The organism is Micromonospora sp. LOL_023 (genome assembly GCF_048060115.1).
GTDB lineage: Bacteria > Actinomycetota > Actinomycetes > Mycobacteriales > Micromonosporaceae > Micromonospora_E.
In genome coordinates, this window is the sequence record NZ_JBHMIM010000029.1 from 1 (window position 1) to 57671 (window position 57671).

General features: G+C 70.6%; 33 protein-coding genes and 3 pseudogenes (1 of these 36 running past the window's edge). 19 read left to right on the top strand and 17 right to left on the bottom strand.

The genetic code is table 11. The features are described 5' to 3' along the window. Positions 1–265 precede the first annotated feature (265 nt). Both ACFHVL_RS16940 and ACFHVL_RS16945 read right to left on the bottom strand, forming a co-directional pair. Positions 266–2302 (bottom strand): glycogen debranching N-terminal domain-containing protein, encoded by a 2037-nt coding sequence (locus tag ACFHVL_RS16940; RefSeq protein ID WP_416629019.1) that lies wholly within the window; start codon positions 2300–2302, stop codon positions 266–268. 20 nt (positions 2303–2322) lie between these two features. Then, complete coding sequence (locus ACFHVL_RS16945) at positions 2323–2748, bottom strand: SCP2 sterol-binding domain-containing protein (RefSeq protein WP_416628958.1); 426 nt, start codon at positions 2746–2748, stop codon at positions 2323–2325. A gap of 156 nt (positions 2749–2904) precedes the next feature. On the opposite strand from ACFHVL_RS16945, the gene ACFHVL_RS16950 reads away from it, so the two are divergent. Together ACFHVL_RS16950 and ACFHVL_RS16955 are read left to right on the top strand one after the other, a co-directional pair. Beyond that, a complete protein-coding gene (locus ACFHVL_RS16950; RefSeq protein ID WP_416628959.1) occupies positions 2905–3495 on the top strand; it encodes a TetR/AcrR family transcriptional regulator in 591 nt (196 codons plus the stop codon). Positions 3496–3615: 120 nt separating this feature from the next. After that, positions 3616–4455 (top strand): deiodinase-like protein, encoded by an 840-nt coding sequence (locus ACFHVL_RS16955; RefSeq protein ID WP_416628960.1) that lies wholly within the window; start codon positions 3616–3618, stop codon positions 4453–4455. 44 nt (positions 4456–4499) lie between these two features. Here the strand turns inward: ACFHVL_RS16955 and ACFHVL_RS16960 are convergent, their stop codons facing one another. Then, entirely contained in the window at positions 4500–5672 is a 1173-nt protein-coding gene (locus ACFHVL_RS16960; RefSeq protein WP_416628962.1) for a PucR family transcriptional regulator, read from the bottom strand. 206 nt (positions 5673–5878) lie between these two features. Here ACFHVL_RS16960 and ACFHVL_RS16965 point away from each other — a divergent pair, with 206 nt between their 5' ends. The 4 genes and pseudogenes from ACFHVL_RS16965 to ACFHVL_RS16980 form a co-directional block, all read left to right on the top strand. Further along, positions 5879–8143 (top strand): aminotransferase class III-fold pyridoxal phosphate-dependent enzyme, encoded by a 2265-nt coding sequence (locus ACFHVL_RS16965; RefSeq protein ID WP_416628963.1) that lies wholly within the window; start codon positions 5879–5881, stop codon positions 8141–8143. Positions 8144–8148: 5 nt separating this feature from the next. Further along, positions 8149–9738, top strand: a complete 1590-nt coding sequence (locus ACFHVL_RS16970) for a xylulokinase (RefSeq protein WP_416628964.1) — start codon at positions 8149–8151, stop codon at positions 9736–9738. Between the two features lie 56 nt (positions 9739–9794). Continuing rightward, the gene (locus tag ACFHVL_RS16975; protein WP_416628965.1) at positions 9795–11189 is read left to right on the top strand and encodes an NAD(P)/FAD-dependent oxidoreductase; all 1395 of its coding nucleotides are present in this window, start codon (positions 9795–9797) and stop codon (positions 11187–11189) included. Positions 11190–11279: 90 nt separating this feature from the next. Beyond that, positions 11280–11657, top strand: a pseudogene (locus ACFHVL_RS16980) (GNAT family N-acetyltransferase); the annotation flags it as partial. 3 nt (positions 11658–11660) lie between these two features. Here ACFHVL_RS16980 and ACFHVL_RS16985 read toward each other — a convergent pair. Next, positions 11661–13088, bottom strand: a complete 1428-nt coding sequence (locus ACFHVL_RS16985) for an MFS transporter (RefSeq protein ID WP_416628966.1) — start codon at positions 13086–13088, stop codon at positions 11661–11663. A 247-nt stretch (positions 13089–13335) separates the two neighbouring features. On the opposite strand from ACFHVL_RS16985, the gene ACFHVL_RS16990 reads away from it, so the two are divergent. The 6 genes and pseudogenes from ACFHVL_RS16990 (at position 13336) to ACFHVL_RS17015 (ending at position 22107) form a co-directional block, all read left to right on the top strand. Further along, positions 13336–14880 (top strand): pyridoxal phosphate-dependent decarboxylase family protein, encoded by a 1545-nt coding sequence (locus tag ACFHVL_RS16990; RefSeq protein ID WP_416628967.1) that lies wholly within the window; start codon positions 13336–13338, stop codon positions 14878–14880. Continuing rightward, positions 14867–16138 (top strand): annotated as a pseudogene (locus ACFHVL_RS16995) (lysine N(6)-hydroxylase/L-ornithine N(5)-oxygenase family protein); the annotation flags it as partial. The gene ACFHVL_RS16990 and the pseudogene ACFHVL_RS16995, both read left to right, overlap by 14 nt. Positions 16139–16269: 131 nt before the next feature. Continuing rightward, on the top strand, positions 16270–18621 hold the full coding sequence (locus tag ACFHVL_RS17000) for a GNAT family N-acetyltransferase (RefSeq protein ID WP_416628968.1): 2352 nt from the start codon (positions 16270–16272) through the stop codon (positions 18619–18621). Between the two features lie 56 nt (positions 18622–18677). Further along, positions 18678–20684 (top strand): annotated as a pseudogene (locus tag ACFHVL_RS17005) (penicillin acylase family protein); the annotation flags it as partial. A gap of 36 nt (positions 20685–20720) precedes the next feature. Beyond that, positions 20721–21314: a GNAT family N-acetyltransferase gene (locus ACFHVL_RS17010; RefSeq protein WP_416629021.1), complete on the top strand. Its 594-nt coding sequence runs from the start codon at positions 20721–20723 to the stop codon at positions 21312–21314. After that, complete coding sequence (locus ACFHVL_RS17015; RefSeq protein WP_416628970.1) at positions 21301–22107, top strand: FkbM family methyltransferase; 807 nt, start codon at positions 21301–21303, stop codon at positions 22105–22107. The genes ACFHVL_RS17010 and ACFHVL_RS17015 overlap by 14 nt, the downstream gene beginning before the upstream one ends. On the opposite strand, the gene ACFHVL_RS17020 is transcribed toward ACFHVL_RS17015, so the two are convergent. The 12 genes from ACFHVL_RS17020 to ACFHVL_RS17075 form a co-directional block, all read right to left on the bottom strand. Further along, positions 22074–22850, bottom strand: a complete 777-nt coding sequence (locus ACFHVL_RS17020) for a CDP-alcohol phosphatidyltransferase family protein (RefSeq protein ID WP_416628971.1) — start codon at positions 22848–22850, stop codon at positions 22074–22076. The two genes, ACFHVL_RS17015 and ACFHVL_RS17020, sit on opposite strands and share 34 nt — an antisense overlap. A gap of 217 nt (positions 22851–23067) precedes the next feature. Then, positions 23068–23571, bottom strand: a complete 504-nt coding sequence (locus ACFHVL_RS17025) for a hypothetical protein (protein WP_416628972.1) — start codon at positions 23569–23571, stop codon at positions 23068–23070. 111 nt (positions 23572–23682) lie between these two features. Continuing rightward, positions 23683–25683: a cytochrome c oxidase subunit I gene (ctaD, locus tag ACFHVL_RS17030; protein ID WP_416628973.1), complete on the bottom strand. Its 2001-nt coding sequence runs from the start codon at positions 25681–25683 to the stop codon at positions 23683–23685. A 106-nt stretch (positions 25684–25789) separates the two neighbouring features. Next, positions 25790–26635, bottom strand: coding sequence for an ABC transporter permease (locus ACFHVL_RS17035; protein WP_416628974.1), 846 nt, complete (start codon positions 26633–26635; stop codon positions 25790–25792). Further along, entirely contained in the window at positions 26632–27879 is a 1248-nt protein-coding gene (locus ACFHVL_RS17040) for an ABC transporter ATP-binding protein (protein ID WP_416628975.1), read from the bottom strand. Before ACFHVL_RS17040 ends, ACFHVL_RS17035 begins: the two co-directional genes overlap by 4 nt. A 14-nt stretch (positions 27880–27893) precedes the next feature. Continuing rightward, complete coding sequence (locus ACFHVL_RS17045) at positions 27894–28904, bottom strand: alpha/beta hydrolase family esterase (protein ID WP_416628976.1); 1011 nt, start codon at positions 28902–28904, stop codon at positions 27894–27896. A 16-nt stretch (positions 28905–28920) separates the two neighbouring features. Next, positions 28921–30735, bottom strand: a complete 1815-nt coding sequence (locus tag ACFHVL_RS17050; protein ID WP_416628977.1) for a hypothetical protein — start codon at positions 30733–30735, stop codon at positions 28921–28923. 48 nt (positions 30736–30783) lie between these two features. Then, the gene (locus tag ACFHVL_RS17055) at positions 30784–31746 is read right to left on the bottom strand and encodes a hypothetical protein (protein WP_416628979.1); all 963 of its coding nucleotides are present in this window, start codon (positions 31744–31746) and stop codon (positions 30784–30786) included. 28 nt (positions 31747–31774) lie between these two features. Further along, the gene (locus tag ACFHVL_RS17060) at positions 31775–32623 is read right to left on the bottom strand and encodes an alpha/beta fold hydrolase (protein ID WP_416629023.1); all 849 of its coding nucleotides are present in this window, start codon (positions 32621–32623) and stop codon (positions 31775–31777) included. A 2-nt stretch (positions 32624–32625) separates the two neighbouring features. After that, positions 32626–32952: an acyl carrier protein gene (locus ACFHVL_RS17065; protein ID WP_416628981.1), complete on the bottom strand. Its 327-nt coding sequence runs from the start codon at positions 32950–32952 to the stop codon at positions 32626–32628. 33 nt (positions 32953–32985) lie between these two features. Next, positions 32986–37746, bottom strand: a complete 4761-nt coding sequence (locus ACFHVL_RS17070) for a beta-ketoacyl synthase N-terminal-like domain-containing protein (protein WP_416628982.1) — start codon at positions 37744–37746, stop codon at positions 32986–32988. 5 nt (positions 37747–37751) lie between these two features. Then, on the bottom strand, positions 37752–44978 hold the full coding sequence (locus ACFHVL_RS17075; RefSeq protein ID WP_416628983.1) for an SDR family NAD(P)-dependent oxidoreductase: 7227 nt from the start codon (positions 44976–44978) through the stop codon (positions 37752–37754). Between the two features lie 345 nt (positions 44979–45323). Here ACFHVL_RS17075 and ACFHVL_RS17080 point away from each other — a divergent pair, with 345 nt between their 5' ends. The 7 genes from ACFHVL_RS17080 to ACFHVL_RS17110 all read left to right on the top strand — a co-directional run bounded on the left by ACFHVL_RS17080 (position 45324) and on the right by ACFHVL_RS17110 (position 55779). Continuing rightward, entirely contained in the window at positions 45324–46442 is a 1119-nt protein-coding gene (locus tag ACFHVL_RS17080) for a tetratricopeptide repeat protein (RefSeq protein WP_416628984.1), read from the top strand. 160 nt (positions 46443–46602) lie between these two features. Beyond that, positions 46603–49278: a fibronectin type III domain-containing protein gene (locus tag ACFHVL_RS17085; RefSeq protein WP_416629024.1), complete on the top strand. Its 2676-nt coding sequence runs from the start codon at positions 46603–46605 to the stop codon at positions 49276–49278. 44 nt (positions 49279–49322) lie between these two features. Then, a complete protein-coding gene (locus tag ACFHVL_RS17090; protein ID WP_416628985.1) occupies positions 49323–50318 on the top strand; it encodes an AAA family ATPase in 996 nt (331 codons plus the stop codon). Positions 50319–50331: 13 nt separating this feature from the next. Further along, complete coding sequence (locus tag ACFHVL_RS17095; RefSeq protein WP_416628986.1) at positions 50332–51519, top strand: DUF58 domain-containing protein; 1188 nt, start codon at positions 50332–50334, stop codon at positions 51517–51519. Beyond that, on the top strand, positions 51516–53759 hold the full coding sequence (locus ACFHVL_RS17100; protein WP_416628988.1) for a DUF3488 and transglutaminase-like domain-containing protein: 2244 nt from the start codon (positions 51516–51518) through the stop codon (positions 53757–53759). Before ACFHVL_RS17095 ends, ACFHVL_RS17100 begins: the two co-directional genes overlap by 4 nt. Positions 53760–53881: 122 nt before the next feature. Then, entirely contained in the window at positions 53882–54640 is a 759-nt protein-coding gene (locus tag ACFHVL_RS17105; protein WP_416628990.1) for a DUF3159 domain-containing protein, read from the top strand. 110 nt (positions 54641–54750) lie between these two features. Then, a complete protein-coding gene (locus ACFHVL_RS17110; protein WP_416628991.1) occupies positions 54751–55779 on the top strand; it encodes a hypothetical protein in 1029 nt (342 codons plus the stop codon). A gap of 234 nt (positions 55780–56013) precedes the next feature. Here the strand turns inward: ACFHVL_RS17110 and ACFHVL_RS17115 are convergent, their stop codons facing one another. Next, positions 56014–57671, bottom strand: the 3' portion of a protein-coding gene (locus ACFHVL_RS17115) for a glycoside hydrolase family 48 protein (RefSeq protein ID WP_416628993.1). The gene runs 1255 nt beyond the window's last position; 1658 of the gene's 2913 nt are visible here — the last part of the coding sequence; its start codon lies off the right edge, out of view — the gene reads right to left on this strand; it ends in the stop codon at positions 56014–56016.

Consider the following 57671-nt stretch of genomic DNA (forward strand, 5'->3'; position numbering starts at 1 on the left):
CCGCACCCGTCCTACGTCACCCTCCAATCAGGCCAGTTATACCGTAAACGCTCAGGCCACAAACGCCATCAGACGACTACGCAAAGCCCCTGCGTCCTTGGCGGTGAGGAACTGCACCGGCACCTCGGGCGCGTCGGCACGCAGGGCGCTGAACACCTTTCAGCCTCCGTAGCGAAGGGCCATCGTCATGGTCCGACCATCCGGCTACCGGCTGTGCCGGGACTTTCCGATGTCTGTGGATCAGCTGCGCGCCCCGGTTACAAGATCACCGCGCGACGGCCGCACTCGACGACGAGCGCGGCCGGCCGAAGGCATCGAGCGTGCCCCAGCGACCGGGGATGTCGAGCAGCTCGATCTGCCCGAGCCCGGGTGGGATGGCGGGATTCACCACCAGGCGGTCACCTCGCGGTTCCAGTCCCAGCAGGCTCCGCAGCAGCAACAGCGGCGCTCCGGCCGACCAGCCTTGCGGACTGTTGCCGGTCGGATACCAGACCGGATGCAGCGTCGAACTCCGGTCGTACCCGGCGAAGGCCTCGGGCAGCCGGCCCTGGAAGTACGACGCCGTGTCCAGGATGGCCTGCGCGATCTGTCCGGCCTCGGCGCGGAAGCCGTACCGGCGCATCCCGGCGGCAATGATCGAGTTGTCGTACGGCCAGACCGCGCCGACATGCACCCCGACCGGGTTGTACCGGGCCTCGCGGGTACCCAGGGTCCGGATGCCCCAGCCGGAGAACATTTCCTCGCCCATCAGCCGGTCCACCACCGCGCCGGCCCGGTCCACGTCGATGATCCCGCTCCACATCAGGTGTCCCTGGTTCGAGGCGAGCGCGTCGACCTGGCCGCCGTCCGCGTCGAGAGCCAGCGCGTAGTGCCCGCGCGCGGCGATCCAGAAGTCCCGGTTGAACCGCTCCCGCAACTGGTCGGCCTGCTGGTCCAGCAGTTGCGCGTACGCCGGGTCGTTCCAGAACTCGCGGGCGAGTCGAGCACCGCGTCGCCGCGCGTCGTAGGCGTACCCCTGCACCTCGCAGACGGCGACCGGGCCGCCCGGCAGCCGCCCGTCGGAGTAGCAGATGCCGACCCTGCTGTCCTTCCAGACCTGGTTGGCGGCTTCGAATCGGCTCGTCGGCGGCGGGTAGCGCAGATAACCGTCGCCGAGCAGGTCGGCGTACTGGTCGAGCCAGCCCAGGGCTGCGCGGGCCTCCTGTTCGAGTCGACGCACCATCGTGGCATCACCGGTCCATCGCTCGTATTCGTCGAGCAGGACGACGAACAGCGGGGTGGCATCGGCGGATCCGTAGTGCTGCGAGTGCGGGGTCTCCTCGAAGGCGGCTGTTTCGCCGTACCGGATCTGGTGCAGGATCTTGCCCGGCTGTTCGTCCCGATAGTCGTCGATCTTCGCCCCTTGCAGCAGGGCCAGCGCCTCCAGCGTGGTGGCGGCGAGTTCCGGCACGAACGGCAGCGTCTGCAGGGAGGTGACCAGCGCCTGGCGTCCGACCAGCGTCATGAACCAGGGCAATCCGGCGGACGGCATCTTGCGGCCCGTGGTGAGGTCCGGGTGGCGCAACGCCGCCAGATCGAGCATGCTGCGCCGGTACGTCTGCGCCAGCGGCGGGTGCTCGCAGTTGAGCGCCGGCAGTTCGGCAAGAAACTCGTTGAGATCCCGCTCGTTGCTCTGCTTCGCCGCGCGGATCTGATGACGGACCTCGCCACGCAGGTCGGTGCCGCTCGGCGTCTCGACCGCGGTCTCCACCCGTAGCTCGGTAGTCCACGAGCCGTGCGCCGGTATCCGGATCCGGTAGCAGAGTCCGTCGAGGTCGATCTCGGCCGGCTCGCTGGTCTTGACGGCGGTGCCGCGTCGGAACTGTTCGCGTTGGTAGAGCAGGAACAGGTAGTCGTTCCCGGTGCTCCTAGTCAGTTCTCCTCTCTTGATCAGGTCAGGTAGGCCCAGTTCGTAGATGTCGGCGAAGTCGCTCGCCGCGTCGATCCGGACAGTGACGTCGACCGGTTCGCCGCGATGGTTGAGCAGGGTGATCTGTTCGCCGATACTGAGACCGACGGTGCGGTGTCGGATGACCGTCATGGTCGAGCTGACGTAGTGCGTCGGCTGGCCGGGGACGAGAAAGTAACGGGTTTCGAAGTGGTGCAGGTCGTCTACGGACAGCGGACTGAGCCGTTGCCCGTCGATGGTGAGCACCCAGCGGGACAGGAACCGGGTGTCGAAGGAGAACAGGCCCACCAGGTCCGACGGGGAGGCGTCCATGTCGCCGGAACGGTCGCTGACGACGAAGCAGACTCCGTCCATCACGCTGATCCGTGGTGGTCTCACCGGCCGGCCCTCCCGACCGCGGCCTGCGCGGCGACACCCTGTTCGGTGACGGCACCGCCGGTGGCGGCCCGCTGCGGCCCGGTGTCTCCGCGTGGGCCGGGCAACAGCCGCTGGAACAGGACGAAGATTCGCAACTGGCCGCGGAACGACACCTCGTTGCGAAGCACGGCGGCGGCCGGATTCGCGCCGGCCACCAGATTGTCGAACGCCGCACCGTCGGCAGAGACGACGCACTCGGCGTCCCGTTCGTCATTGATTCGCGCTACCCGCAGCTGACTGTCGGCGAAACTGACGTACCAGTGGTCGACCCGGCGGCCGCGCCGCAGATCGAACCGGATCGTCCCGGTCAGGCCGACCGGTAACAGGTGGGTCCGCTGCTGCACGGTGCCGGAGAAGAAGTCGGCCGTGGGATCCACGCTCATCTGCCTCTTCCTCTGCCTAGCGCTCCGGGTGACTCGTCGACGGTGGCACCAGCCAGGGCGAGTCGGTATCGCCCGGAGATGACGAGCATCGGCAGTTGACCGTTCAGTCAAGTCTGGGCTAGATTCTTGACCGGACAGTCAAGCAGCGGAGGAAACATGGCATCGGACACCCGGGAGCGCCTCGTCACGGTGGCCCGTGACCTGGTCCACGGTTCGTCGTACGCCGCCGTCAGCATCGAGGACGTCTGCGGCAAGGCGGGAGTGCACCGGGGCAGTCTCTACCACTTCTTCCCGTCCAAGGAGGCGCTCGGGCTGGCCGTGCTGGACGCCAACTGGGTATTGATGGAGGCACTGCTGGCGGAGTCGTTCAATGACGACGTCGCTCCGCTGGGACGGATCGACCGGTTCGTGCACGCCTTCGGCGGACTGTTGGCGATGACCCGCGAGCGGATGGGCAGTACTCCCGGCTGCCCGTTGGGCAACCTCGCGGCAGAGCTGGCCGGGCAGGGTGAGTCCGGGCGACGGCTGACCGGCATCCTCGACGCCTGGGCCCGATACTTCACCGCCGCGATCGACGAGGCGAGGATTCAGGGCGAACTGCCCCCGGACGTGGTGCCCGCCAGCGCCGCTCTCCGCCTGCTCGCGTACCTGCAGGGGGTGGCTCTGCTGGCCAAGGCGTACGACCGGCCCGAACTCGTGGCCCAGATGCGGTCCGGGGTGCGGATGCTGCTTGCCACGCCCACCTGAGCCGCCCGAGCCGCACAGACAATCGACCGTACCCGGCGACCGCGCCGACGCCGGGCGAGACCGGCGCACCCAGCGACTTGACCAATCAGTCAACTATCATGGTCCAGGAGATGACCCCTCATGGCACCCGCCGACCCATCCCCCGCCGGTACCGCGCCCGGTAGCGGCGAGGCGTACCGCTTCGAGCGGTTCCGACTCCCGCTGCTCCTCGACGATCTGCGGTTCGGTCCCACCGCACCGGCACCCGGCGACCGGTTGCCAGAGTTCGACCTGGCGACTCTCGACGGCGGTCGGTTCGCCAGCCGGGCGCTCGGCGCCAGACCGGTCCTAATGATCTTCGGATCCCGCACCTGCCCGGTCACCGAGAGCGCCGGGCCGGCACTGCGGCGACTGCACGCGGAGTTCGGGGAGAACATCCGCTTCATTCTGGTTAACACCCGGGAGGCCCACCCCGGCAACCGCTACCCCCAGCCCTCGACGTTCGACGTGAAGTGGGCACACGCCGAGGAGTTGCGTCGACACCACGGGTTTCCGTTCGAGGTCGCGGTCGACGATATCGACGGCACCGTGCACCGGATACTCTCACCCAAGCCGAACTCGGCATACCTGATCGGGGCCGATTCTACGATCCGATACCGGGCGCACTGGGCCAACGACGAGAACGGACTGCGCGCGGCGCTGACCGCCGTCGCCGCCGGCGGACCACCACCGACGCCGTACAGCCACCGGATGGTCGGCCCACTGCTGCGTGCGGTCGGGCACCTGCCCGGCATCGTGCGCTTCGCCGGCGGCAACGTCGAACGGGAGGTCTGGTTCGCCGCGCCACCGCTGGCGGTCCTCGGCCGGCTGTCCCGATTGTTCGGCTCGCTGCAGCCGGACCGGCGCGGCCCCGCCGCCCTGCTGATGCTGGCCGGTGCCGCGCTGCTGACCGCGACCGTGGCGATCGCCCTGGCCGGCTGACCACCGACGGGTCGTGCGGACCCGCCTGAGCGTCGGCCACGCCATCAGGGACGGCTGCGGGCGGCGAGCACCAACAGCAGCTCGAACCGACGATCCGGGTCGGTCAACTCGTCGCCGAGCAGTTCCCGTAGCCGCTTCATCCGGTAGCTGACGGTCTGCGGATGCACGAACAGCTCAGCTGAGACCGCCGTCCGCGCCCCCCAGTGCCGCAGCCAGCTGTGCAGGGTCCGCAGCAGCTCCTCCCGGCCCGCGGGACGCAGCGACTCGAACGGTGCCAACCGTCGGACGGTCAACACTGCCAGCGCGTCCGGCTGCCCCTGCACCGCCAGCGCGGTCAGGTGGTCGTCGGCGAACCTGACGTCAGCCGTCGGCGGCGCGGCGGTCGCGGTGAGTTCGGCCAGCCGTACCGCCTGCGGCACCTGCGGCCAGGGCAACGCCGGCCCGACCGACGCGGCCCGACCGCCGAGCGTCGCGGCCAGGGCGGACCGGCTGGTGCGCGGCCCGGCGCGCAGCAACACGACGGCGTCGCGGCCCCGCTCGACCACCAGCCCGTCGGCGCCGAACCGGAACCGCACGTCGCGGGCGTGGCCGAGCGCGAGGACCACCGGTACGACGGTGTCCAGCTCGGGCCAGCCGACCCGGGTCGCGGCGAGCGCCACCACCTCGGCCGGGGCACCGCCGGCGAGCAGCAGATCGGCGAGCTGACGACGCAACCGGTCGCCGTCGCCGGACTGTTCGCGGACCTGCTGGGCGAAGCCGTCGGTGCTGGCCGCCGCCAGTTCGTCGACGTACCCGCTGACCGCGTCGGCGCAGTCGACCAGCGTCTCGACGTCCAGCGGCCGGAGTTCGGCGAGTACCTCGCCGAGGTGACGTAGCAGCAACCGGGACGCGATCCGCAGGGCGGCGAGCAACGCCTCAGGGCCGCGCTGCTCGCGGGCCTCGGCCGCGCCGAGCGCCACGAAGACCTCCCGCACCCGGGGCGGCAGCGCCGGGTGCGGCGTACCGACCAGGTCGAGGAAGTGGTGCAGCGCCACCTCGACCGCCGTCCACGCGTCGGACCGGAACTTCTGCTCGGCGACCCCGGCGAAGGCCGGGGTCGCCTCAGTGACCGCGGTGGCGACCGCCCGGATCACCGCAGGCAGCCGTGGCCGCATGGCGGGGGCCAGCTCGGCGGGCAGCCGCTGCCAGGGAGTCGAGGTGACCGCGCCGGCATGCACGCCATCATCCTGTCATCCGGTGATAACCCTTCCCACACTCAGCCGTCGTTGGGTCGCCGGGCGCGGCAGCGAACGAAGTACAGAGCTATCACCGGGTGACAAACACAGCGGGCTATCTCGCTGCCGGCGCGACGGTGCCCGACAGGTCGATCCGGGCAAGGATGGGACCAGGCCGACGGACCGGCCGCCAGCCGGAGGAGACCGAGATGCGACACCACACCTCCCGTCAGCACGTCGTGGACATGTGCCGCACGATGCTGGAGCGTGGGTATCTGAAGGCCACCGAGGGCAACGTTTCGGTCCGGGTGCCCGGGCACCGGCGCTACGCCGTCACCCCGAGCAACTACGACTACGACAAGATGCGGGTCGAGGACATCTGCCTGGTCGATTTCGACGGCGAGCACGTCCCGGACGGCACCGGCGGCGACCTCGCCCCGTCGATCGAGGCCGGCATGCACGCGAACATCTACCGGCAACGCCCGGACGTCAACGCGGTCGTGCACACCCACCAGCCGTACGCCTCGGCCCTGGCGTTCCTGCGCAAGCCGATCCCGGCGCTCACCGACGAACAGGTCCGCTTCCTGGGACGGGAGGTGGCGATCGTCGACTACGCGCCATCGGGCACCGGCTGGCTCGCCGGCAACGTGCAGAAGAAGGTGGCCAGCGGCGACAACGCGTTCATCATCGCCAACCACGGCGTCGTCGCGCTCGGCACGGACCCGGACCGCGCGGTGTTCAACATGGCGCTGCTGGAGAAGGTCTCCATCGCCTATCTGTTGGCGCTGACCAGCGAAACTGGCAGGGTCTACACGATCCCGACGGCGATCCGGGAGATCGCCTTCGGCAAGCTGCGCGCCGACGAGAAGCGGATCGCCGCGCAGCTCACCGACGCGGTGCCGCCGGTACGGGTGCCCGCGGACGAAGCGTTGCCCAGCGCCGACGCGGTGGCGGCCCAGATCGCCGCCGCCGGCCCGCCAGTGCCGGCGACGACGACCGCGCCGACCCCCGGCGGCGAATCCACCGAGCTCGGCTACGCGATCGCCGAGTACCTCGACGTCGACGACACTATGCGCCGGCTCAAGGCACTCGTCGCCCAGCCGCTGCGCGGGCTGCGCCACGACGCGATGCTCGACGTGCTCGGCTACTTCGACACGAAGTGTCAGGCCAGCAAGGAGATCACCGACCGGGCCCGGCGGCGGATCCCTGGCGGTGTGCAGCACAATCTGGCGTTCAACTATCCGTTCCCGCTCGCGATCGACTCCGCCGAGGGCGCGTACCTGACCGACCGGGACGGCAACACCTACATCGACTTCCTACAGGCCGGCGGGCCGACGATCCTGGGCAGCAACTACGGCCCGGTCAACGAACAGGTCGCCGCGGTGATCTCGAAGTCCGGTCCGGTGACCGGGCTGTTCCACGAGTACGAGCTGAAGCTCGCCGAGATCATCCACCGGTACATGCCGCACATCGAGATGTACCGTTCGCTCGGCTCGGGTACCGAGGCGGTGATGGCCGCGGTGCGCGGTGCCCGCGCCTTCACCGGCAAGACCATGGTGATCAAGGTGGGCGGTGCCTACCACGGCTGGTCCGACACGATGGTGTACGGGCTACGGGTGCCCGGCACCTACCGGATGAACGCCAAGGGCATCCCGTTCGGCGCGACCGCCAACACCCGCGAGGCGTTCCCACACGACCTGGGGCAACTGCGCCGCAAGCTGATCGAGAACCGGGTACGCGGCGGCACCGCGGCGGTGATCGTCGAACCACTCGGCCCCGAGTCCGGCACCCGCCCGGTGCCGCGCGACTTCAACGCCAAGGTCCGCACGTTGTGCGACGAGTTCGGCGCGCTGCTGGTCTTCGACGAGGTCGTGACCGGCTTCCGTACCGGACTCGGCGGTGCCGCCGGCTACTTCGGCGTCACCCCCGACCTGACCGTGTTCGGCAAGGCGGTCGCCGGCGGTTACCCGATGGCCGGCGGGGTCGGCGGCCGGGCCGACGTGATGGCCGTCTTCGGCTCCGGACTGGACGGCCGCAGCGGCGCGCACATCCAGGTCGGCGGCACCCTGTCGGCGAACCCGCTGTCCTGCGCGGCCGGCTACTTCGCCATCGCGGAGATGGCCCGGACCAACGCGCCGGTGATCGCCGGCCGGGCCGGCGACCGACTCACCCGGGGCCTGCAGCGGCTGATCGACCGGTACGGTCTGCCGTACGTGGCGTACAACCAGGGGTCGATCGTGCATCTGGAATGCAGTGGCGTCATGCTCCTGGACATGCGCAGCCCGATCAAGCTGCTCAAGGAGAACAAGGCCCGTAAACGGCTGATGGAGCAGATGGGGGCGGCGTACACGGCGCACGGTCTGATCACCCTGGCCGGCTCCCGGATGTACACGTCGCTGGCTGACACCGACGAGGTGATCGACCGCGCTCTGGAGCGCTTTGACCGGGTGTTCGCGCAGGTCGAAGGGGTCTGACCACAGTGCCGGCCATCCCACCGCAGGTCCTGGCGATCGACCTGGGCACCTCCGGGATGAAGGCCGCGCTGGTCGCCGCCGACGGCATGGTGACCGGGTGGGCCGAGCGGCCGGTGCCGCTGCGGGTGCTGCCCGGTGGCGGCGCCGAGCAGGACCCGGCGCGCTGGTGGGCGGCGCTGGCCGAGGTGGTCGCCGACCTCGGCCAAGCCCACCCGGCGCACCTGCGGGCGGTGACCACGGTCTGTTCGTCCGCCCAGGGCGAGGGGACGATCGCCGTCGACGCCGCTGGGGAGCCGTTGACCCCGTGCATCACCTGGCTGGACATGCGCGGCGCGGCGGGGCTGCGCCGACAGTTCGGCGGCTTCCCGGCGTACCAGGGATTGTCGGTCCGTCGGACGCTGCGCTGGCTGCGGCTCACCGGCGGGATGCCGTCGCCGACCGGCAAGGACCCGGCCGCGCACATGCTACTGATCCGCGACGAGATGCCGCAGGTGTACGCACGGACCGCGACGTTCCTCAACGTGCTGGACTGGATCAACCTCAAACTGACCGGCCGTACGGTGGCCACCGTCGACTCGATCCTCACCTCGTGGGTGACCGACAACCGTCGGCCCGGTCAGATCCGGTACTCCCCCGCGCTGGTCGCCGACTGTGGCATAGATCGGGAAAAATTTCCGCAGATAGTCGCCTGCACCGAGGTGATCGGCACCCTGTCGCCGACCGCCGCCACGCATCTGGGCCTGCCACAGACGGTGCAGGTGGTGGCTGGAGCGGTCGACAACACCGCGGCGGCGGTCGGCGCCGGCACCACCGCCGACAACGATCCGCACCTCTATCTGGGCACCTCGTCGTGGATCGCGGCGCACGTGCCGGCCAAGAAGACCGACGTGTTCGCGCAGATCGCCTCGGTGCCGTGCGCGATCGGCGACCGGTACCTGATGACCGCGCTGCAGGCCACCGCCGGGGCGAACCTCACCTGGTTGAAAGACAAGATCGTCGAGTACGACGATCCGCTGATCGGCGCCGGGCAGCTCAGCCGCGACGAGCGATCCAGCTTCGACGCGTTCGACGCGATCATCCCGACCGTGCCGGCCGGCGCCAACGGGGTGCTCTACATGCCGTGGCTGTACGGCGAGCGGGCCCCTGTCGACGATCCGCACCTGCGCGCCGGTTTCCTGAACATCTCGCTGGACACCAACCGCTCCGACCTGCTCCGGGCGGTCTTCGAAGGTGTCGCGTTGAACACCAGGTGGCTGTCCGGGGCGGTCGACCGGTTCCTCGGCAGCCCGGTGGGGTCGCTGGCGATCACCGGCGGCGGCGCCCGGTCGGCCGCCTGGTGCCAGATCTTCGCCGACGTGCTCGGTGTCGAGATCCGCCGGGATCCGCAACCGGTGGCAGTCAACGTCCGGGGCGCGGGCTGGATCGGGGCGGTCGGCACCGGGATGCTCACGTTCGGGCAGATCCCTGGGCTGCTGCGTGCCGACCGGGTCTTCACGCCGACGCCGGCGCACCGGGTCCGCTACGACGAGGCCTTCGACATCTACTGTGACCTGCACAGGCGTCTCGCGCCGGTGTACCGGCGGCTGAACCCGTGAACGCGTAGGGCGGGTGGTGGGCCGGATCCGGCCGACCGATCGGCGACGATTGTGGCATGTCGCAATCTACGGTCGCCTCCCGTCATGCCGTCGTCATCGGCGGCAGCCTCGCCGGTCTCTGTGCCGCCCGGGCCCTGCTCGAACACGTCGACCAGGTGACCGTCGTCGACCGCGACCGGTTCCCCGAGGAGCCGAAGGTCCGGGCCGGCGTACCGCAGGCACATCACCTGCACGTGCTCGTCACGGCTGGCCAGCGGGCTCTCGACCAGCTCTTTCCTGGGCTGATCGCCGAACTGCACGAGATCGGGGCGGTACGGGTCGACGCCCCGACGGACATCCTCTACCTGACCCCCGTCGGCTGGCGGGAACGGTTCCCGGCCACCCACCGGCTGGTCGGCGTCAGCCGCGAACTGCTCGACTGGACGGTCCGCCGCCGGCTGGCGGCCGACCCCCGGGTACGGTTCATGCCCGGCCACGAGGCGGTCCGGCTGCTCGGCTCGGACGACCGCGACGCGGTCACCGGTGTGCTGCTGCGGCCACGTGGCGCCGACACCGGTGTACGCGGCCTCGACGCCGATCTGGTGGTCGACGCCAGCGGACGCGGCTCGCACGCTCCGCAGTGGCTCGACGACCTGGGCTACGGCCGGCCGGACGAGATTCGGGTCGAGTCCGGTCTCGGCTACGCCAGTCGACGCTACCTGCTTCCAGCCGGAACCGCCGACGGCTGGAAGAACATCGTGCTGATGCCGCAGCCGCCACGCTCCGGTCGCGGCGGCGTCCTCTATCCGATTGAGAACGGCCGGTGGATGGTCACCCTCGGCGGTCTCGGTGGGGACTGCCCACCGACCGACGAGGCTGGCTTCCTGGAGTTCGCCCGAGGGCTGCGCAGCCCGCTGCTGTACGAGGCGATCAGGGACGCCACCCCGGACTCCCCCATCCACGGCTTCCGCGACACTGGCAACCACCGTCGCCGGTACGAGGCGATGCCACGGTGGCCGGACCGGTTCGTGGTGGTCGGCGACGCCGCCTGCACGTTCAACCCGGTCTACGGCCAGGGCATGAGCGTGGCGGCCCAGGCCGGTGTGACCCTCGCCGAACAGCTGCGTACCGGCGGGGGTCGGCTCGGCCGCGCGGCGCAGGTCAAGGTCGCCGCCGGCAGCGAGACGGCCTGGCTGATCGCCACCGGCGCTGACCTGCGGTACCCGACGACCGTCGGCGACCGGCCGCCACACGGCGGTCGGCTGTCGCGTTGGTATCTCGACCGCGCCGCCGACGTCGCCAATCGGGATCCGTACGTCCTGCGGGTGCTGACCGACGTTTTCCACCTGGTGGCACCGCTGTCGGCGGTGGCCCGGCCCGGCGTAGCGCTGCGGGTGCTACGGGGCCGGCCCGGCCCACGTCTGGACACCCCGCCGCCATCCGGCTGGCCGACCAGCCGATCCCGATCTTGACAGCATCCTCTTTCGTTAGGTTAGCCTCACCTCGGAGGGGGCGAAATGAAGGTAGACGACAAGACGACAACTGGCACCGCGAAACACCGGATGGTTCTGACCGACCAGGTGGACATCGCGGGACTCGCGAAGATCTACCGGCAAGTGCACGCCGACGACCTGCACCTTGTCGACCACACCGAACCGTCGGTGGAGCAACGACTGAAGTGGACGGCGCAGGCCCCCGGCTTCGCGGCCACCGTCGGATACGCCGACGGACAGGCGGTCGGCGCCGTCATGGGCTGCCCGCTGCCACCGGAGACCCTCTGGTGGCGCGAGCTCCGCTCGGACACCGACCCCGATCTGGTACACGAGTGGCCGGGTCGGACCTTCGCCGTCTGTGAGGCGTTCGTGCTGCCGCAGTTCCAGCGTCAGCAGGTAGGCGTGACGCTCTTCTCCCATCTGTTGGCGAGCCGGACCGAGCAGCGGGTGTCACTGGCCGTGGCCGACTCCAACACGCGGGTGCTGCGCAGCATGCGGGTCCTCGGCTGGCAGCACGTCGGCGGCCTGGTGCCGTTCCCCGGCTGGCGCGAGCACGCCATGTTCGTCCGACCACTGCCCTGGTGACCCGGGCACCGTCGTCGATGTCGGCCCGGTCGGCCCGGCGGCCGCGGCCGGCCGGTGTCGGCGCTGATGGCGGAGCCCCATGACCACTCCGGCGAGCATCAGGACGATCGCGGCCACCGCGACTGTCACGTAACCGACCCGGGCGGCCACCGCCAGCCCGACGGCGGCGGCGAGGTAGGAGCAGACGAGCCCGAACGACGACAGTACGGTGAAGTCGGTGCCACCCGACGCCGGCCGTGAGTAGTCCATGTTCACCGTGTACAACGCGACATTGGCCACCGTGTACGCGGCCATGAAGCAGCACAGCGCCACGGTGGTGAACCCGGTTACGGCCCGCCCGGTGAGCATCGGCAACAGCGACGCCGTCGCCACGGCGAGCGAGACACCGCCGGCCAGCAGCACCCCGGACCGGCCGATCCGGTTGACCAGTCCACCAGCCACCAGCCCGGCGATCACCGCTGGGACGCTGGTCACGACGCCGGTGACGAGACCGATCCGCGACAGGGACCAACCCGCGTCGACCAACGCCGGCGACACCAACGCGTACGCCGCACCCGCCCCCGTGTAGATGAACGGCACCACACCAAGGACCCAGCCGCGGCAACCCGGCTGGCGCAGCACCGACAGCAGTGCGCCGTACGCCTGGCGGGTGCCCGCCGGTTTCGCGACCCGGTCTGGTTCCCGGAACCGCCACACCACCAGCAGGCCGGTGGCGGTGAGTCCGGCGAGCAGCCCGACCGCCGCGGCCCAGCCGAACCGGTCGTAGACGACCACGCAGGCACCGCCGCCGAGGATGTTGCCGACGTAGCTGGCCGCCACCTGGATCCCGTTGCCCGGACCACGGTCGGACCGACTGAGCAACCGGACGGCGACCGCGTCCGCGGCGATGTCCTGGGTGGCGGACAGGAACACGAACAGCGCGCAGATCAGCACGATCGGGCCGATTCGGCCGGTGGCCGGATCGAACACGAGCAGCGCCAGCAGGGCGAGGACCATGCCGGTCTGCAGCACCAGCAGCCAGGACCGGTAGTGCCCACCGCGCCGGGGCCCGTACCGGTCGACGATCGGCGCCCAGAGGAACTTGACCGGCCAGATCAGACCGATCAGGTTCAGCAACGCGAGCGTGTCCAGCGAGGTGCCGCCGGCCCGCAGGATGCCGGTCAGCCCGATCGTGATGAAACCGAAGCCGAGGAATTGGGTGACGTAGAGCGCGGTCAGCATTCGCAACCGACCGTCGACCGGTACGGGGTCCGGCGGTCGGACCGCTACGCCAGCGGGACTCATCGCGCCCATTCGGACTCCCGGTGTCGAATCCGTTCGATGTCACGCAGGTCACAACCGGACGCCGAACACCCGCCGTCGCCCCGAATCCGCAGGTCGCGACCTTGTACCGGGCCGTTGCCGGGACTTGCGGACCAGCGGCCGCTCCCCCTTGACACCTCGCCGACCCGCCCTGCCCAGTTCCGTTTCACCGGACCTCCCAGTAGCCTCGCCTAAGTTAGGTTAGGTTACCCTTATGGAGGCGGTCTTGGAGGGGTCGATGTACCCACACCTGTTCGGTCGACACACGGTGGACGCCTACGTGTCCAGCATCGACCAGACCGTGGCCGGGCTCGCCGACCGCGTACGCGCGGTCCGCCAGCCGTACTCCGGGGCCAGTGTCGCGTCGTTGCAGCAGATGGTCGACCGCGTCGACCTCGACACACCCCTCGGCAGCGTCGACGCCGCGCTCGACGAGATCGGCACGCTCTACCTGGACCACGCGGTCTGGTTCCACGAACCCACCTACCTGGCCCACCTGAACTGTCCGGTCGCGATTCCCGCACTCAGCGCCGAACTGCTGCTCGCCGCAGTCAACTCCTCGGTCGACACCTGGGACCAGAGCACCAGTGGCACCTTGATCGAACGCCGGATGATCGACTGGACCGCCCAGCGGATCGGCTTCGGCCCCGCCGCCGACGGCGTCTTCACCAGCGGAGGCACTCAGTCCAACCTGCATGGACTGCTACTGGCCCGCGAAGACCGGCTGGCACGCATCGCCGGCGACGGCCACCCGCCTGGCGGTCGCGGCACCGCGACCGGGGTCAGCCGCGAGGCGGTACTGCCCCGGCTGCGGATTCTGGCCACCCAGGAGAGCCACTTCAGCGTGGGCAAGTCCGCCCGGCTACTCGGACTGGCCGCCGACGCCGTCGTGGGAGTCGCCACCGACGACACCGGCCGGATGGACCCGGCCGCGCTGCGCGCCGCGATCGACCTGCTCCACGCTCAGGCGCTGGTGCCGATGGCGGTGGTCGCCACCGCCGGTACCACCGACCGGGGCTGCGTCGACCCGCTCGCCGCGATCAGCACCGTCTGCCGAGAACAGTCCGTGTGGCTGCACGTCGACGCCGCGTACGGCTGCGGGCTGCTGGTCTCCGCGCGACGCCGGCACCTGCTCGACGGCATCGAGAGCGCCGACTCGGTGACCGTCGACTACCACAAGAGCTTCTTCCAGCCGGTCAGCTGCAGCGCGATCGTGGTCCGGGAGGCGGCGACGATGCGACGCGTCGCCGTGCACGCCGACTACCTGAACCCGCGTACCGCCACGGTGCCCAACCAGGTCGACAAGAGCCTGCAGACCACCCGTCGGTTCGACGCGCTGAAACTGTGGATGACCGTCCGCGCGATCGGCGCACAGCAACTCGGCGAAATGTTCGACCGGGTCGTCGACCTGGCTCAGATCGCCCACGGCGAACTGCTCGATCAGGAGGACTTCGAGGTCGCCATGCGGCCGGTGCTCAGCACGGTGCTGTTCCGCTACCGACCGGACTGGCTTTCGGTGGCCGACTGCGACCGGCTGCTGCCCCAGCTGCGGTCCCGGCTGTTCGGCGACGGTACCGCGATCATCGCCGGCACCACCATCGACGGCCACTACTGGCTGAAGTTCACCCTGCTCAACCCGAACACCACGGTGGAAGACCTGCGTACCGTGATCGACCTGATCCGCCGGGCCGGCGCCGAGCTGCTCGACGCCGAATGGGACCCGGCCCTCATCGCCGCCCCGCAAGCCGTCACCACGGAGGTGGGCGCCAATGCGAACGTATGACTTCGTCGCCGTCGGCCTCGGGCCGTTCAACCTGGGCCTGGCCTGCCTGACCGCGCCGCTGGACGGGCTGGACGGAGTGTTCCTGGAGCAGCGCGACGAGTTCGCCTGGCATCCCGGGCTGATGATCGAGGGCGTGAGCATCCAGGTGCCGTTCCTGGCCGACCTGGTCACCATGGCCGATCCGACCTCTGCGTACTCGTTCCTCAACTACCTCAAGCAGACCGGGCGGCTCTACCGCTTCTACATCAGGGAGGACTTCTACCCGCTACGCGCCGAGTACGACGCGTACTGCCGATGGGCCGCGGCACAGCTGCCCAACATCCGGTTCGGCCACCACGTCGAGCAGGTCGAGCACGACGCCATCAGCGGGGACTACCTGGTACACGTACGGCAATCGGGCGCCGGGACCACCGAGACGCTGCGGACCCGGCGGTTGGTGCTCGGCATCGGCACCACGCCGTACCGGCCGGCAGTGCTGCGCGACCTGCCCGGCCCGGCGATCCACAGCGCCGACTACCTGTCGAACAAGGCCCGGCTGCAGGACCTGGCGTCGATCACCGTCGTCGGCAGCGGGCAGAGCGCCGCCGAAATCTACCTCGACCTGCTGGAGGAGATCGACACCCGGGGATACCAGCTGAACTGGATCACCCGGTCGCCTCGGTTCTTCCCGATGGAGTACACCAAGCTGACCCTCGAGATGACCTCCCCGGAGTACGTCCGCTACTTCCACGCCCTGCCACCCGCCAGCCGCGACCGGCTCAACCGCGACCAGCGCAACCTCTACAAGGGCATCAGCGGCGACCTGGTGAACACGATCTTCGACACCCTCTACCGCAAGGACCTCGCCGGGCCGGTGCCCACCACTCTGCTCACCGGCACCGCGCTGACCGGCGCCGACTGGGACAACGACCGGTACCGGCTCGCGCTGCACCACCAGGAGCAGGGCCGCGACTTCGCGCTGTCCACCGAAGGGCTTGTCCTGGCCACCGGCTACCGGCCGACCGTCCCAACGTTCCTCGACCCGGTACGCGACCGGATCCGCTGGGACGACCGGGGCCGCTTCGACGTAGCGGTCGGCTTCTCCATCGACCACGCCGACCGGGAGATCTTCGTGCAGAACGCCGAGGAACACACGCACAGCCTGACCGCCCCCGACCTGGGGATGGGGCCGTACCGGAACTCGGTGATCATTGCCAACATGTGCGGACGCGACGTCTACCCGGTCGAGCAACGGATCGCGTTCCAGCACTTCGGCGCGCTACCCGACGACCCCACCCCGGCTGGACCCGGCACCGCGTCGGCACCTGCCCCGGCGACGACCCCGCCAGCGTCGGTGTCGGCACCGACGCAGGCGTCGGCGGCGGCCGACCGGCAGGAGGCACTCACCCGATGAGCACCTTCACCCTGCCCGGCCCGCTGGGCACGATGACCATCGAGCCGCTCGACGTCACCACCACCGTCGAACACCTGCACGCCTGGATCACCCACCCCCGGTCGGTCTTCTGGGGAATGCCCGACGCCGACCTCGACACCGTGCGACGCGAATACGAACGCATCGCCGACGACCCGCACCACCATGCCTGGCTCGGCCGGCTCGACGGCGAGCCGCTGTTCCTGGCCGAGACCTACGAACCGGCGCACAGCGAACTCGCCGGCCACTACCCGGTGCTGCCCGGCGACGTCGGGATGCACGTCCTGGTCGCGCCCCCGACCGGCCAGCCCCGGCACGGGACCACCTCGGCGGTGATGCGCACCGTGCTGGCGTTCATCTTCGCCGAACCGGCACACCGGCGCGTCGTCGTCGAGCCGGACGTCCGCAACGAGGCGATCGCCGCAAAGAACGCCGAAGCCGGTTTCGTCGTCGAGCGGCTCATCCGGCTCTCCGACAAACAGGCCCGGCTCAGCTTCTGCACCCGGGCCGCCTTCACCGCCGGCACGTCCGATCCGACCACCCTGGTGACGCCACCTGAGCACCTCAACCCGGCCGCGATCGCCACCGCGCACCGGCACCTCGTCACCAAGGCGATCGCCGAGTTCAGCCACGAGCGGCTGATCAGCCCGGAACTCGACGACCAGACCCCCGCCGGCCCCGGCGGGGACGGCTACCGGCTGACCACCACCGGGCAGGTGAGCTACCGGTTCCAGGCCCGCCGCTACGCCCTCGACCACTGGCTGATCGACCCGGCGTCGCTGACCCGCGACGTGGCCGGCGCGCCCACACCGCTGGACGCCCTCGAACTGATCATCGAGTTGCAGGCCACCCTCGGTATCCCGCCGAAGCTGCTCGGCACCTATCTGGAGGAGATCAGCGCCACCCTCGCCGGTGCCGCCTGGAAGCACCACCACCGGCGGGAACGGGCCGGTGACCTGGTGCACGCCGACTTCCAGACCATCGAGTCGGCGATGACCGAGGGGCATCCCCTGTTCGTCGCCAACAACGGTCGGATCGGGTTCGGCCTGACCGACCACACCGCGTACGCGCCGGAGGCCGGTGCCGACGTGCGGCTGGTCTGGCTGGCGGTACGCCGCGACCTGAGCGCCTTCACCGCCGGACACGGGGTCGACGAACGATCCCACTACCTGGCCGAGCTGGGTGCCGAGACGCTACGGCGGTTCGCCGACCGGCTACAGGCCCTCGGCCTCGACCCGGACGACTACCGCTACCTGCCGGTGCACCCGTGGCAGTGGGAACACAAGGTCGGCATCACCTTCGCCGCCGACGTGGCCGCCCGGTCGATCGTCCCGGTCGGCACCGGCTCGGACCGCTACCGGGCCCAGCAGTCGATCCGGACCTTCTTCAACATCGACCAACCACACCGGCACTACGTCAAGACGGCCCTGTCCATCCAGAACATGGGATTCATGCGTGGGCTCTCCCCCGCGTACATGCGGGCCACCCCGCCGATCAACGACTGGGTCGCCGGGCTGGTCGCCGCCGACGACACCCTGCGCGACTGCGGGTTCGAGGTGCTGCGGGAGCTCGCCTCGGTCGGCTACACCGGCGACGCCTACCACCGCAGCGACGCACCGGTCTCGGCATACCAGCGGATGTTGGCCGCGTTGTGGCGGGAAAGCCCGATGCCCCGCATCGGGTCCCGGCAACGGCTCGCCACCATGGCCAGCCTGCTGCACCGCGACCCCGACGGCGCGCACCTGGCCACCGCGCTGATCGCCGCGTCCGGGCTACCGGCCGCCGACTGGGTGGCCCGCTACCTGCGGGCGTACCTGCGTCCGCTGCTGCACTGCCTGCTCCGCTACGACGTGGCGTTCATGCCGCACGGCGAGAACCTGATCCTCGTGCTGGAGGACCACGTGCCGGTACGGGTGTTCATGAAGGACATCGGCGAGGAGGTCGTCGCCCTGCACGACCGGGAGCTGCCGGCCACGGTCGAACGGATCCGGATGCCGGTCGACGACGACTTCCGGGTGCTGGCCATCTTCACCGACGTCTTCGACGGCTTCCTACGGTTCCTGGCCGCGATCCTCGACATCGACCGGGTGCTGCCGGCAGCCGACTTCTGGCGGCTGGTCGCCGAGTGCGTCCGCGCCCACGGCGACGACCACCCGCAGCTACGGGACCGGCTGGACTTGTTCACGCCGACGTTCCGGCACTCCTGCCTGAACCGGCTTCAGCTGCGCAACACCCTGCAGATGGTGGACCTGACCGACCAGGCCGGATCGCTGATCTACGCCGGTACGCAGGACAACCCGATCGCCTCCGCGCTGGAACCGGCCCGGTGACCGGGTCGTCCGGGGGTTCCCGGGGGTCCGGACCGTCCGCCGCCGCGACCGGTCGGGTGCACCGCGACGGGTACGGCGTACCGCACCTGTGGGCGGCCGACGTCGACGCGTTGGCGTACCTGCAGGGGCACACCGCGGCTGTCGACCGGGCCTGGCAGATCGAGGTCGAACGGTGGCGCTCGGAGGGTGCGCTGGCCAGCCGGCTCGGCTCCGCCGAGGTCGGTTGGGATCGGTTCGCCCGCCGGGTACGCCTCGACGACACCGCGCGGCGGTGCTTCCACCAGCTCGACCCGGCGACCAAGCGGTGGATCGGCACCTATGTGGACGGGGTCAACGACGGGCTGGCCGCTGGCGCGGCGGCGGCACCCGAGTTCGCCGAAACCGGCACCACAGCCGGCAGGTGGCGACCGTGGACACCGCTCGGGGTCTTCCTGGTGCAGCATGTGCTCTTCGGCACCTTCGGCAACAAGCTGTGGCGCGCGCACGTCGACGCCACGCTCGGCCCGGACGCCGTTGAGCTTTTCGCCATGGAGCCGCCGGTGGCGTCGGGCAGCAACGCCTGGGCGGTGGCCGCAGGCCACAGCGGCACCGGGGCACCGATGATCGCCGGGGACCCGCACCGCATCCTCGAACTACCCAACGTCTATCACCAGGTGCAGTTGAGCTGCCCCGAGTTCGACGTCGTCGGGTTCGCCTTCCCCGGCGTACCCGGGTTGCCGCACTTCGGGCACGCCGGGGCCGTCGCCTGGGCGATCACCAACGCGATGGCCGACTACCAGGACCTGTACCGCGAACACTTGCGCCACGTCGACGGACAGGTGCTGGTCCGGGAGGCCGACGGCTGGTCGCCGGCGTCGACGCACACCGAGCTGATCGAGGTCCGCGACGCCGAGCCGGTACCGGTGGAGATCATCGAGACGCCACGTGGTCCGGTGGTCGACATCAACCGGCACACCGGGGAGGGGATCAGCCTGCGTACGCCGAGCCGGGTCGACGGCGCGCTCGGCTTCGACGCGCTGCTGCCGCTGCTGCGTGCCCGCGATGTCGACGACGTCGCGCAGGCGTTGCGCCGCTGGGTGGAGCCGGTCAACAGCGTGCTGGTCGCCGACCGCAGCGGCACGGTCCGCCGGCTGGTCGCCGGTCGGGTGCCGGTCCGCGACGGACGCTGCCGGCAGGTACCGGTGCCCGGGTGGGATCCGCGGTACGCCTGGCAGACCGGCTACGCCCCGCTGCCCGCCGCCGAGGTGCAGACCGTGGTGGTCAACGCCAACGACCGCCGCCCGGGTGACACCGACGGTCTCGGCACCGACTTCGCCCCGCCGCACCGGGCCCGACGGATCCGGTCGCTGGTCGAGCAGGGCACCGACCCCGCGACGGTGCACGCCGACACCTGGGTCGCAGCCGACGGGCTACGCCGGCTGCTGCGCGGTCTGGACCTTGGCGACCAGCCCGCCGCGGCGCACCGGCTGCGCGACCAACTGCTCCGCTGGGACGGCGCGATGGCCGCCGACAGCGTCGAAGCGGGCACGTTCGCCGCCTGGCGGGCGGCGTTGGTCCGGCTGCTGCACGCCGAGCCTTGTCTGCGGCCGCTTGACGCCGACGCCGGGTTCGACGGGCTGTTCGCACCATGGCTCGACCCGGTCGGCCGGATCGGACTGGCCCTCGATCAGGTGCTCGACGGACTGTCCCGCCTTGGCGGCGACCCGGCGCGGTGCGCCGTGGCCGCGCTGGTGGAGATCGCCGCCGGCCCGCCGCCCGGGCCGTGGGGCGAACGGCACCTGCTGCATCCGATCCGGGTGCTACCCGGCCCGGCCGACCCGGCGACCGGCACCCTCGGCGGACCGGTGACGCTCAGTGGTGACACCGACTGCGTGCTCGCCACCTCCAGCGTCCCCGGGGTCTCCGACGTCTGCTGGCGCGGGCCGGTGGCCCGCTACGTCTGGGATCTGGCCGACCCGGCCGCCAGCCGCTGGGTGGTGCCGTTCGGCGCGTCCGGACGTCCCGGCGACCGGCACTTCGCCGACCAGTTGCCCCGCTGGGCGGCCGGAGAGTTGCTTCCGGTCTCCCGGATCCAATGGCGTCCGACTGGCACCGGCTCCATGGTGCCCACCGTCTACGCGCGACAGCTGCCGGGCATCGGCCGGTTCAGCCTGGCGGTGCTCGACCCCGAGGCAGATCTCGACCTGGTGTTCCGCTGGGTCACCGAGCCTCGGGCCCGGTTCTGGGGAATGACCGGGCACTCGCGGGAACAGGTGGGCGAGATCTACCGGTTCATCGACGGACTGGCCTCGCACCACGCCTACCTGATGTACGTCGACGACGAGCCGGTCGGCATCTTCCAGACCTACGAACCCGCCGAGGACCCGCTGGGCGAGCACTATCCGGTGCGGACCGGTGACGTCGGGATCCATCTGTTCCTGGCACCGGCACCACGCCCGGTCACCGGGTTCACCGACGCGGTGGCGGCCGCGTTCATCGGGCACCTGTTCGACGATCCGGCCCGGCGACGAATCGTCATCGAGCCGGACGTACGCAACGACCGGGCGTTGCGGCGATGGAAGCGGCTGGGCTTCGTCTTCGACACCCAGCTGGAGCTGGCCGACAAGAGTGCCCAGCTGGCTTTCCTGACCCGGGACGCCTTCCGAGCGGGCGGACCCGCAGCCGACGTACGATCGCCAGATGACCGCAACTGAGCAGCCGCGACCTGCGGCGGTGGCGGCCCGGGTGCTGGCCGCTGATCCGCAGCTCGCCGGGCTGCGCCGGTCGCTGGAGTTCTACTACGGCGACCCCGGACGCGACACCGCGATGGACCTGCTCTATCGACGGTTCGTCGGAGCGGGCGACCTGGTCTTCGACATCGGTGCGCACGTCGGCGACCGGGTGGGCAGCTTCCGGCGCCTCGGCGCCCGGGTCGTGGCGGTGGAGCCGCAGCCGTTGTGCGCCCGCGCGGTGCGGCTGGTCTACGCCGACGACCCGGCGGTGTCGGTGGTGCAGGCAGCGTGCGGTGACAAGGTCGGGTCGGTACGGATGTACATCAACTCCGCGAACCCCACCGTCTCCACCGCGTCGGCGGAGTTCGTCGAGGCCGCCGACGGCGCCAACGGCTGGTCCGACCAGGTGTGGGACACCGAACTCGACGTGCCGGTCACCACCATCGCCAGCCTGGTCGCCGAGCACGGACCGCCGGCGTTCGTCAAAATCGACGTGGAGGGGTTCGAGGAGGCCGTCCTCGCCGGGCTGCACGACCCGGTGCCCGCGCTGTCCTTCGAGTTCACCACCATCCAGCGCGACACCGCGCTACGTTGCCTGCGCCGGCTGGCCACGCTCGGCGACTACCGGTTCGACGTCGCGCTCGGCGAGAGCCAACGGCTGACCTTCGACCGCTGGCTGACCGGCGCCCAGATGGAAGCACACCTACGGGAACTGCCGCAGGCGGCCAACGCCGGCGATGTCTATGCGGTCCTGCTGCCAGCCCGTAGCCGCTGATCCGACGCCGGCTCGGCGTGGCACCGGCCGGTCGACGGTCCCGGACCGACCTGGCCGGCGGCCAGCGTCTGCCGATTGCCCCACAGCCAGTGCACGTCGCGGCCGAACGACCAGACCAGCGCCGCCAGGACGGCCCCCACCAACGCTGTGACCAGCATCGCCGGGGCGATGCCGGCGGCCGCCACGACCAGCACGACGCCCTGCGTGGCGGCAACCGTCTTACGGCTGAACCGGGGCGGCAACGGTGCCCGCAGCCACGGCCAGACCCGGGCCGCCGCGCCGAACACGTAGCGGAAGACGCCGATCGCCAGCGCCCACCAGCCGACGCTCGCCGCCACGAACACACTCAACGCCAGCACCAGCGCCGAGTCGGTCTCCATGTCGAAGCGGGCACCGAGGCGCGAGCAGGTGCCGGTACGTCGCGCGACCTGACCGTCGACACCGTCGAGTGCCAGCGCCACCGCTGCCATGGCCACCAGCAGTGCCACCGGGACCGGCTGCAAGAACGAGTCGGCCACCAACGCCGTCACGGCACCGATCAGCGTGCCCCGGGCCAAGGTGACGGTGTCGGCCGGGCCCCAGCCGGTCACCTCGGGCTGTTGCATCGCCCGGATGAGCAGCGCCCAGGTGGCCACGCCGTACGCCAGCCCGGCCAGCCAACCGGCGATCCCGAGTCCGCTGACCGCCGCCAGCGTCATCAGCACCGCGATCTGGACCAGCAGCCCGATGCTCGGCGCGTGCACCGATCGGATCGTCTCACTACGCACACTTACCGTCACTGTTCCTCCGTCACCGATCGGCCACCGCCGCCGCCCGCGTCAGTGCCATATCCCCACCCACGGCGAATCGGCGCGAACAGTTCACCGATTGGTTCGGCAATCGCGCGACACCGCCGATCCCCGTCGTTCGCCGCTGCTGCTGGTGAGCGAAGGATCTCACCAGCAGACAGCCCTCGCACTGTCAGTAACCGGTCCAGACCGCCTTCGCACCTGTGTCGCCGGCACTCACCACAAAGTAGATGCTTACCCCCGCGGCGAGGATAACTACACCTTTCACCACCAGTACCAGCGCCCCGCTGCGCGGCGCGGCGGCCGCACTGCCGGCCGCCGCCGCGACCCGCGGCGCTACCAGGTAGACCAGTGCCAGGGTGGCGAGCCCCAGCACGATCGCGGCCATCAGCGTCAGGTTGCCCAACTGCTCATGCTCCTCGATCACCGGGAGGAAACTCTCGGTGATCCGGCCAGCCTCCTCCATCCGGTTGAAGAACGCATCCCCGGAGAGCTTTGTGACCAGCGCGGAGACCGGTGCCACGACGGCGAGTGCGGCCAGTACCCAACGGGTGTGCGGGCGCAGGGCCGGTACCAGTGAGTACGCCACCGCCAGCAGCGCCAGCAGCGGTACAAAAACCACCGCCGCGTGCACCAGCAGTGGATGGGCGGGGATTCCCGCGACTTCCTCGAACATCTGCGCCTCCTCAGTGGCGGACCACGGCGATCGCGGCGACCAGGGATCGGAGGCTAGCGCACCCCGACCAGGCACGGCAGCCGCGACCCGGTGGTCGCCAGCACCGCACGGTCATGCCGAGTCGCCGGGTGCGGAGTCGTCGTCTGCAGACGGCCGCCGCCACCGCTGCATCTGCGGCCCCCGCTGCGCACCGAGGGGATCCTCGGGCTCGGTCGTGTGTTCGAAGCTCGGCCGACGCACCTCTTCCAGCCGGGGAATCTGGACGGCCCGGGCACCGGACACCGGGTCGGGCTCGAAGGTGATCAACCCGGCCGGTCCCTGGGCCGTGCCGCGCCGGACGGCGCGCTGGTCGGCGGTTTCCCGGCGCAGTTCGTCAGCCAGATGCTGGGGCGGCTCGGTGTCGCGTTGCGGCAGATCACGACCGAGGTCGGAGACCCGGGCACCGTACTTGGCCTCGAATGCCGGACGCTCGGATCGGATCCGCGGCAGCCGGTCGAAGTTGCGCAGCGGCGGCGGGCAGGTGGTGGCCCACTCCAGCGAGTTGCCGAAACCCCACGGGTCGTGCACGGTCACCTGTTCACCGAAGCGGTACGACTTCCAGACGTTCCAGATGAAGAACAGGGTCGAGGCGCCGAGCACGAACGACCCGACGGTCGAGATCATGTTCAGAACGGTGAATCCATCGGTGGTCAGGTAGTCGGCGTACCGGCGAGGCATGCCTTCGTTGCCGAGCCAGTGCTGGATCAGGAAGGTCGCGTGGAATCCGATGAACATCGTCCAGAAGTGCATCTTGCCGAGCCGTTCGTCGAGCAGCCGGCCGGTCATCTTGGGAAACCAGAAGTAGACACCGCCGAAAGCGGCGAAGACGATCGTCCCGAACAGCACGTAGTGGAAATGCGCAACGACGAAGTACGTGTCGGTGACGTGGAAGTCGATCGGCGGACTGGCCAGCAGCACCCCGGTGAGCCCACCGAGCAGGAAGGTGACCAGGAAGCCGACGGCGAACAGCATCGGTGTCTCGAAGGACAGCTGTCCTTTCCACATCGTGCCGATCCAGTTGAAGAACTTGATGCCGGTCGGCACCGCGATCAGGAAGCTGAGCATGGCAAAGAAGGGCAGTAGCACCTGGCCGGTGCCGAACATATGGTGTGCCCAGACGCTCATCGACAGCGCGGCGATCGCGATCGTCGCGGCCACCAGGCCCTTGTAGCCGAAGATCGGTTTGCGAGAGAAGACGGGAATGATCTCGCTGATGATGCCGAAGAACGGCAGCGCGACGATGTACACCTCGGGGTGACCGAAGAACCAGAACAGGTGCTGCCACAACATCGGGCCGCCGGTCTGCGGGTCGTAGACGTGCGCGCCAAGCAACCGGTCGGCGAGCAGCGCCAGCAGCGCGGCGGCCAGCAACGGAAACACCAGGACGACCAACAGCGCGGTGATCAGGATGTTCCAGGTGAAGATCGGCATCCGGAACATCGTCATCCCGGGTGCCCGCAGGGTGACGATGGTGGCGATCAGGTTCACCGAGCCGAGGATCGTGCCGAGCCCGGAGATCACCAGGCCGACGATCCACAAGTTCGCCCCGACTCCCGGGCTGTGTTCCATCCGGCTCAGCGGCGTGTAGGCGAACCAGCCGAAGTCGGCCGCACCGCCCGGAGTGAGGAAGCCACCCATGACCAGCAGACCACCGAGCAGGTACAGCCAGTACGCCAGGGCGTTGAGCCGGGGGAACGAGACGTCCGGGGCACCGATCTGCAGTGGTACCAGGTAGTTCGCGAACCCGAAGACCAGCGGGGTCGCGAACAACAGCATCATGATCGTGCCGTGCATGGTGAACAGTTGGTTGTACTGCTCCGGAGAGAGCAACTGCGTCCCCGGGCGGGCGAGTTCGGCCCGCATCAGCAGGGCCATCACGCCGCCGGCGACGAAGAAGCCAAACGAGGTGCTCAGATAGAGCAGACCGATCTGTTTGGCGTCGGTGGTCCGCAACAGCCGGGTCAGCGAGTTGCCCGGGACCGCCGGACGCACCGGCCCGGGGAACCCGCCGGTGGCTCCGATCGCGAGCGGACGCACGGGTACCAACAGTTCCGTACCGGTCTGCTCCGCCATGGCCGCCTCTCCCGACACCACCCGGATCGACCGTAACCTGCTAAACAGCCTGTTGAGACGGTAAATCAGGATTAGTTGTGCCAGGTACGGCGGCGGACCTACCGGGTCACCGGACCGCCCGACGGGTGAAGGCGCGCAGCGCGGCGACGGTGGCGGCGGCGGCCACCGCGGTCAGGACCAGCAGGCACAGGGCGATCGGCAGGTGAGTCACGTGCGGTGCCATCGCCGCACGCAACGCCTCGGACGCGTACGTCATCGGGTTGACCGCCGTGGCTACCTGGAACCATGGAATCTCCGCCAACCGTTGCCATGGGTAGTGCACGCAGCCGGTCCAGATGATCGGAGTCACGACCAGTGAGAAGGCGGCCTGGATGCGTTGCAGCGGCAACACCGTCGCCAGGGTCATACCCAACGCCGCACCCACCCACCCGGTGAGCAGCACCACCAGCAACGACAACGGCAGCACCGACCAGTCACCCGGGGCCGAGCCGACCACCAGGGCGCCCAGCGGATAGACGAGCACTGCCGCGAACAACCCACGTAGCGTGGCGACGACCAGCTTGCCCACCGCCACCAGCGCGGTCGGCAGCGGGGACAGCAACCGGTCCTCGATCTCCCGGGTGAAGCCGAACTCCTTGACCAACGGCACCGCCACGCTCTGCAGGGAGGTGGTGAAGGTGGCGAGCGCCACCGTACCCGGCAGTAGTATGTCCGCGAATCCGGCGCCCACGATCCCCTGCATGGTCAACACCCGGGTGAAGACGAACAACATGAACAGCGGGGTCATCAGGACCTGGGCGAGGACGAACCAGATGTCCTTGCCGGAGACGAACAGGTCCCGCAGCAGAATGGCGCCGAAGGCCCGTGCGACCGGCGGTCGCTGGCGTGCCTCGACGGCGGGCACTGCGGCCGTGGGAACCGACGGAGTCGACGCCGTGTCGATCGTGCTCAACGGATCTCCTTGCCGGTCAGGGTGAGGAACAGGTCTTCCAGACCCGGCTTGCCGATGTGCACGTCGGTCAGCTGGCCAGAGCGTCCGGCCAGCACGGTCAGCGCCGGCCCGAGAATCGCGGCTGGGTCGGCGTCCAGTTGCAACCGGAGCCGGACCTCGGCCGCTGGACCGGCTGGCGCGGCAGCGGCGAACAGCTCGGCGAAGCGCGGGGTGGACCGGGCGGCGGCGATCTTCGCGGCGATCCGGGGATCGGACCGGGCGGCGGCGATCTTCGCCGCGATGGCGGGATCCGCCGCGAGCGCCGCCAGTCCGGGGCGGCCGGCGCCGGCCGCCCCGCCCGGACGCGGACCGGCGGCCGGCTCACCGCCCGTGCCGACCTCCCCGGTACGCACCCCGTCGAGCGCGGTGAGCGCGGCGAGCAGACCGGTCGCGTCATCACCCGGCCCGGGTCGCACGGTCAGGTCGAGTACCGCCCGCCCAGTGAGACCGCGTAGCAGATTGGCCGGCGTGTCCAGCGCGAGCAGCCGGCCGTGGTCGACGATCACCACCCGATCGGCCAGCTCGGCGACCTCGCCCATCTCGTGACTGGTCAGCACCACCGTGACGCCCCGCTCGCGCAACTGCCGGATCCGGGTCCGGATCAGCAGTCGGGCCTGCGGCTCCAGTCCGTTGGTCGGCTCGTCGAGGAAGAGCACCCGGGGGTCGTGCATCAAGGCGCGGGCGATCATCAGGCGCTGCGCCATCCCGCCGGAGAAGAAGTCGACCCGCGAGTCGGCCTGCCGGTCCAGACCGAACTCGGTCAACAGCCGCTGCGCCCGGTCCTGCCGCTCGACGCGCCGTACCCCGTGGTAGGCGGCGTGATAGAGCAGATTCTGACGCGGGGTCAGCGACCGGTCCAGGTTGTTGTACTGGGGAACGACGGCGAACCGGGTCCGGGCCACCACCGGGTGGCGGGACACGTCCACCCCGTCCACCCGCGCGGTTCCCGAAGTCGCCCGGATCGTGGTGGTGAGTACGCCGACCGTGGTGGACTTGCCGGCACCGTTCGGCCCGAGCAGGCCGAGCACCTCTCCGGGCCGCACCGCGAAGGAGAGTCCGTCGATCGCGTTCACTTCCTGCCCTGGATACCGTTTCACCAGGTCGACGACCTCTACCGCCGGCACGACGCCGGCCTGGTGCTCGGTCGGCGGTGATGTGGCGGTCGCGGAGCCGTCGATCATCGGTTGGGTGCCGGTACTCGACATCTGGCCTCTCCTGATCAGGCGGGTCTGGGATGGGAGGCGAAGAACTGCCAGCCGGTGGCGGTGGCGTCCACCTCGGTGGCGGGTCGGTCCAGCCCGAGCAGCCGGCCGGCGGCCCGCTGGCGGGAACCGGGCCACTGGTGCCCCGCCCCGTCGATGGTGATCAACGTGACTGCTCGGCCGTCGGGGCAGCTGGCGGCCATCGTGGTGACGGTCGCCTCGGTGCTGGTCTGCGGAGCCGCGCACTGGTCGATCTGCCGCCAGCGCTGTGCCAGGTCCGGCACGGGCGGTCCGTCGACGGTGCCGGGCACCCCGTCACGGCCGGCACCATCCCACCGGCCCGGTCCCCCGGTGTACGGGATCGTCTCGTCGGCGGTGCCGTGGATGTGCAGCACCGAGATCGGTTCGGGTGCCGGGCAGTCCCCGAGCATCGTCGCCGACACGGCGACGACCGCGGCGAAGATCGACGTGTCGCAGGCCAGCCGGTAGGCGAGCATGCCACCGTTGGAGATGCCGGCCACGTAGGTCCGGCGCGGATCCACCGGCAGTTGCCCGCTCAGCGACTCGACGACCGCCGCCACGAACGCGGTGTCGTCGATCCCGTCGCGGGCCGAAACACCGCAGCATTCCTCCGACACCGCCCAGGCTCGGTTCCGCGAGTCCGGGTACGCGACGACGAACCCGGCGGAGTCGGCGGCGGCGTTCCATCCGTACCACGACTCGGCCTGCTCACCGCTGCCGAGCAGACCGTGCAGCATGACCACCAGCGGCACCGGGCCGTCCGACGGCAGGTCTGCCGGTCGGTAGACCCGATAGGTTCGGTCGTAGCCGTCGACGGTGATGCCCTGCGCCGACGACCCCACCGGCGGCGTGGCCGGTCCGGGACCGACGGATCCGCCGTCGACCGACGGCGGATCCCCGGCCGACGTACGCGGCGCCGGGTCCGGTGCCGATGTGCAGCCCGTGACAAGTGCCCCGAGGACACCCCCCGTGACCAGGACCGTCAACCGGCGCCGATACCGCGACATCGCTCACCTGCTTCTGTTAGTGATGGTGATGGTGCTTCGGGGTCAACTTGAGCAACTCCCAACCGCCTTCCGGGACATCGTCGGTCAGATCCGTCCGCAGATTCATCGGGTTGGCTGTTCCGATGTATACCGTGCTGCCGTCCACCACCATGCTGCGGACCCCGTAGTTGAGGTAGTTTCCGAGACCGGTGGTGTCCACGGCCGCCGCCGGTTTGCTGGTGGACTCGAAGACGTACAGATCGGCGCCGAAGTCCGGCTCCTCGTCGGCCGCCGCCGGCGCGGACTCCGGCTGCACCAGTTCCTTGGCCAGGTACGACCAGTCCATGGTGCCGACGTAGAGCCGACCGCCGGCCACCACCATCTTCCAGGTGTAGTTCAGGAACGGGTTGCCGAATCCGGACGGCCCGTACAACGGGGTGTAGCCGGTCGGCGTGGTGACCCACTGCCCGGCGCCGTCGTTGGCCGCCGGGTCGTACGCGGGCAACTGTGGCGCCCCGTAGAGCAGGTCGACCTGCTGATGGTGGCCCTGGAAGCTGCCCCGGAAGATGCCGATCGCCCGCTGGGTGTTGCGGACCGAGTCGCGGATCCCCTGCTCGTCGACGGGTGGGTAGACCGTCAGGTGCACGGTGGTCGACTTGAGCGGTACGTGCATGGTGCCCCAGTAGAGCTTGCCGTTGTACGAGGCGAGGCCGCCCAGGCCGTACGTCCGGGCCACGATCGGGTCCGGCTCGTAGTCCAGCACGCTCCACACCCGGGTCCACCTGTCCGCGTCGCGGCTGTCGAGCCCGGGCCCGTTGTCGGACAGCTTCGGACTCATCCAGACCCCGGCGACGTTCGGCGGGACCGGGTCGTCGGCGGTAGGCGCGTCGGCGATGTCGGCGGTGGGTGACACCGGGCCGGCGCTCGTCGTCGCCACCGCGGCCTCCGCGCCGACCCAGGTGGTGACGTAGATCCGGCCCTGGTGGGCGGCGAGGTCCACCGCCTGCGCCGGTAGGTTCGCCACCTCGGTGAAGCTGAACGGGTTGGACTTGCTGCCCGTCCAGCGCAGCACGAGACCACGCTCGCCGCCGTTGGGGCCCACCCCGACTCCGGTGTACAGTTCGCCGTCCGCGACGAGGAAGTGCCGGATGTTGCCGTACTCCGCGTAGGTGCGCGAGCCGAGGAATGCACCGGTGTCGGCGTCGAACGCGAACAGATTGAGCGTGGCGCCGAGTGCCGGACCGCCGAACAGCACCACGCCCCGGTGGTTGCCGGCCGCCCGGATACCGGCGGTGGTGCTCAACCGGTTGGCGTCGTCCGGTGAGGCGGCGCGGACCACGTCGGTGCGTTCGATCATCTGCCGGCTCTTCGTGTCGTACGTGTAGAGCCGTGGGGTGCGGTGGTCACCGAGGGTCGCCGGCAGTTGGGGGTTGCGACGGGCGATCTGGCTCTGGCCGTACTCGCAGACCCAGTCGGCGTTGCGGGTCGGGGTCGTGTTGCGCAGATTGTTGCCGCTGGTCATGCAGTTGATGTTGGCCCCGGTGCCGAACCACAGCCGGTGCTTGTGCCGGGTGAGCCCCCAGACGTACGACTGGTTGACCTTCGCCTGTCCGGCCTCGCACGGTGGTCCGGCCGGATAGTCGATGCCGATGTCGACGAAGCACTCGTCGACCGGGGCCTTCGCCAGCAGGGTCGTCTCGTGCCGAAGCCCGCCGTGGTGCCCGGCGGCGCCGCCGGCCGCGCCGTCTGGTCCGGCGACCGGGGCCGCGGCCGCCGGGCCGGCCCCCAGGATCAGCACGGCGAGCAGGGCGGCGACAACCGACCGGCCTGTCGATGGGCGCAACCTACGCATCGAATCGCACTCCCTTTTCAGTGATGGCTCACGAACCTTGCGAACAAGTCAGACAGCGGCGGTCTGCCGCACCGCGCCGCCCTTGCTGACTCGACCGGCGACCTGCTGCGCCCAGCCGGACGGGTCGGCGAACTCCAGGAACTCGCCGAGGCGGATCAGCTCCGGCACTGGTTCGGCGACCAGGTCCTCGTAGGTCATGGTCAGCAGGTGCGTCGGCGGGTTGTCGGCGAGTGCCTGTTCGGCCTGGGCTGCCATGAAGGCGCACAGCCCGAGGTATCGGGTGCTGTCGGCGCCGCGCTCACGCAACAGGTCGGCGGTGATCCGACCCGGCAGCAGATGCTCAAGTTCGGCCGGCACCTGCTGGTCAGAAGTCATCTGAAACGGGTCGACCCCACACCGGGACACGAACTCCAGGCGGAGCTGGATGAGCTGGAACGACGGATGGCGGCTCATCGACCGGGCCGTATCGGGCCAGTTCCGGGTCAGGTAGACGATCCGCGCGTCGGTGAAGGACCGCAACAGGTACGGGGCGACCTGGCTGGACCCGCCGGAGCGCTCGACCCAGCGCCGCTTGCCGGTCAACCGGGTGATCAGGTCGAGCAGCATCCGGTGGTGTGCGGCGAACGATTGCTCCGGAAAGTCCAGCACCTGGGTTGCGAGTTCGTCGAAGAGCGCGTCGGGATCCTCGGTGAGCTTCGGCAAGGTGATCGCCAGCAACTGCGGGAGCTGCTCCAGCCGGTCGGACCAGCGGCCGTTCGTCGGGTAGCGGACCTCCTTGGGCGGCAGCCCAATGGCGAACAGGGTGGCCAGCTCCGGCTTCGGGCTGCTCAGCACCTGCCAGTACGCCGCCCCGGTGATCGCCCCACCGGCCTTCGCCCACGACGGGGTGGCCATGATGAACTCCTGCACGGACAGGGTCTCCGGCTCCTCGACGATCAGATCGGACAGCAGCGTCGAACCGCAGCGGCCACTGCTGATGATGATCGCCCGGCCGGGATCTTCAGTGTGCATCTGAACCTCCTGAGGAGAGACGACTGCGTCAACGTCGCGGCGCGGTCAGGCCGGCTGGATCGGCGCTGGCACCGGAAGAGCTACCGCCCGGGGTCGAGTCGGAGCCCGGGCCGAGCTGGTCGAGCAGCCAGGGCAGGACCTGATCTCGCACCTGATCACGCGCGGTGACCAGCACCGCGTGCCGGTGTCCCTGGATCACCACCACCCGGGCCTGGGGCAGCAGGTGCACCAGAGACGGCGCGAGGTCGGCGGCGGCGGACTCGCTGCCGAACACGCCGAGCACCGGGCAGTCGATCGCGTGCAGATCCGCTGCGGCCAGCGGCGTGCTGGCCGGCAGATCCTGGCCGGCGCTCGTGGTGGCGACGAGGTTGCGTAGCGCCGTCAGGTATCGGGCGCCGGGCGCGGCCGCCGGACGGGCCGGACCGAGCGCGGCGGCCAGTTGGCGACGGATCCGGGTGAGCCAGCGCGTCGTCGCCGGTGCCGCCTCCACCGCCACGATCGACGCGACCCGGCCCGGATGACGGACCGCGTAGCCGAAGGCGATGGTGCCGCCGAGCGAGTTGCCCAACAGATGCACCGGGCCGGCGATCCCCAGCTCGTCGAGGAGCGCGGCAAGATCGTCGACCAGGTCGTCCACCCGGTAGCCGTTCGGTGGGCGCTCACTGCGGCCGTGGCCGCGCAGGTCGTACATGACGACCCGGAACCCGGCGGCGGCCAGCGGGTACGCCAGGCTGAGATACCAGCTCGCCAGATTGTCGGTCGCGATGCCGTGAACCAGGACCGCGGTCGGCGGCCCCGTGCGGGATGCGGCGTCGGCCGGCGGATCGTCCGGCGCCAACTGCTGGACGTGCATCGCCACGCCGTTCGCCCGGACCATGGTCACTGGCCGGCCACCGGCACCGGTGCCGCCGAGCCCGACACCGGCGCCCGGTCCAGCGACGCCGCGATGTGCTCGGTCAGCTCGCCCACCCGCAATCCGCGCAACGACTCCACGTCGAGTGCGGCGACGTACTGGGCGAAGTTGACCGATTCGCCGTATCGGGCCTGTAGCCGCCCGGCGAGCGAGATCACGTCGATGCTCTCCATCTCGAGGTCGTCACGGAAGCTGGTGTCCACGGTGATCTCCTCGTCCGGATCGATGCCGGGAAGCACCGCGCGGAGCATCTGCGAAATCTCCGCCAGGATGATGTCGTGGTCGGCAGGCATGCGGGTCTCCTTGTCGGGACAGGTTGCGGCAGTTCAGGCATGCTGGGTGGGTTCGGGACCCGAGGTCCAGCCGACGACATAGCGTCGCGGCGGCAGGTCGGCGGGATTCTCCAGGCTCTGGCAGGCGACCCGGTAGGACCTCCCAGAGGGGACCTCGACGACGAGGACGTTGGCGTCCACGGCGACCACCCGCAGCCGACGGGGTGCCCCGTCGAGCCCGGTTCCCTCCGCCTTGCCGGCGGCTTCCTTCGCCGCCCAGAAGCAGGCGAACCAGTGCTGCCGGTCACCGCCGGCGCTCACCTGGTGCAGCAGCGCCATCTCCGGACCGGTCAGGGCGTAGCTCACCGTGCTGTCCGGCCGGTCGGTCACCTCGACGACGTCGATGCCCACGCCGGGCGCGTCCGGACTCGGCCGCGCCGGGCCCGCGATGGCCACCGCCACGTCGGCGCAGTGCGCCAGGGAAAGGTCACAGTCCAGCAGTCCCCGGCCGGGGCGCAGGTCCACCCGGGGCCGCCCGTTGGAGTCGTTGCCGATGGTCAACTCGATCGGGTAGACGTCGGTGTGCCCCGCGTCCCACTGGCGGAAGCGCACCGCGTCCTTGGCCGCGATCCGCCCGAGCAGCCACTGCTTGCGGTTCTTCCCCGGCTGCCGGTCGTACTCGACGCAGGCGGCCGTGCCGAGGATTCCGCGCGCGGCCATCGACTGGGTGACCAGGTCGGTCCAGCAGTCGAACACCGCCGTCCAGCCGTCAGGTTGCCGTAGCGACATCGGGTGGCGTTCCGGAAAGCGCTCGGCCGGCCGGGCCTGCGGATGGCTGTCGAAGCGACGATCGACCGCTCCGTCGATCTGGGCCCACACCCGGCCGCCGATCGACAACTGGGTGTCGGCGACCAGCTGGGAATCGTCGATGGAACGGACCCGAGCCACACACTCCAACGCGGTGCCCGGAACCGGCGGCGGCCCGAAGAACCGGACATGGCCGAGACCGACAGGTAGTGCGACGGTACGGATCGGCTGGGTGGTGATCAGCCAGTTGCCGATCAGCTGCAGAGCATTGTCCAGCACCGCACCCGGCGGCACGGGCGCTGTGACGACACCACGTACGTGCATCTCGCCGAGCGCATGCACGGTGGATACACCCTGGAACTGCGGGCCGTGGAACATCAGCCGTTCGGCGTACATCTCCTCGGCACTGATCCTCGGCGGCATCTCGGTAGCGGGATCGTGGGTCCACGGGGCGCTCACCGGGGCCGGGTAGTCGCCGGCCACTTCGACGGTGGCCCGGGCGTAGCTGCCGAAAGTGACTGCGTACGAGTGCGGTCCGGCTGTCTTGACGACGATCTCGACGTCCTGGGCGGGGTCGGCGATGGTCCAGCGGTTGAACCGGGCGTCGCGCACCCCTACCACATGTGCGCCGGGGACCGCCTGCACGACCGCGTCCATCATGTGCTGCACGACGGTCGTCGCCGGCACCACCGGCCACCGGTCCTCGGCATTGGGCCAGTCGTCCGGCTGCACGAAGAAGCAATGGTCGAGCAGATAGGGCATGGTGTCGACCGAGACCCGCAGGGTGGACCGGGCGATCTCGGTGCGGGCCGGCAAGGTCTGCGCCACGGTGGGCGGCGCCGACACGGCAGGGGCTGCCGGCGTACGGGCGGCGACCGTTGGCGCCGGTCCCGGTCCCGGAGCCGGGGCCGGCCGGGTGGCGGCGTCCAGCACGCTCACCACGCCGTCGGCGGTGTCCCGCAGCAGTGCGGCCAGTTCAGCAGCGGCCTTCGACCGACCGGCGAGCTGGTGCAACGCGGAGAGCGGACCGGCGCCATCTGCCGTTTCCGGCCCAGCGCCCTTGCCCGTTGCCGGCGGCGGACCACCGACTGTTGCCGAGGGCTTCGGCGCCCCCACCGTCGTGGCCGGGGCCGGCGGCGCCGCTTGCGCGGCCACTGCCGCTGCGGCCGGAGCCGGAACCGGGGAAACCGCCTGGGCCTGACCGTTCGAGGCCGACCGCTGCGGCAGACCGAGCAGGTCCTGCGCGCCGGGGCCGAGACGCACCAGCGGACCGCCGAGGTCCAGCCGGATCTTCGGACCGCGACGGGCCGGGGAAACCGCCGAAGCCGGGGGCGCAGCGGCGACCGGCACCGGCGGCCGTAGTGCCCGCAGCTCCGGCTCCGCACCCTCCACCCAGAGCGCGGTGGCGACCCGGCGCAGCTGGTCGAGACCACTACGGTGCCCGACGTTGACCGGCATCGCGAGGTGGTCCCGTCCGCGCAGGTTGTCGCCTACCAGCGATGCGAGCTGTCCCGCGCCGACCTGGAGAAAGACCCGGATTCCCGCGTCGTACATGGCGGCCACCGTCTGACGGAACCAGACCGGCTCCATCATGTGCCGGACGAAGATCTGGTTGACCTGCTGCTCGTCGGTGGGAAACGGTGCGGCCAACGTCGCCGACCAGACCGGGACCGACGTGGGATGCACCTGCCAGGACTGCAACGCCACGCCGATGGAACGCAGCCCTTCGGCGAAGACCGGGGTATGGAACGCCGAGCGGAACGGCAGCTTCTGGCACAGTACGTTGCGGCGACGCAACTCCTCGATCAACCGGTCCACCTGCACCTCGGGCCCGTTGACCACCGACTGCGCCGGTGCGTTGTCATGCGACAGCACGACTCCGGGGAAGTCGCCGAGCACCGGCGTCACCTGGTCGGCACCGGCACCGACGGCGGCGAACACGTAGCCGGAGACGGCGACCGAGTCCGCGTCGAAGATCTTCAAGAACCCGTCCATGTCGGTGGTGCTGACCTGGCCGGCGGCGGCTGCGGCGGCCCACTCGCCGATGCTGTGCCCGGCGACCGCGTCCGGCCGGATACCGATCCGGCCCAGCACCTCGTTGAGCAGCTTCCCGACCTCGATCAACCCGGCGCCGTGCCGGCCCAGGTCGGCGGCGGACCAGTCGCGGTCGGGCAGCCCGAAGTGGGCGGCCAGATCCGTGGTACGCGGGGTGAACTCGGCTTCCAGGCCGGGGAACACGAACGCCAGTTTGCCTCCGGCGGTGAGCAGCGGAGCCGGGGTGAACCAGATGTCCCGGGCTCCCCGCCACGACTCGCCTCGGCTCACCGCTCGACGGGCCGTGGCCAGCCGCTTGTCGGTGGGGTCCACCACACCGAGCCGGCATTGGGGGGCGTGCAACGCCCGCGGGTCGTCGGCGAAGGCAGCACCTTCCTGGCGTACGGTCACGTCGTCTCGGTCGAGCAGGGCGGCGATCCCAGCCGCATCGGCGGCGGCGAACCACAGCACCTGATCCGGTTCGGCGACGGTCGCGCCGGCCGACCGGGCCGCCGGCGCGGCTGTCGGGTTCGACGCGGCCGCCCAGGCGGTCGACGCGGCCGAGTTCATCGGCGGCTGCTCGATGATCAGATGGGCGTTGATCCCGCCGAAGCCGAACGCGTTGACGCCGGCCCGGCGCGGCCCCTCACCTTCCCAGGGCTGCGCGGCGGCGATCGGCGCGAAGCGGGTCGCCGCCATCTCCCCCCGCGGCTGGGCGCAGTGCAGTGTGGGAGGCAGCACTCCACGGTGGATGGCAAGCGTCGCCTTGATCAGACCGGCGATCCCGGCCGCCGGCATGGTGTGTCCGATCATCGACTTCACCGAGCCGATGACCGGCCGAGGTCCACCTAGGTACGAGCCGAACACCTCGGCGACCGTGACGAGTTCGGCGGCATCCCCGGTCGGGGTTCCGGTGCCGTGCGCCTCCAGCAGACCGAGCGCGTCCGGGTCCGTCGGATCGAGCCCCGCCGCCTCCCAGGCCCGCCGGATGGCCAACGACTGGCCGCTGCTCGCCGGGTTGAACATGCTGGCCGACCGGCCGTCGCTGGAGACCCCGCTACCGCGGATCACCGCGTACACCCGGTCGCCGGCGTCGAGCGCGTCAGCCAGTCGCTTCAATACCACGACACCGGTGCCTTCACCGATCAGCAGGCCGTCCGCCGAGCTGTCGAACGGCCGGATCTCCCCCTGCCGCGACAGCGCGCGAAGCTGACTGAAGACCGACCAGAAGCTGATGTCATGCACATGGTGCACGCCGCCGGCGAGCACCATGTCCAGCCGGCCGGCGCGCAGTTCGGTCATCCCCTGGTCGACGGCGATCAACGACGAGGCGCAAGCGGCGTCGATGGTGTAGGACGGGCCGCGCAGGTTCAGCCGGTTCGCCACCCGCGACGCGGCCAGGTTGGGCACCAGCCCGATGGTGCCCTCGGGCTGCTGCGGGCCGAGCCGCTCGTCGAACTTGCGCCGGACCCGATCGAGGCTCTCCGGCTGCAGGTCCGGCATCAGTTCCTTGAGGATACTGATCACCTGGCTGGACATCCGGACCCGCTGGGCGTAGCGGGCCTGGGCCGGACTCAGGATGCCGCCGCGGCCGAGCAGCACCCCGATCCGGTCCCGGTCCGGCAACCGGTCCTGACCACCCGCGTCGTCGATGGCCGCGGCGGCGACCTGCAAGGTGATCAGCTGGTCGGGTTCGATGTCTCCGATCGACATCGGCATGATGCCGAACCGCAGCGGCTCGAAGGTGGCGAAATCGTCGACGAACCCGCCGCGGCGGCAGTACATCCGGTCCGGGCGGTCGGCATGCTCCGGGTCGTAGAACTCTTCGTCCCAACGGTGCGCGGGTACGTCGGTGATCGCGTCCACGCCGTCGACCAGGTTGCGCCAGTAGACGTCGATGTCGGGCGCACCAGGCATCAGGGCTGCCATCCCCACGATGGCGATCGTCTGCTGTGCGTCGAGCGATTGGGGCATCTGGATCACCAGCCGGAGGCGGTGTAGACCACGGAGGCGACCGCAGGGTCACCCCAGGCCAGCTCACGCAGCAGACTCAGTGCCCCTTCCTCGGGGTCGATCAACTCGATGCCGCGGCGCGCATACTCCCGGCTGAGTTCGGCGCTGACCATGCCGCCGTGCACCGATCCCGGTGCCCATGGCCCCCAGTGCACCGTCAGGCAGCGGACTCCGGAACCAGCCGCCCACCGGCCGCCGAGCCGGTCGAGCGCATCGTTGGCGGCGGCGTAGTCGCTCTGCCCTCTGTTGCCGTACGCGGCCGCGATGCTGCCGAAGAGGACCACGAAGCGCGGTTTCGCTCCGTCCGGCAGGGCGTCGAGCACCGTCGCCGCCCCCTGCACCTTGGTCTGGAACACCCGGGTGAACGACTCCGGGTCCTTCTCGGCGATCAGCTTGTCCTCGATCCGCCCGGCCGCGTAGACCAGACCGTCGATGCGTCCGTACTCGCCGTGGATGCTCTTGAGTAGTTGCCGGGTCGCCTCGGCGTCGCTGACGTCGACGCTGTGGTAGCGCACCTGGCTGCCGAACTCTCGAAGTTCAGCCAGGGTGGCGCGGACCTCCCGCGCCGCCAGGATCGCGTTGGCCATCCGGTCGATCTCGGCGGGTGCGCGCAACCCCTGCGCCACCAGGGCTGCTCGCAGTGCCGGTTTGTCGCTCGCGGCGGCCAACGCCGCAGACTCCGGTTGGTCAGGTAGCGGGGTACGCCCGACCAGTTCGATCCGGCACCGACTCGCCGCGGCCAGGGTACGGGCGAACCACGGCGTGATGCCTCGGGCACCACCGACGAGGACGATCACCGAGTCCTGGTCCAGCCCGATCGCCTGGACCTCGGCGACGCCGTCACCGGCCGGCCCGGCACCGCCGGCGGCCAGCGCGCCGAGAGCGACCGGGGTCAGATCGACGGTGTGCCGGCCGGATGCCGACCAGGTGGCGATCGGCGTCTGCCCGCCGCTGAGCAGTTCGGTGACGAGGGCGGTGGCGAGCTGGCTACGGTCGTCGGCCTGGGGTACCTCCACATAGCTCACCGAAACCTGCGGGTATTCGCGGCTGATGGTACGGAACAGGCCGGCGAACCCGTCGGTCCGCGGCCCGCTGGTGCCGGCGGCGACCAGCCACCGGACGCCGGCAGCGAGCGCCCGCTGGATGAACGGGAAGATGTCGGGTAGAAGCTGCCCGCCGCTGTCGCTCAGCCCGTCCAGGATGATGACACCGTCGTAGCCGGCCAATTGGTCCGACCCGCCACCGTCGATCGAGCCGGTGGTGCCGGCCGCACCGTGCTGGGCGAGGCGTTCGGCGAGCTGCGCCAGGACTGGTGAGCCGCCGGTAATCAGAAATCGGGTGCCGGAGAGTACTTCGGGCGCGACGACCGCGCCGGCGGCCGGCACCTGGTGTGCAACGAGTCGGCGCGGAGCGACCCCGCCGCTCGGCCCAGCGGGCGTGGCCGGCCCGGGTGCTGTTGCCGTCGCGGCCGGCGCGGGAGTCGGAGCCGGAACCGGCGCGGAAGTCTGAGCTGGAACCGGCGCGGTCACCGTCGCCACAGCGGCCGGCGCCGCACTCACCGACTGATCCGCCGCCATCCTCTCGACCAACCACGCCACCATCGTCCGCACCGTCCGAGCCCGAACCAGATCCTCCAACTCCGACTCGTCACCATCCACCGACAACCGCAGCCGCGTCGCCACCTCACCAGCGACCTCAGCCCGCTTGATCGAATCGATACTCAGATCCGCTTCAAGATCCAGATCAAGCTCAATCAAATCCACCGGATACCCGGTCCGCTCACTCAACACCGTCAAGATCGCATCCTGGAACTGCGCCAACCCCACCGACGCCGCTGGGTGCACCGCGAGGGTGGTCGTCACCGTCGCTGCGGCCGGAGCCGGAGCCACCGGAGCCGGAGCCACCGGAGCCGGAGCCACCGGAGCCGGAGCCACGGCAGAGGCGGGGTGGTCTACCTGCGTGAAGTTGGAAGGAGCAGCCGGCTCGGCCGCCGGCGGCACGTCACCCGTCGCCGGCGAATCTGGCACCGCCGGGACGATCTCCCCGACGTATGCCCGCTGTGCGGCTATCGCGGGCTGCGCCACGACCGACGGATACGGGTCGGACGTGGTCCACCCGTTGCCAGCAACCGGCCGCTCACCGAGATAGGCCAACATGACGTCGCGTTGGGAGGCGATCATATCTCGGCTGGTCCGGAGGAACTCGCTGATCAGATCGTCTCGGCTGTCCCGGCCGGCACCGACGCCGTGGGCGAGGCCGGCGCTGTTGCCGTTGCCGTTGCCGTGGGCGACTCCGTTGCCGTTGCCGTGGGCGACTCCGTTGCCGTTGCCGTGGGCGACTCCGTTGCCGTTGCCGTGGGCGAGGCTGGCGGCGTGGCCGTTGCCGGTCTCGGTGGATGCAGTCATCGACAACTCCTTGATTTGTCGGGGAGGCGTCATGCCGCCGGGCAGCGGCCGGCCATGCTGGTCGCGTACCAGCTGGCCGTCAACCGTCCAGATCGGCCGCGACGATGGCGCCGCCGGGACGACCTCGGTGGTCTGCCGGCCGTGAAAGAGCCAACTGGTCTGCACCGGTACCCCGGCACAGGCCAACTCGGCGATGGCGGACAGGAACCCCCGCAGACCACCTGAGCGCCGGCCCTCGACAGCGACCGCCAGGTGAGGTCGGTCTGCCAGTACCGTCTCGACCAACCGGGTCAGCACCTGTCCTGGGCCGGCCTCGACGAAGATCCGGGCGCCGGCGGCGTACATCGCCTCGATCTGGTCCACGAACTTGACCGGGGCGCCGATCTGACCGGCGAGTTCGTCGCGTACCTCGTCCGACCTGGTCGGGTAGGGCTGCGCGGTCCGGTTGGACCAGACCGGCACGGCGGGTGGCGCGACCGGGTGACCGGCCAGGATCTCCCGGAAGGTCGCCACGCCACCAGCCACCACCGGACTGTGGAACGCACAGGCCACCGGAATCGAACGGGCGGACAGCCCGTTCTCCTTGAGCACGGTGACCGCCCGGCGTACCGCGACGGTCGGCCCGGAGATCACCACCTGCTGGGGACCGTTGTGGTTGGCCAGTACCACCTCGTCGGACAGCCCGGCATCGGAGAGCACACCGCTGATCTGTTGCGCGGTGCCGGCGACCGCCGCCATCGTCCCGGGATCGGCACCGGCGGCGGCGAGGATCGCCTCCGCCCGCGCACGGCTCAACGCGAGCAGGGTTCGCTCGTCGAAGGCACCGGCGACGCTGAGCGCCACCAGCTCGCCGTAGCTGTGCCCGCCAGCCAGCTCCGGCCGTACGTTGAGCCGGCCGAGCAGATGGTGCATGGCCAGTCCACCGATGCCCAGCACGGGTTGGGCGATCCGGGTGTCGCGGACCCGCTCCTGCTGGCCGCGGTCGTGGTCGGGGTCGAACGCCGCCGGCGGGAACAGCGGATCGACGAAGTCGCGGCCGACGTCGAGGAACCGGCGAAGCTCGGGGAAGCTGACGAACAGCTCGGCGAGAGCACCCGGCCGTTGGCTTCCCTGGCCGGGGAAGAGGAAGGCGACCTTGCCGCCGGCCTCGGCGGCGGCAGCGGGTTGGTACAGCCCAGTCGCCGGGTCGTGTTCGCCGGCGAGAGCGCGCCTCAGCAGGCCGGCGAGTTCGTCGAGGTCACCGGCGACGACGGCGACCTGCACCGGACCGGACCGGGCCTCGGCCTGCCCGGACTGCCCGGCGGCGAGGTCCCGCAGCCGCCAGCGCCGGCCGAGCCCGTCGCGGGTGTCGATGGTGGCCAGCAGCGACCGGATCGTCTGGTGGGCTCCGGCCCGGTCACCTGCCTTGAAGCAGAACAGCTCGGCCGGCCACTCGTCACGGGCGTGCCGGGGCTCGGGTGCGTTGGCGTACGCGCCGAGCACCGCGTGGAAGTTGGTACCGCCGAAACCGAATGCGCTCACCCCGGCGATCCGCTCGCTGGCCGGCGCCGCCCAGGGACGGGCCTGGGTGTAAAAGGCGAACGGGCTGCGGTCGGGATGCCAGGCCGGGTTGGGTCTGGTCAGGTGCAGGGTGGGTGGCCGGATCCCGGTGTACAACGACAACGCGGTCTTGATCAGTCCGGCCAGGCCGGCGACGCACTTGGTGTGGCCGATCTGCGACTTGACCGAGCCCAGGGTGCAGCTGCCCAGCGCGGCCCCCGCCTCGCTGAACACCGTGGTCAGCGTCTCCAGCTCGGTCCGGTCACCGACGACGGTGCCGGTGCCGTGCGCCTCGACCAGACCGACCTGTGCCGGGGACACGCCGGCCTGCCGGTACGCCCGGTCCAGGGCCCGCCGCTGGCCCTCCGCGCGGGGCGCGGTCAGACCGAGGGCCCGCCCGTCGCTGGATCCGCCGAGTCCTTTGACCACCGCGTAGATCCGGTCGCCGTCGCGCTCCGCGTCGGACAGCCGCTTCAGGACTACGGCGGCGACACCCTCCCCGAGCGCGATTCCGTCACCGGTGCTGTCGAAGGATCGGCAACGGCCGGTCGGCGAGAGCGCGTGCGCCGAGGTGAACATCAGGAAGTCGTTGATGCCGTTGTGCAGGTCGGCGCCACCACAGATCATCAGGTCGCTGCCGCCGGAGACGAGCTCCTTGCAGGCCGCGTCCATCGCCGCCAGCGACGACGCGCAGGCCGCGTCGACCGTGTAGTTGGGTCCACCGAGGTCGAGCCGGTTGGCGACCCGCCCGGCGATGACGTTGGCGAGGATCCCGGGGAACGAGTCCTCGGTCACGGTCGGCAACAGGTCGGTCAACTCCCCCGGCACCTCCGCGAGGTATGCGGGCAGCATGGTCCGCAGGGTCTGGGCATGGCCCATGTCGCTGCCGGCCTCGGCGCCGAAGATCACGCCGGTGCGGGCGTGATCGGCGCCGTCGCGTCCCGGGGCGTAGCCGGCGTCGCGTAGGGCCCGCTGGGAGACTTCGAGGGCCAACAGCTGGGTCGGGTCGATGCTGGCCAACGCGGACGGCGGAATTCCGTACCCGATGGCGTCGAACGGCACCTGGGCGAGGAACCCACCCCATTTCGAGACGCTGATCCGGCCGGCCTGTCCGGGCCCCACCTCCGGGGCGTAGTAGATGTCCGGGTCCCACCGGTGCGACGGCACCTCGGTGACCGCGTCGGCACTGTCCAGAACGGTCCGCCAGAACGCCGCCAGGTCGGGCGAGTTGGGCAGGATGCAGGCCATCCCGACAATGGCGATGTCCAGTGGGGCAGCCTGTTCCTGCGGTTCGGGTGGGGTCCAGGCGGCACGCAGCGTCCCAGACCGTTCGGTGTGGAAGGTGACCGCTTCCTCGGTGACCGAACGGTGCAACGCCGCGATGGTGGTCTCGGTGTCGCGCAGCACCGCGACCTGGCCGGCCATGAACAGGCCCTCACTGAGCTGGGTCGACTCATCCACGTCGACGAGGGCGTCACCGTCGCGCCGGCGACCCTTGCTGGCGATCCGCAGCCGGCCGACGTTGAGTAGTTCCAGGTGCTCCCACACCTGCCGGTTCTCGAGCCCGGCGACTTCCAGTTCGGCGCGCAGCGCGTGGAAGTCGTCCACGAAGTTGCTCTGCAGGCATCGGGTGACGTGTCCCGGCGCGGTCTCCAGCAGGGCAGTCCGGGTCGATTCCCGGGCCATCCGGGCGAATGCCGGTTGGATTGCCCGGTGGGCGACGGCCTCCCCGGTGAACAGGTAGGCGGTGCCCATCAGCAGGCCCACCCGTACGCCGCGGCGGGTCATCGGTGCGGCCAAGGTGGCGATCATGGCGGCGGACCGTTCGTCATGAACGCCGCCGGCGAAGAAGATCTGCACCTCGGCGGCCTGATCCGGCGGGACACTGTCGAGGTGTTCGGCGAGGATCGTCAGCTGCGCCTCCCACAGCGGGAAGCTGGCCCGGGGGCCGATGTGGCCCCCACACTCGGCGCCTTCGAAGATGAACCGACGCGCACCGGAGCGCAGGAACTGCCTCAGCAGCCCGGGTGAGGGCACATGCAGGAAGGTGCGAATCCCGTCCCGTTCGAGCTCCTTTGCTTGCGATGGACGGCCGCCGGCGATGATCGCGACCGCTGGCTTGATCCGTCGGATGACCTCCAGCTGGGCGAGCCGGATCTCCTCGGGCGCGAAGCCCAGGACGCCGACACCCCACGGCCGGTCGCCGAGGCGGACGGCGGTGTCGGTGAGCATCTCCTCGGTGCGTTCGGCGGTGGCCAGTGCCAGGGCGATGAACGGCAGGGCGCCGTCGGCGGCGACCGCGGCGGCGAAGCCGGCCTCGTCGCTGACCCGGGTCATCGGCCCCTGGGCGACCGGCACCCGCAGCCCCAACTCCCTGGCCAGCGGCGCGGCGGGCTGCAGTGCGGCAGCGGCAGCGGTGTCGGTCGCCGCGTCGACGATCGCGGTACGGATGCCGCGTACCGCAGCGGCGGTGTCGGCCCAGCGGCTGGTGAACTCGGCGGCAAGCCAGCCGTCCTGACCGACTGGGAGCAGTTCGGCGCGGGTCGGCGCACTGGTCTCGCCCGGCGGGCGCATCGTGCGGGGAGTTCCCCGGAAGCCCTCGACGAGCACGCTCTCCGAGCCGTCCATCCGGCGGATGGTGGCCAGGATGTCGGCCGGCAGCTCCGACTCCGGCATCAGGGCCAGTTGGCTGTCCAGCACGACGCCGGCGGCACCACCGGTGACGCAGGCCGCTGCGGTGTGCGGGCCGACACCGCCCAGCGCCCAGACCGGTAGGCCCAGGTCAGCGCCGGCAAGTTGCTGCACGAGAACGAAGGTGCTGAGCTCGCCGACCTCGCCGCCGGACTCCATGCCGCGAGCGATCAGGCCGTGCACCCCGGCCGTCGCGGCGGCGCGGGCCGCGGCGAGGCTGGTGACCTCGGCGAGTACGCGGTACCGGGTCACCAGCTCGCGCAGGTCCCAGGGAAGTTCACCGGCGACCACCACGAGCTCGATGTGTCCTGCTGCGATTCGCTCGACGTCGTCGATGGTGGCCTGGCAGTTCGCCGGCACCCGAACCGCGATCGGTTCAGCTGACCAGCCGATCAGCTGTTCCATCGCGCGCAGTGTCCGGGCGTCCCCAGTGGCCAGGTCGAGGACGCCGATGCCGCCGCCACGTCGGACGGCGCTGGCAACGCGTGGACTCGGCTCGATCTCGCCGCATGGGTTGTAGGCGATCACCAGGTCACGCATGTCGAGTGCAGTACTCATCAGACTCCCGCTTCGTGAGCAGTGGTGTCGGATTCGATGCTGACCGCCGGAGGATCCACCGTCTTGGCAGCTCCGAGCGAAAATTTTCCATTCCTGGATGTCACTCCTCGAAGAAACTTAGCCTCGATCAGTTACGACGGTGTGAACTTCTCTCACCAACAAACTGGACTTGGCACGGTCAACTTCTGGGCACCTGACTGATTCCGGACCGATCGACCGCACCGCTGCCGGCAGGGGCCGGCAGCCGCCACGGCCACGCGGCGTGCGGTCGAACTGGCTTCGCCGATGGTCGTGGTGGCCGCCCGCCAGTGGCGCGGTGAACCGTCGAACCGGCAGCATGGCGCCGTGGCACAACCTTCTCTGCTCGCTGAGGTCCGCGACCGAGCCAACGCCATCCGCGACGCCGGCGACCCGCAACGCGCCATCGGATACCTGCACCGGGCACTGGACACCGGACGGGCCAGCTTCGGCGACGACGACCCCGAGGTCCTGCTGACCGGCCACCTGCTCGCCGCGATGCACCGCTACTGTGGCGATCCGTCGAGTGCCCGCCGAATACTCGAGGAAGCACTGGCCGCAGGTGAGTTCCGGCTCGGCGACACCCATCCGATCATGCTCGCCATCGCCTTCGAACTCGGCGTCGTCGCCAACGAACTCGGCAACCGCCACGAGGCTCGCCGCAACCTGACCCGAGTCGCCGACGCCGGCCCGGCCGTACTCGGCGACGACCACTGGCAGGTCACCGAGGCCCGGCGCCACCTACGACAGTGGTCGGTCGGCGAGCCGACTCCCGCCGAGCACTCCGAACCGGAGCGCCCCGGCGAACACCGATATCAACCGGTCCATCCGCTACCAGCCGGCTTGGACGTACCGGTAGCGCGCCACGACCGGTCCCGACCTGCCGAGTTTCGGGCCAAGCCGCGACCCACCGCCGTCGAGGGTAGCCCGCCGTTGATCGACGCTGGACATTCCCTCGTCGGGGTCGGGCGCCGCGCAGTCGGGAGTCAGCCAGCGGGCGGCGGGCCAGCGGTCCCGGTACTGGTAGCGATCGGCGCCGCCGTCGCGGCGGTCATCGCCGCTGTCGTCGTCGTCATCGTCGGCGCGACGGTCCTGCTCGACCGGCCGGGTCCGTCAGCGACCGTACCGGCCACCGGACCGACGCAAGGCGCCCGCCCGGGCGGCGATCCACCCGGCGGGCTCCGGCTGACCGACGACGGCACCGCCGTGACGCTGTCCTGGGCCGACCCCACCGCCGGAACGGTCCCGTTCATGGTGGCCAGCGGCCGCGAAGGTCAACAACTCGCCGCGCTGGCGACGGTGAATCCGGGCCGCACGGTTTTCACCGTCAATGGCCTCAACCCTGAACTCGACTACTGTTTCGCAGTGCTGGCGGTGTACTCGGCCGACGAGTACGCGCCGTCCGATCAGGTCTGCACGCAGCGTCGGGAATCCGACTCGAACTAGCCCAGGGACCTTGTCGGCCGGCACGAACCGAACGGACGCTGAGTCGTCGTCGTCCGACACTCGGATATCCACAGGTGATCCCGTGCGGGTTCCCCCATCTCCCGAACGGCCCCATAGGATGGCCCGCGTGGAAGGGCGATCGACTGTGGTCCCACCGGGCATCGACACCGCCCCGGAGCCGACGAGCCCCGGGCGACGGCCGCTGCGCGGCCGGGGCACGCTGGTCACCATCGGTACGGTGGCAGCGGTCGTCGCCGGAATGGGGCTGACCGTGCTGGGTCTCGGCGCCGCGGATCACGCCATCGCCGGCTACGACGCGAGTTCCTGGCTGTGGAGCTCCGCACGGGGTGAGCTCGCCCGAGTCAACGGGCTGACCGGTCGGGTCGACACCCGGGTCGAGGTCGCCGACTCACGCGCCCATCAGACGCAGATCGTGCAGACCGACCAGTTCCTGATCCTGCGGGACCTGTCGACCGGGCAGATCAGCTCGCTCAACCTGGCCACCCTGCGGATCAGTGCCACCACGACGAGCACCAACGGGCTCGGTGTCAGTGTCGCCCTGCACGACGAGGCGGCCTTCGTCGTCGACGCCGTCCAGGGTGTCGTCCGGCAGATCGACCCCCGCTCGCTGCAGCCGCTCGGCGAGGCCGTGCGGTACCCGCCCGGCATCACCGGTGGCTACTTCGACGGGGCCGGCCGGCTCTGGGTCGGCGTCCCGAGCGAAGGGACCGTCTCGGCGATCACCGCCGCGCCGTTGCCGGAGGCCCCCGCACAGGGCGGCCCGGCAGCCGTGTTCGACTCGTCACTGCCCGGCCCGGCCGCAGCGAATCCTGACGACACGACCGGACTGCCCGGGCCGACGCAGGTCCGCACCGTCGCCGTCGCCCCACCCAGCCACGAGCTCACCATCTCCGCGCTCGACGACGGGGTCGCGGTGCTCAACCGGACGGCGAGCACCTTGACCCTGCTGCGCGGCGACGACAGCCGCGAGCTGCCGCTCGAACTGGCAGCGCCCGGGATGCTGCCGCCGCGTACCACCGGTGAGCAGGTCGCTGTCACGGTGCCGGAGCAGCGTCGGGTGATCCTGGTCGACGACGACGGGGTCCGGCAGTTCACTGTGCCCGGCAGCGGGTCGGCGCTGCGGCCCGCAGTCGTCTGGGCAGGTCGGGTGTACTGCGCCGACGAACGCACCCGGGAGATCTTCGCGTTCGACTCCACCGGCACGACGCTGCCGGCGATCGCCATCGCGGAGGCGAGCGGCCCGCTGGAGTTGGAAGTCCGGGAGAACCACCTGTTCATCAACGCGCCGGACGCGTCCACCGCCCGGGTCGTCACCGACCACCACGAGGTTCGGGTGGTCGACAAGTACGCCAACGACATCCTCGGCGGGGATCCGCCGCCGGTTCCGCCGCCACCACCGCCGCCGGTGGAGCCGGCTGTCGGCAAGCCGGGGGCGCCCGGCAACGTCACCGCGGCGGCCGGGGACCGCACGGCCCGGGTGAGTTGGCGCCCGGCACCGGACAACGGCGCCGGCATCCTGCGGTACGTGATCACCGGTGCCGGGCGCACCGTCGAGGTGGGCGCCAACCAGCGCTCCTTCGAGGTCACCGCGCTCACCAACGGTGAGACGTACCGGTTCTCCGTACACGCGGTGAACTCCGAAGGCGCCGGTCCGGACCGGGAGTCCAACCCGGTCACCCCGACCGCCGCGGTGCCGGACGCCCCCACCGAGGTCACCGCACAGGCCCGCCCCGACGGCGCGGTCGTGGTCAGCTGGCCGGCGGCCAACGGGCAGGGCAACACTGTCGCCACGTACACCGTGACCGCGATCTCGGCCGAGGCCACCGCGCCCGCCGGGAATGCCGACGGCACCGAGCTGGTCATCGCCCCCGGCGCGCTGGAGTACGGCACCCAGTACGCATTCACCGTCATCGCCGTCACCGACCAGGGTGCGAACTCGACGGCGTCGCCGCTGAGCAACTCCGTCGTCCCGTACACGACACCCGACCCGCCGGCCGACGTCGCCGCCGCGACCGTGGCCGACCGACGCGGTGCCGTCCGGGTGAGTTGGCGCCCTGCCGCCGGCAACGGCCGGCCGGTCACCGGGTACGTCGTCGTGACCGGCGACCGGCGCACCGAGGTCACCGACGGGGCCGGGGTCGTCATCGCCGATCTCGGCGACGGGACGGACGTCGCGGTGGCGGTGCACGCGGTCAACGCCGCCGGGGAGGGTGCGCCAGCGACCACGACCGCCCGTACCGTCGCCGCGCCCCGGGTCACCGTCACCGGCGCCACCGCGGACACCAGCTCGGTGACCCTGGCATTTACTGTGGACGCCGGCGGCGGGGAGGTCAGATGCACCGCAGCGGCGGAGGGCAGCCAACCGGTCACCGGTGGCTGCGACAGCATTCGGGTGACCGGTCTCTACCCCGGTCGGTCGTACACCTTCACCGTCCGGGCCGCCAACGCGGCCGGCACCGGCACCGCGACCCACACCCGCGCCACCGCGGCCCTGCAGGGCACCGCCACCTGCGTCAACGGACCAGATGGCGAGCAGCGCACCTACTGCGACGCGGACGTTGCCGGCCGCAACGGCAACGAGATCTTCTCGGTCCCCGAGCAGGACAACGACCGCCAGGTCGGCTGGGTCCCCAACGGCACCCGGTTGACCGCGCTGTGCCGACGGCAGGGCGAGCATGTCGACTCCTGGATCTACAACGGCGGCAAGGCGAGCACCTGGTGGATCCGGGTGGAGTACGACGGTCTCAACTACATTCCCTGGGCCTGGTTCAACCTGGCCGGCGGTGACGACCTCCACTCGCTGCCGACCTGCTGACACCAGCCACACCCCCGATCCACCTCGGCGAGGAGACAGCCGCAGTGACCGTGACCGCACCGCTGAGCCCCCACGAGGTGACCGGCTTCGCCTCGGTCGCCGCCCGACTGGCCGGTGGGATCGCCACCGTGGTGCTGGGCAAGCCCCAGGTGGTGCGGCTGGCGCTGACCGCCCTGTTCGCACAGGGTCACGTGCTTGTCGAAGACGTGCCCGGAGTCGGCAAGACCACTCTTGCCCGGGCGATCGCCGCCACCGTCCACGGACATTGGCGGCGTATCCAGTTCACTCCGGATCTGCTGCCGGCAGACGTGTCCGGGGTGACCATCTTCAACCAGTCGACCCAGGGATTCGAGTTCCATCCTGGCCCGGTGTTCGCCAACATCGTCATCGCCGACGAGATCAACCGGGCATCGCCGAAGACCCAGTCGGCCCTGCTCGAGGTAATGGAGGAGCACACGGTCACGGTCGACGGGGTACGCCACCCGGTGCCCCGGCCGTTCCTCGTCGTCGCCACCCAGAACCCTGTCGAGATGGACGGCACCTATCGGTTGCCCGAGGCTCAGCTGGACCGGTTCCTGGTCCGGCTGTCGGTGGGCTATCCGGACGAGCAGACCGAGATCGAGGTGCTACGGGGCGCGACGCTGCGCTCACCCGAGGCACTGGAACCGGTCATCGACACGGCAGCTGTCGGCGAACTGATCCGGATGGCGCAGCGGGTGCACATCGCAGACCCGCTCTACGGCTACGCCGTACGGCTGGCCGTGGCGACGCGGACCCACCCCGCGGTCCGGGTCGGGGTGAGCCCTCGCGGAGTGATCGCACTGACCCGGGCGGCCTGCGCGTACGCCCTCATCGACGGCCGCGGTTTCGTCCTGCCGGAGGATCTGAAGGCCTTGTTGGAGCCGGTGTTCGCGCACCGTCTGCTGCTGACCGCCGATGCCCAACTGCGAGGGCTCACCGCCGGTGAGGTGCTGGCCGACGCGGTCCGGTCCGTCCCGGTGCCGCTGCCCGCCGGTCAACCCACGCCGGTCCCGGCCTGAGCTGGTCCACGCTGTGACGATCACCGCGCGCTGTCTCGGTCTCAGTGTGAGCGCCGCGCTGCTCACCGTGGCCGGCTCCGTACTCGGCTATCCGGAGTTGGCGCTGCTCGGCACGGCGGGCCTGATCGCCGTCGGGTACGCCGCCGGCTACACGTCGTGGCAACCACGACTGGTCGTACGTCGCAGCGTCCATCCGGATCGGGTGACCCGTGGCGACGACTGCACGGTGACGCTGCTGGTCGACGCCCGGCGTCGGTGGGGTGCGGTCAGTCTGCTCGCCGAGGAGCGGTGCGGGCAACGGTGGATCGCCGTGCCACTGGTGAGGCTGCGCTCGGGTGCGCAGACGACCGTGCGCTACGCGGTGCCCACCGATCGGCGTGGCGTGTTCCCGATCGGTCCGCTGCGGGTGTCGCGGCGGGACCTGTTCGGACTGATCAGTGTCGGACGCGAGCATGGCGATGCGGTCCAGGTGTGGGTGCGACCCCGGGTGCTCCCCCTGCAGGCGGTGCCGGCCGGGGTGGCGCGCAGTCTGGACGGACAACTCGACCGGGTTCCGCACGGCAGCATCACCTTCGACTCGTTGCGGGAGTACATCGTCGGCGACGAGCTACGCCGGGTGCACTGGCGCACCAGTGCCCGGATCGGGCAGTTGATGGTGCGGGAGCACGTCGACACCAGCCTGCCGCGGCTCGTGGTGCTGCTCGACAACCGGATCCTCGCCCATCCTGACGCCGACGCGGGCTCGTCGGCGACCTTCGAGGCGGCCTGCGAGGCGGCAGCTTCGGTGTTCAGCGCGGCGACCCGGGCCGACCTGGCGGTGTCGGTGCGGATGGTGGTCGACGACCCGTCGGTGGCCGGCACGAGTAGCCATCCGCTGGACCGGCTGGCGGAGGTCACGCTGGCCCGGACCGACCGGCTCGTCTCCGGCGACCCGGTGCTGCTGGTCTGCGACCGGCTACGCCGGCAGAAGCCGGGCGACACCCTGGTGTATCTCACCGGTGTCGGTGACGATGCGGCAGTCGCGCGGGTTGGCGCGCTGCGCGCAGCGTTCACCACCGTGCTGATCGGCCGGCTGACCGGGCCGACCACAGCCGGCGTGCCCGCAGCGCCCCGCCCCGCCCCGCCGCCCGGCGTGCTGTTCGTCGAGGCGGTCGACGGGCCAGGCTTCGCGGCGGCCTGGGATGCCGTGGGTACGCGGTGAACGACGCCGGACCGGCCCGCTGGGTACGCCGGGTGACGGTACCCGCGGTGCTGATCGCCCTCGTCGCCTCCGCCGCCCTGCTCCTCGGGCGGATCTACGACGGACCAACGGTGACCTGGCTGATCGCCGGCAGCGGCGCCAGTGCGGTGCTGATCGGCGCGCTCGCCCGGCGGCTGCCGAACTGGCAGGTGGCTCCATTGTCGATCATGCTGATGGGCGGCTACCTGCTGGCGACCTGCTGGTGGACGGCGCGCCAGGCCGAGTTGCCCGCGACGGCCACCCGGCTGCTGGTCGACGCCGCGGTCAACGGCGTGCCCCGGCTGCTGACCGCGATGATTCCGATGGAGCCGGTCCCGGACACGGTCGTCGTACCGGTCGTCGCCAGTTGGATCGCCGGGCTGACCGCTGCTGAGATCGCGGTACGCGGCCGGCGCATGCTGCTCGGACTTCTCCCACCGCTGTTGTTGTTCGGCGCGGCGGTGTTCGTCGTGGGTCCCAACGCCGAACCGGCCCGCTGGCCCGCAGTGCTGTTCGCCGCGGCCGCCGCATTGGGGCTGATGGTCACCGCCAGCCGACCGACGCCGGCCGGGCCCGCCCCGGTCGACTCCGCACCGCTCGCCTGGTCGACGGCAGCGCGAGACCAGCCCTCGGCCGGCCGGATCGACGGGCTACGGCTGCGGTCGACGCTGCTCTCCCTGGCCGGCGCGGGCGCCGTACTGCTGGTGGTCGTGTTGAGCGCGCCGGTGGTGGTGGCCCGGATCTCGACCACCGATGTCGACCCACGCCGATTCGTCACGCCCCCACAGGTCGACAGCCTCGACGAAAATCCGCTGATCAGGATATCCGGCTGGGCTCTCAACCCGGACCAGCCGCTGTTCGACGTACAGGTCGGGGCGCCGTCCGGGGACGCCGTGTCCGAGCCGGGTCGGTCGGCGGGGTCGGGTGAGCAGCTCCGGCTACGGCTGGCGGTGCTGCACGACTACGACGGGGTGACCTGGCGGGTCGGTGGCACCTACCGCAACGCCGGCCGGGTCCTGCCGCTGGCAACAGCCACCGAGACCGACCGGAGCCTGGTCCACCAGCGGATCACCATCGCCGAGCTGTCCGGCCGGCTGCTACCGGCAATGCCGGTGCCGGCCCGGGTCGACGGGGTACGGGTCGCCTACGACGCCGCCAGCGGCACCTTGCTGCACCCCGAGGGTCTCACCGCCGGGATGAGCTATACCGTCGACTCGGTGCCACCGCCCCCGGCGTCGAACGCGCTGATCACCGCAGACGTGCCCGCCGGGGACGGTGTCGCCCGGGTGCTGCGGGTGGCCGACGGCGTACCGGCGGAACTGAGCCGACTCGCCCGGCAGATCGCCGAGGACAACGGCGCGCCGTACCAGCGGGCACTGGCCCTCGAGCAGTTCCTGGCCGAGCACTACCACCTGGTCTCCGACGCGCCGAGCGGGCACGCGTACCCGAATCTGGGCTTCTTCCTGCTCGGGCCGCGCGAGGCCGGCGGCCAACGGGGTACGTCCGAGCAGTTCGCCGCCGCCTACGCGCTGCTCGGCCGGTTGATCGGGTTGCCCACCCGGGTGGTCGTCGGATTCGTCGTGTCACCCGGCGGCACGTCCGTTCACGGGGTTCACGCGGTGGCCTGGCCGGAGGTGCTCTTCTCCGGCATCGGTTGGGTGCCGTTCGACCCACTGCCCCGCCCGGACAGCGCGATCAGACCGGTGGAGGAGGATTTCCGGCCGGCGCCGCAGGAATCGACCCCGCCGGTGGAGCAGAGTCCCCTGCCCCCGGTCGAGCCGGTGCCGTCGGTACCTGCGGCGGCCAACCCCGGGCGACAGGGCTCGACACCGGGCTGGATGGTTGGCACAGTCGGCGGGATGGTGGGGCTCGCCGTGGTGTGCAGCGGGCTCTTCGGCGTGCTCGCGCTACGCCGCCGGCAGCATCGGATCCGGCTGAGCAGCGGTGGGCCTGCCGACCGGATCGGCGGTGCCTGGCTGGAGGTCGTCGACGCTCTTCGACTCGCCGGCCATCCGGCGGGGGCTCACCTGTCGGCGAGTGAGGTGTCCCGCCACGGCCGGGCGCTGCCGGGAGTCGATGCGCTGCCCGACCTCGATCCCCTCGCCGACCTGGTGAACTACGCCATGTTCGCCCCGGACGACGCCGACCTGGAACAGGCAGGGGTGGCCGGCGCCCACGCCATCGGGTACGTCGACACGCTGCGTGCCCGCCGGTCGTGGTAGCGGCGGATCGTCTGGTCGCTGCACCCCGGTCCGCTGCGGTGGCATCGCCAGCGGACCTCCGCCGGCGGCAAGACCCGAGGACCGGTTAGGCTTACCTAAGACTACCGGCGGGAGGCGGGGCGTTGAGCGGAGCGTCGGACGGCACCCAGACGGAGTCTCTGGCGCAGCTGCTGGGCGGTCGTCGCGGAGCGATCGATGCCACCGTGCCGGCGGTCGCGTTCGGCGCCGGGTACGCACTGGGTGGGCAGTCGATCTGGTACGGCGTGCTCGCCGCGCTGGCGGCCGGCGGGCTGATCGGCGGTGTCCGGTTGCGGCACGGGCACCGGCCCAGGTCCGTGCTGATCGGCCTACTCGCCGTCTGCGTCGCCGCGCTCATCGCGCTGCGCACCGGGCGGGCCGCCGACTTCTTCCTGCTGCAGTTGCTCTCCAACGCCGCCAGCGTGTTGGCCTGGATCATCAGCATCGTGGCCCGCTGGCCGCTGCTGGGCGTGGTGGTAGGTGGGGCGCTGGGTCAACGCGGACGGTGGCGGCGTGATCCGGCGCTGCTGCGGGCGTACAGCCGTGGCAGTTGGGTCTGGGTTGGTCAGTACGTGGTCCGGGTCGCGGTGTTCGTACCGCTGTACCTGTCTGACGAGGTGATCGCGCTGGCCGCGGCTCGGGCCGCGCTGAGCTGGCCGCTGGTCGCGGCGTGTCTGGCGGTGAGTTGGTGGGTGATCCGGCGGTCCATGCCGCCCGGGCACCCCGGGTTGCGCCACCCGGTGGCACCGAGTTCGACGGCGGGTGTCGCGACGCCGCAGCGGGATCAGACCGGCACGGCCGGGCTGCCAACCGGAGACGATTCGACGCCGGCCCAGCGGCCCCGACCGTCCGGCGAGGACTGACAACCGAGCCGCGGGATGCCGAGCGGCTTCCCACCCGAGCCATCGTGCTCCGGATGTGACTACAGTGACCACGCTGTCGAACGCATTCGCACGAGGAGGCCGGGGCTTTCGTGGCCGAAAAATCCGCTGACCACACCAGGGCAGTCACCCACACCGAACCGGAAGCGGAAGGTGCCCTCGCTCAGCCGACCGTCGAGCTGAGGGTACTCGGCGATCGCTCGACCGGCCCGGTCACCGACGAACCGACGGTCGAGCACCCGATCATCCAACCGTCCGGCAGCCGAGCCGGCGCCACAGCCGCGCATCCGCTCCTCGCCGAGGTGCCGCAGTCCGGGGCGGCGGCCGAACCGGTCACAGGGTTGGACGATCCGACCCAGGAGCAGCCGATCATCCGGCCAGTTCCGGCAGCCAGCGTGCCGGCGGCTCCCGAGCCGAAGGCCGGCGTGCCGGCGGCTCCCGAGCCGCAAGCCGCCGCGCCAGCAGCCCCCGGACCGGCCGGCGTCGCGGTCATCGACGAACCCGACCAGTTCATCGGGGTCGTCCGCCGCTACGGGTGGGTGGCGGCCGCTGCCGGAGTCGCCGCCATTGCCCTGCTCTGCTCGGCACCGTTCGTCTCCGGCACCGGGCTGCTGTGGAGTCCGCCGGCCGTACCGCAGACCTCGGTGTCGCCGACCGTGGAACCAGCAGGAACGACCGCGCCGCCCACTCCGACGCCCAGCGCCACCGAGAGCTCGCCGGCTGCTGCCGACGTCTTGGCCGGTCAGCCGGTCCCGACTGACCCGGGGGTCGAGCAGCCGCCCGATGTACCGGCGCCGACGGTAGCGACGCCGACGCCGACCAGCGACGCGTCCTCCCCCCGTGCTTCGCCACCGGTGGCCACCGAACCCGTGCTGCTCGGTCCTGACAACGACGACGACCTACGCCGGCTACTCGACACCTACTGCAAGCAGAGGCACGGTGGACAGTGGATGGCCTGGCCGGGCTCGACGGACGGCCGCTGGACCTGCGTCCGTCCGAGGACCGACAACAGCAAGGACCTCGACGTACGACTTGCCTGCGCCCAACGGTACGGCGAACCGGTCGACGCCGAGTTGACGAACCGCCGGAACGAACTGAGCTGGCGCTGCTACCGGTCGTGACCGCGCGGTAGTGGCCTCAATGGGGTGTGGTGGGCCGACCGGGATCGCTGCGTTGTCCGATCCCGGCCGACCCACCACAGGCGGGCCTGACCGTGGGAATCAGGCCGTCTGGGGCGATCCGGTCGCCCGTGGCGATCATGCCGGACCGCAGGTGGATCGGGTTGCGCCGAGCAGGTGGTGCGGGTCAGGGGTGTCCGGGTGGGAGGGGCCGGCCGCCCACCCGGACACCGGTCCTCAGTTGTCCGGGAACAGCAGGGCGTAGTCCGCGTAGGCCATCGCCAGGTCTGCCTGTGCCCAGAACCGGTGGTACTCGAACTGCGGCTCCGGTCCACCGTTGAGGTACGCCTCGACCTTGGGCCAGTCCGGGTCGTTCCGGTAGAACGAGCGGATGTCCAGGAAGCTCTTGCCGGACTGGATCACGTCACCGTTGGGCATGGTGCCCCGCCACCCGTTGGGCACGTAGAGCCCTTGCCCGGTGGAGGCGTTGTAGACGTCGTCGAAGCGGCGGTAGTCGCCCCGCGTCTCCACCGTGGTCACGCCCTTGGGCCCGGCGTTCGCGTGCAGCGCGTCCAGCAGACCCTTGGCGGTGTCCCGGGCCTCGGTGTTGCCGGACCTCGCCGCGTACCACATCAGGGTCCGGGCGTAGGCGGAGGCGACACCGACGTCCTGGCCGTAGCCGACGACCTCGACCCGCAGGTTGTTGTTGGCACCCGGGCTGGTCGCGTTCCAGGTGTCCGGCGCACCGCTCCAGCGCATCGTCGACGGAATCGAGAAGTCCCCGCCGGTGCCGATGTCGGTATGCGAGAGCGCCCACGGGACCCACTTGTCCAGGATCCGCTTCGCGCGCGCGTCACCGGTGACATGGTAGAGCTCGGCGACCCGCTGCAGCGACCAGACCTGCATGCCGAACCACTCGTTGCTGCCCGGGTCGTGGTAGACCGGGTGCTCCGTGTAGTACATGCCGTAGAAGGTCGGGGTGCCGGCCGGCGGCTGGGCGTAGGAGCCGTTCCAGCTGTTGGTGGCACCGCCGGCGATCGCGCCGTCAGCGGACTGCAGCCACTGGTAGAACTCCATCTGCCGGTTGAGGCTCTGTGTCCAGTCCTGGCTCGCCGTGGCACCACGCGGGCGTAGCTCGGGCACGTTGGTCAGCGCCCAGGCAGCGAACGGGTTCTGGTAGCCGAAGTGGTTGTGGCTGGAACCGATCCGCCACGACCACGCCGCCGAGGTGTCGGTCGCGCCGCCCCAGGCGTAGTACCAGGACATCAGGTAGTGCGCAGAGTCCTTGCCGGTGCCGGCCGGGCAGCTGGAGGCACCGACGCAGTTGCCGATCCGCTTGAAGTACTTGTCGAACATCGCGTACCGCAGGTAGTCGCCCATCCGGGCGGCCTTGGCTACGGTGGCCGCGATATCGGCCTGCTTGCCCTGCGCCCGGGCCCAGATCAGCGCCCAGTAGGCGGCCTGCACCGCGCGGGCGTCGGCGTCCGGGGCGTTGGTGTACTTCCACTGCGAGGCCGGCGCGCTGCTTTCCGCGACGAACAGGTCAAGGTAGCCGTTGGTACCGCCGTGCCGCTTGGTGTCGCAGGACGGCTGCGGGACGGTCTCCCACACTGACTCCTGTGGACCACGTTGGAAGGTGTTGATGTACGCGGGACGGGTGGTGCCGTCCCCACAGCGGCCGAAGCCGTACACGTTGTCCACATCAAGCAGCCAGTGCATGCCATAGATCTCGCCGGTGCCGTATGCCGACTGCAGCTCGCGGCGGAGCGGGTCGGCGCCGACCGGCACGTTCTGGTCCAGCCGGGAGGGGTATTGGTTGGGCTGCAGGTACTCGGCGGCGTACTGTGCGGTGCCGGCCACGCCGGCGGTCGGCTGGTCGGCGCTGCCCGGGATGA

Coding starts and splice junctions, on each gene's coding strand:
- ACFHVL_RS16950 (WP_416628959.1), top strand. CDS start 2,905: ATGGCATCGGACACCCGGGAGCGCCTCGTCACGGTGGCCCGTGACCTG.
- ACFHVL_RS16990 (WP_416628967.1), top strand. CDS start 13,336: ATGTACCCACACCTGTTCGGTCGACACACGGTGGACGCCTACGTGTCC.
- ACFHVL_RS17075 (WP_416628983.1), bottom strand. CDS start 44,978: ATGAGTACTGCACTCGACATGCGTGACCTGGTGATCGCCTACAACCCA.
- ACFHVL_RS17045 (WP_416628976.1), bottom strand. CDS start 28,904: ATGTCGCGGTATCGGCGCCGGTTGACGGTCCTGGTCACGGGGGGTGTC.
- ACFHVL_RS16975 (WP_416628965.1), top strand. CDS start 9,795: ATGTCGCAATCTACGGTCGCCTCCCGTCATGCCGTCGTCATCGGCGGC.
- ACFHVL_RS17055 (WP_416628979.1), bottom strand. CDS start 31,746: ATGCACACTGAAGATCCCGGCCGGGCGATCATCATCAGCAGTGGCCGC.
- ACFHVL_RS17010 (WP_416629021.1), top strand. CDS start 20,721: ATGGTGCCCACCGTCTACGCGCGACAGCTGCCGGGCATCGGCCGGTTC.
- ACFHVL_RS16965 (WP_416628963.1), top strand. CDS start 5,879: ATGCGACACCACACCTCCCGTCAGCACGTCGTGGACATGTGCCGCACG.
- ACFHVL_RS16940 (WP_416629019.1), bottom strand. CDS start 2,302: ATGGACGGAGTCTGCTTCGTCGTCAGCGACCGTTCCGGCGACATGGAC.
- ACFHVL_RS17065 (WP_416628981.1), bottom strand. CDS start 32,952: ATGCCTGCCGACCACGACATCATCCTGGCGGAGATTTCGCAGATGCTC.
- ACFHVL_RS17050 (WP_416628977.1), bottom strand. CDS start 30,735: ATGCGTAGGTTGCGCCCATCGACAGGCCGGTCGGTTGTCGCCGCCCTG.
- ACFHVL_RS17040 (WP_416628975.1), bottom strand. CDS start 27,879: ATGTCGAGTACCGGCACCCAACCGATGATCGACGGCTCCGCGACCGCC.
- ACFHVL_RS17060 (WP_416629023.1), bottom strand. CDS start 32,623: ATGGTCCGGGCGAACGGCGTGGCGATGCACGTCCAGCAGTTGGCGCCG.
- ACFHVL_RS17025 (WP_416628972.1), bottom strand. CDS start 23,571: ATGTTCGAGGAAGTCGCGGGAATCCCCGCCCATCCACTGCTGGTGCAC.
- ACFHVL_RS16985 (WP_416628966.1), bottom strand. CDS start 13,088: ATGGGCGCGATGAGTCCCGCTGGCGTAGCGGTCCGACCGCCGGACCCC.
- ctaD (WP_416628973.1), bottom strand. CDS start 25,683: ATGGCGGAGCAGACCGGTACGGAACTGTTGGTACCCGTGCGTCCGCTC.
- ACFHVL_RS16955 (WP_416628960.1), top strand. CDS start 3,616: ATGGCACCCGCCGACCCATCCCCCGCCGGTACCGCGCCCGGTAGCGGC.
- ACFHVL_RS17070 (WP_416628982.1), bottom strand. CDS start 37,746: ATGCCCCAATCGCTCGACGCACAGCAGACGATCGCCATCGTGGGGATG.
- ACFHVL_RS17000 (WP_416628968.1), top strand. CDS start 16,270: ATGAGCACCTTCACCCTGCCCGGCCCGCTGGGCACGATGACCATCGAG.
- ACFHVL_RS17015 (WP_416628970.1), top strand. CDS start 21,301: ATGACCGCAACTGAGCAGCCGCGACCTGCGGCGGTGGCGGCCCGGGTG.
- ACFHVL_RS16945 (WP_416628958.1), bottom strand. CDS start 2,748: ATGAGCGTGGATCCCACGGCCGACTTCTTCTCCGGCACCGTGCAGCAG.